Source organism: Clostridioides sp. ZZV15-6388, assembly GCF_020657755.1.
Lineage (GTDB): Bacteria > Bacillota > Clostridia > Peptostreptococcales > Peptostreptococcaceae > Clostridioides.
The window spans coordinates 115,344-173,014 of record NZ_JAGWCU010000005.1 but is presented as its reverse complement, the minus strand read 5'-3'; the positions used below and the strand labels follow the sequence as shown (position 1 = coordinate 173,014).

The 57,671-nt window shown below is 30.4% G+C and carries 47 protein-coding genes, 1 tRNA gene and 1 other annotated feature (1 of these 49 only partly in view); of the genes, 5 read left to right on the top strand and 43 right to left on the bottom strand.

What is annotated here, in order from left to right; translation table 11 throughout:
• Together KGF48_RS05275 and KGF48_RS05270 are read right to left on the bottom strand one after the other, a co-directional pair.
• Positions 1 to 708, bottom strand: partial view of a flagellar motor protein gene (locus KGF48_RS05275; protein ID WP_227829489.1) — the 5' portion only. Its footprint begins 81 nt before the window's first position; only the first 708 of its 789 coding nucleotides appear in the window; it begins with the start codon at positions 706 to 708; its stop codon lies beyond the left edge, outside the window.
• Positions 709 to 802: 94 nt separating this feature from the next.
• Positions 803 to 893 (bottom strand) — tRNA-Ser (locus KGF48_RS05270).
• Positions 894 to 1,152: 259 nt separating this feature from the next.
• Here KGF48_RS05270 and KGF48_RS05265 point away from each other — a divergent pair.
• Positions 1,153 to 1,917 carry a DeoR/GlpR family DNA-binding transcription regulator gene (locus KGF48_RS05265; RefSeq protein ID WP_227829488.1) on the top strand — a complete coding sequence of 255 codons (765 nt, stop codon included), beginning with the start codon at positions 1,153 to 1,155 and terminating at the stop codon, positions 1,915 to 1,917.
• 108 nt (positions 1,918 to 2,025) lie between these two features.
• Here the strand turns inward: KGF48_RS05265 and KGF48_RS05260 are convergent, their stop codons facing one another.
• Positions 2,026 to 3,144: an ethanolamine utilization protein EutH gene (locus KGF48_RS05260; RefSeq protein ID WP_227867808.1), complete on the bottom strand. Its 1,119-nt coding sequence runs from the start codon at positions 3,142 to 3,144 to the stop codon at positions 2,026 to 2,028.
• A 39-nt stretch (positions 3,145 to 3,183) separates the two neighbouring features.
• On the bottom strand, positions 3,184 to 4,710 hold the full coding sequence (gene glpK, locus KGF48_RS05255; protein WP_227839046.1) for a glycerol kinase GlpK: 1,527 nt from the start codon (positions 4,708 to 4,710) through the stop codon (positions 3,184 to 3,186).
• A 290-nt stretch (positions 4,711 to 5,000) separates the two neighbouring features.
• Between glpK and KGF48_RS05250 the strand changes: the two genes are divergently transcribed.
• Positions 5,001 to 6,098 carry an aminotransferase class V-fold PLP-dependent enzyme gene (locus KGF48_RS05250; RefSeq protein ID WP_227867807.1) on the top strand — a complete coding sequence of 366 codons (1,098 nt, stop codon included), beginning with the start codon at positions 5,001 to 5,003 and terminating at the stop codon, positions 6,096 to 6,098.
• Between the two features lie 372 nt (positions 6,099 to 6,470).
• Here the strand turns inward: KGF48_RS05250 and KGF48_RS05245 are convergent, their stop codons facing one another.
• Positions 6,471 to 6,983 carry a hypothetical protein gene (locus KGF48_RS05245; RefSeq protein ID WP_227867806.1) on the bottom strand — a complete coding sequence of 171 codons (513 nt, stop codon included), beginning with the start codon at positions 6,981 to 6,983 and terminating at the stop codon, positions 6,471 to 6,473.
• Between the two features lie 544 nt (positions 6,984 to 7,527).
• Between KGF48_RS05245 and KGF48_RS05240 the strand changes: the two genes are divergently transcribed.
• Entirely contained in the window at positions 7,528 to 8,406 is an 879-nt protein-coding gene (locus KGF48_RS05240) for a DUF4300 family protein (protein ID WP_227867805.1), read from the top strand.
• A 234-nt stretch (positions 8,407 to 8,640) separates the two neighbouring features.
• On the opposite strand, the gene hisJ is transcribed toward KGF48_RS05240, so the two are convergent.
• The 25 genes from hisJ to KGF48_RS05115 all read right to left on the bottom strand — a co-directional run bounded on the left by hisJ (position 8,641) and on the right by KGF48_RS05115 (position 36,661).
• Positions 8,641 to 9,420, bottom strand: coding sequence for a histidinol-phosphatase HisJ (hisJ, locus tag KGF48_RS05235; RefSeq protein ID WP_227839050.1), 780 nt, complete (start codon positions 9,418 to 9,420; stop codon positions 8,641 to 8,643).
• A 211-nt stretch (positions 9,421 to 9,631) separates the two neighbouring features.
• Positions 9,632 to 9,985 (bottom strand): zinc transporter, encoded by a 354-nt coding sequence (locus KGF48_RS05230; protein ID WP_227839051.1) that lies wholly within the window; start codon positions 9,983 to 9,985, stop codon positions 9,632 to 9,634.
• Positions 9,986 to 10,000: 15 nt separating this feature from the next.
• On the bottom strand, positions 10,001 to 10,417 hold the full coding sequence (locus tag KGF48_RS05225; RefSeq protein WP_227433437.1) for a DUF3842 family protein: 417 nt from the start codon (positions 10,415 to 10,417) through the stop codon (positions 10,001 to 10,003).
• An 18-nt stretch (positions 10,418 to 10,435) separates the two neighbouring features.
• Positions 10,436 to 10,627: a CooT family nickel-binding protein gene (locus KGF48_RS05220; RefSeq protein WP_227433438.1), complete on the bottom strand. Its 192-nt coding sequence runs from the start codon at positions 10,625 to 10,627 to the stop codon at positions 10,436 to 10,438.
• 150 nt (positions 10,628 to 10,777) lie between these two features.
• Entirely contained in the window at positions 10,778 to 11,593 is an 816-nt protein-coding gene (locus KGF48_RS05215) for a lipoate--protein ligase family protein (protein WP_227839052.1), read from the bottom strand.
• Positions 11,594 to 11,639: 46 nt separating this feature from the next.
• Positions 11,640 to 12,578, bottom strand: coding sequence for a radical SAM protein (locus tag KGF48_RS05210; protein ID WP_227839053.1), 939 nt, complete (start codon positions 12,576 to 12,578; stop codon positions 11,640 to 11,642).
• A complete protein-coding gene (locus KGF48_RS05205) occupies positions 12,575 to 13,447 on the bottom strand; it encodes a radical SAM protein (protein ID WP_227839054.1) in 873 nt (290 codons plus the stop codon). The genes KGF48_RS05210 and KGF48_RS05205 overlap by 4 nt, the downstream gene beginning before the upstream one ends.
• 67 nt (positions 13,448 to 13,514) lie before the next feature.
• Positions 13,515 to 15,443: a corrinoid activation/regeneration protein AcsV gene (acsV, locus tag KGF48_RS05200; RefSeq protein ID WP_227839055.1), complete on the bottom strand. Its 1,929-nt coding sequence runs from the start codon at positions 15,441 to 15,443 to the stop codon at positions 13,515 to 13,517.
• Between the two features lie 112 nt (positions 15,444 to 15,555).
• Positions 15,556 to 15,933: a glycine cleavage system protein GcvH gene (gcvH, locus tag KGF48_RS05195; RefSeq protein ID WP_003418363.1), complete on the bottom strand. Its 378-nt coding sequence runs from the start codon at positions 15,931 to 15,933 to the stop codon at positions 15,556 to 15,558.
• An 86-nt stretch (positions 15,934 to 16,019) separates the two neighbouring features.
• On the bottom strand, positions 16,020 to 18,146 hold the full coding sequence (gene acsB / locus KGF48_RS05190; protein WP_227839056.1) for an acetyl-CoA decarbonylase/synthase complex subunit alpha/beta: 2,127 nt from the start codon (positions 18,144 to 18,146) through the stop codon (positions 16,020 to 16,022).
• A gap of 56 nt (positions 18,147 to 18,202) precedes the next feature.
• Positions 18,203 to 19,009 (bottom strand): carbon monoxide dehydrogenase/acetyl-CoA synthase methytransferase subunit, encoded by an 807-nt coding sequence (gene acsE / locus KGF48_RS05185; RefSeq protein ID WP_227433444.1) that lies wholly within the window; start codon positions 19,007 to 19,009, stop codon positions 18,203 to 18,205.
• A 49-nt stretch (positions 19,010 to 19,058) separates the two neighbouring features.
• Positions 19,059 to 20,426 (bottom strand): acetyl-CoA decarbonylase/synthase complex subunit gamma, encoded by a 1,368-nt coding sequence (gene acsC / locus KGF48_RS05180; RefSeq protein ID WP_227829475.1) that lies wholly within the window; start codon positions 20,424 to 20,426, stop codon positions 19,059 to 19,061.
• Between the two features lie 30 nt (positions 20,427 to 20,456).
• Positions 20,457 to 21,401: an acetyl-CoA decarbonylase/synthase complex subunit delta gene (gene acsD / locus KGF48_RS05175; RefSeq protein WP_227829474.1), complete on the bottom strand. Its 945-nt coding sequence runs from the start codon at positions 21,399 to 21,401 to the stop codon at positions 20,457 to 20,459.
• Between the two features lie 19 nt (positions 21,402 to 21,420).
• Positions 21,421 to 22,191, bottom strand: coding sequence for a carbon monoxide dehydrogenase accessory protein CooC (locus KGF48_RS05170; protein ID WP_227829473.1), 771 nt, complete (start codon positions 22,189 to 22,191; stop codon positions 21,421 to 21,423).
• Between the two features lie 55 nt (positions 22,192 to 22,246).
• Positions 22,247 to 23,632, bottom strand: a complete 1,386-nt coding sequence (gene lpdA / locus KGF48_RS05165) for a dihydrolipoyl dehydrogenase (protein WP_227829472.1) — start codon at positions 23,630 to 23,632, stop codon at positions 22,247 to 22,249.
• A gap of 41 nt (positions 23,633 to 23,673) precedes the next feature.
• Positions 23,674 to 24,555, bottom strand: coding sequence for a methylenetetrahydrofolate reductase (locus tag KGF48_RS05160; RefSeq protein WP_227829471.1), 882 nt, complete (start codon positions 24,553 to 24,555; stop codon positions 23,674 to 23,676).
• Positions 24,556 to 24,590: 35 nt separating this feature from the next.
• Positions 24,591 to 25,265, bottom strand: coding sequence for a methylenetetrahydrofolate reductase C-terminal domain-containing protein (locus KGF48_RS05155; RefSeq protein ID WP_227829470.1), 675 nt, complete (start codon positions 25,263 to 25,265; stop codon positions 24,591 to 24,593).
• A gap of 35 nt (positions 25,266 to 25,300) precedes the next feature.
• Entirely contained in the window at positions 25,301 to 26,173 is an 873-nt protein-coding gene (locus KGF48_RS05150) for a tetrahydrofolate dehydrogenase/cyclohydrolase catalytic domain-containing protein (RefSeq protein ID WP_227829469.1), read from the bottom strand.
• 91 nt (positions 26,174 to 26,264) lie between these two features.
• On the bottom strand, positions 26,265 to 26,897 hold the full coding sequence (locus KGF48_RS05145) for a cyclodeaminase/cyclohydrolase family protein (RefSeq protein WP_227829468.1): 633 nt from the start codon (positions 26,895 to 26,897) through the stop codon (positions 26,265 to 26,267).
• Positions 26,898 to 26,981: 84 nt separating this feature from the next.
• On the bottom strand, positions 26,982 to 28,658 hold the full coding sequence (locus KGF48_RS05140; RefSeq protein WP_227829467.1) for a formate--tetrahydrofolate ligase: 1,677 nt from the start codon (positions 28,656 to 28,658) through the stop codon (positions 26,982 to 26,984).
• A 240-nt stretch (positions 28,659 to 28,898) separates the two neighbouring features.
• Positions 28,899 to 29,678, bottom strand: coding sequence for an AAA family ATPase (locus KGF48_RS05135; protein ID WP_227433452.1), 780 nt, complete (start codon positions 29,676 to 29,678; stop codon positions 28,899 to 28,901).
• A 304-nt stretch (positions 29,679 to 29,982) separates the two neighbouring features.
• Positions 29,983 to 31,902 (bottom strand): anaerobic carbon-monoxide dehydrogenase catalytic subunit, encoded by a 1,920-nt coding sequence (gene cooS / locus KGF48_RS05130; RefSeq protein ID WP_227839058.1) that lies wholly within the window; start codon positions 31,900 to 31,902, stop codon positions 29,983 to 29,985.
• 610 nt (positions 31,903 to 32,512) lie between these two features.
• Positions 32,513 to 33,424 (bottom strand): bifunctional enoyl-CoA hydratase/phosphate acetyltransferase, encoded by a 912-nt coding sequence (locus tag KGF48_RS05125; protein WP_227829465.1) that lies wholly within the window; start codon positions 33,422 to 33,424, stop codon positions 32,513 to 32,515.
• A 322-nt stretch (positions 33,425 to 33,746) separates the two neighbouring features.
• Positions 33,747 to 34,889 (bottom strand): tetratricopeptide repeat protein, encoded by a 1,143-nt coding sequence (locus KGF48_RS05120; protein WP_227839059.1) that lies wholly within the window; start codon positions 34,887 to 34,889, stop codon positions 33,747 to 33,749.
• A gap of 17 nt (positions 34,890 to 34,906) precedes the next feature.
• The gene (locus KGF48_RS05115) at positions 34,907 to 36,661 is read right to left on the bottom strand and encodes a B12-binding domain-containing radical SAM protein (protein ID WP_227839060.1); all 1,755 of its coding nucleotides are present in this window, start codon (positions 36,659 to 36,661) and stop codon (positions 34,907 to 34,909) included.
• A 134-nt stretch (positions 36,662 to 36,795) separates the two neighbouring features.
• On the opposite strand from KGF48_RS05115, the gene KGF48_RS05110 reads away from it, so the two are divergent.
• Entirely contained in the window at positions 36,796 to 37,002 is a 207-nt protein-coding gene (locus tag KGF48_RS05110; protein WP_227433457.1) for a hypothetical protein, read from the top strand.
• Positions 37,003 to 37,006: 4 nt separating this feature from the next.
• On the opposite strand, the gene KGF48_RS05105 is transcribed toward KGF48_RS05110, so the two are convergent.
• The 4 genes from KGF48_RS05105 to KGF48_RS05090 all read right to left on the bottom strand — a co-directional run bounded on the left by KGF48_RS05105 (position 37,007) and on the right by KGF48_RS05090 (position 42,877).
• Positions 37,007 to 37,930 (bottom strand): hypothetical protein, encoded by a 924-nt coding sequence (locus KGF48_RS05105; RefSeq protein WP_227839061.1) that lies wholly within the window; start codon positions 37,928 to 37,930, stop codon positions 37,007 to 37,009.
• 252 nt (positions 37,931 to 38,182) lie between these two features.
• Complete coding sequence (gene argS / locus KGF48_RS05100; RefSeq protein WP_227829461.1) at positions 38,183 to 39,883, bottom strand: arginine--tRNA ligase; 1,701 nt, start codon at positions 39,881 to 39,883, stop codon at positions 38,183 to 38,185.
• A 177-nt stretch (positions 39,884 to 40,060) separates the two neighbouring features.
• The gene (locus KGF48_RS05095; protein WP_227839062.1) at positions 40,061 to 40,477 is read right to left on the bottom strand and encodes a DUF523 domain-containing protein; all 417 of its coding nucleotides are present in this window, start codon (positions 40,475 to 40,477) and stop codon (positions 40,061 to 40,063) included.
• 21 nt (positions 40,478 to 40,498) lie between these two features.
• Positions 40,499 to 42,877, bottom strand: a complete 2,379-nt coding sequence (locus KGF48_RS05090; RefSeq protein ID WP_227839063.1) for an endonuclease MutS2 — start codon at positions 42,875 to 42,877, stop codon at positions 40,499 to 40,501.
• Positions 42,878 to 43,200: 323 nt separating this feature from the next.
• On the opposite strand from KGF48_RS05090, the gene KGF48_RS05085 reads away from it, so the two are divergent.
• Positions 43,201 to 44,652 carry an aminoacyl-histidine dipeptidase gene (locus tag KGF48_RS05085; RefSeq protein WP_227839064.1) on the top strand — a complete coding sequence of 484 codons (1,452 nt, stop codon included), beginning with the start codon at positions 43,201 to 43,203 and terminating at the stop codon, positions 44,650 to 44,652.
• A 313-nt stretch (positions 44,653 to 44,965) separates the two neighbouring features.
• Here the strand turns inward: KGF48_RS05085 and KGF48_RS05080 are convergent, their stop codons facing one another.
• From KGF48_RS05080 to pheS, 9 genes are all read right to left on the bottom strand, one after another.
• Positions 44,966 to 47,443, bottom strand: a complete 2,478-nt coding sequence (locus KGF48_RS05080) for a diguanylate cyclase domain-containing protein (RefSeq protein WP_227839065.1) — start codon at positions 47,441 to 47,443, stop codon at positions 44,966 to 44,968.
• A 258-nt stretch (positions 47,444 to 47,701) separates the two neighbouring features.
• A complete protein-coding gene (locus KGF48_RS05075; protein ID WP_227839066.1) occupies positions 47,702 to 48,523 on the bottom strand; it encodes a nitroreductase family protein in 822 nt (273 codons plus the stop codon).
• A gap of 104 nt (positions 48,524 to 48,627) precedes the next feature.
• Positions 48,628 to 49,104: an 8-oxo-dGTP diphosphatase gene (locus KGF48_RS05070; RefSeq protein ID WP_227829455.1), complete on the bottom strand. Its 477-nt coding sequence runs from the start codon at positions 49,102 to 49,104 to the stop codon at positions 48,628 to 48,630.
• Positions 49,105 to 49,139: 35 nt separating this feature from the next.
• Entirely contained in the window at positions 49,140 to 49,718 is a 579-nt protein-coding gene (locus tag KGF48_RS05065; protein WP_227867804.1) for an HD domain-containing protein, read from the bottom strand.
• Between the two features lie 103 nt (positions 49,719 to 49,821).
• A complete protein-coding gene (locus tag KGF48_RS05060; protein WP_227867803.1) occupies positions 49,822 to 52,263 on the bottom strand; it encodes a U32 family peptidase in 2,442 nt (813 codons plus the stop codon).
• Between the two features lie 137 nt (positions 52,264 to 52,400).
• On the bottom strand, positions 52,401 to 53,081 hold the full coding sequence (locus tag KGF48_RS05055) for a YoaK family protein (protein WP_227829452.1): 681 nt from the start codon (positions 53,079 to 53,081) through the stop codon (positions 52,401 to 52,403).
• Positions 53,082 to 53,282: 201 nt separating this feature from the next.
• The gene (gene zapA, locus KGF48_RS05050; protein WP_227829451.1) at positions 53,283 to 53,873 is read right to left on the bottom strand and encodes a cell division protein ZapA; all 591 of its coding nucleotides are present in this window, start codon (positions 53,871 to 53,873) and stop codon (positions 53,283 to 53,285) included.
• A gap of 24 nt (positions 53,874 to 53,897) precedes the next feature.
• Positions 53,898 to 56,291 carry a phenylalanine--tRNA ligase subunit beta gene (gene pheT, locus KGF48_RS05045; RefSeq protein ID WP_227839069.1) on the bottom strand — a complete coding sequence of 798 codons (2,394 nt, stop codon included), beginning with the start codon at positions 56,289 to 56,291 and terminating at the stop codon, positions 53,898 to 53,900.
• A gap of 16 nt (positions 56,292 to 56,307) precedes the next feature.
• Entirely contained in the window at positions 56,308 to 57,327 is a 1,020-nt protein-coding gene (pheS, locus tag KGF48_RS05040; RefSeq protein WP_227829449.1) for a phenylalanine--tRNA ligase subunit alpha, read from the bottom strand.
• A gap of 49 nt (positions 57,328 to 57,376) precedes the next feature.
• Positions 57,377 to 57,611, bottom strand: a binding site (T-box leader).
• Positions 57,612 to 57,671 lie beyond the last annotated feature (60 nt).

The window sequence follows — 57,671 nt, the reverse complement described above, 5'->3', positions numbered from 1 at the left end:
ATTAGAATTATCGCCCTCAAGTATAGATAGTATCGCTTCTATCACTAAAAGTCTTTCATTAGTTTCTTGTTGATTTATAGCTTTAAGCTTTGATGCTATTGGTAACCAAATTAAATTGGCGGAACCAACACCATATAAAGTAGCTAAAAACGCTACAGATATCTGAGGTCCAAGTGCATCTGGATTACTCGAAAGGTTTCCTAAAATATGTACTAATCCCATAACTGTACCTATGATTCCCAGTGTAGGTGCATACCCTCCTGCTGAATCGAATATTGCTATTCCTTCTTTATGTCTTTTTGATGTTATCTGTATCTGAGATTCTAATATGTTTCTTATTGTAGCTGCATCAACGCCGTCTACCATAAGCTCAAGACCTTTTCTAATAAATGGGTCCAATTCATCATTTTCGCTTATTTCTTTATCAATACTAAGAAGACCTTCTTTTCTAGCTTTGATTGCAATTTCTTTAAAATAAACTATGTTTTCTATATTATTAGGCTTTTTATTTTTAAAGGCTAACAACATTATCTTTATGGATTTTTTGAACACAGGAAATGGTGTTGAAGCACCAACAGCCCCTATAGTTCCACCAAAAACAACAAGTGCCGATGAGAATACAAATAATGCTCCAATGTGTCCCCCATCAATAACGAAAGCAACCACTAAAGATGCTATTCCCACTATAAAGAAAATTAAAGTTGTCATATATTCCCTCCTTTCTTTAATCATGTCTGCTAGGTTGTTTTTATTAATAGACATTACAAAAAGACTATCTTCAACAAGAATAGCCTTTGATAATTGGCGGAGAAGGAGGGATTCGAACCCTCGCACCGGTTACCCAGCCTAATCCCTTAGCAGGGGATCCTCTTGAGCCACTTGAGTACTTCTCCGTATTTCTATGCAATTAAATTATATAATAAAATTATATTTTAGTCAATTAATTTATGAAATTTAAGGTATTTTAAGTCATTAAATATCTATTTTCACTTTTTTACTTAAATGTAAGTTTGAAATATGGTAAAATTATCTTGCATAACGCTTATAATATTATTTAATAAATCTACACACATTAACATATAGACATAAATCCTTAATTCATCATAAGTTATGCTTAAAACTAAAATAATATTAATCCAAGGAGGATTTTCCATGTTACCACAGGAAAGATATGAGAAAATTTTAAGTATTCTCGAATCAGATAATATAATTAAAATAAATGACATAGTCCAAATGTTTGATATATCAATAGAAACAGCTCGAAGAGACTTAGCACATATGGAAAGTATTGGACTTTTAAAAAGAGTTTATGGTGGTGCTATACCAGTTATAGCAAGTAGCGTAGAACTTAACTATGTTAAAAGAAAAAAGATAAATTCAAATGATAAAAAACAAATTGCTCTTAAATGTAGTGAACTTATAAACACAAATGACACTATTTTCATGGATACTGGAACTACTGTCCTTGAAGTTGCAAAAAATTTAAAAGACAAAAAAAACTTAACTGTAATAACTAACTCAATTTTGGTTGCAAATGAACTTATGAATACTAATATAAAAGTATATGTACTTGGTGGATATCTTAGAGAAACTGAAGGTTCTTTTTCTGGACCACTTACATTAGCAGCAATTGAACAATTTAATGTTGATAAGGCAATTTTAGGTGCTGGAGGTATTACACTTGAAAATGGTATTTCTGACTATCATTTAGAAGAATCACTTGTTCGAAAAAAAATGATTGAAAGGTCTAGAAAGTCAATAGTAGTTGTTGAGCCACCTAAGTTTGGAATAAATTCATTTGCTTCAGTTGCTCCTATAGAACATATAGATACTATTATTACATCTGCTAGTATAGACCACGATATAATTATAGAATTTTCTCAAAAAGGAATACCTTTAGTCATCGCTGATAATTAGTTTGTATTATTGATTTTTAATTCCTTATAAAATATCATTGATTAAAGTTAAGGAGCCAAATAATTATTTATTTAGCTCCATTTATACCTAAACTATACTGTGCCTTTGCTATGTCACTATGTCTTTTTTCATTTTACTACTTTGCTCTTCTTCTGCTGTTAAATCTTTTGTCATTACCATAGCAAGTGCAATCGCCAATACTCCACCAACTAACTTTCCAATTACAACAGGTGTAATCATCTCTGGAACTACTCCTGCTGTAAATCCTAGATGATCACCTAGTGCTGCTGTTGCACAGACTAACCATGCAGTATTTACTACTTTTCCTTTTGGGCTCATGTCTTTCATCATTTTATACACTGGAATACTATTAGCTAAAGTGAAAACTAATCCTGCTGCACTTGTTGCATCCATACCTAATTTTCCACCTACTGCTGTAAGTGGCTTATTTAAAACTTTAACTACTAAATGTAGTATAGGAAAAGTACCCAACAATACTATTGCAATACTTCCAATTACTTGAATACCTTCTCTTATAGGTGTCATTCCTTTTATAAGTACTATACCTGTTATTTCTTGAAATGCTGCTGCACCTAATCCTATCGTTATCAATATAGATATAATTTTTCCAAAAACTAAAGACCCCTTTATCATAAGTGTTGAATTTACTTTCAAACCTATTGCTAATAGTACTGCTAATATTATTACTGGCACCATATTTATAATCACCATTGATAAATTAAATCCTGCTATCACTCCTCCTACAATCCCTCCAAAAGGTATTGTTATTAATCCTATTAATAACCCTTTTGCAAAAAATGGTCTGTCTTCATATTCTATAAGACCTAGTCCTACTGGGATTGAAAATACAAGTGTACATCCAAGCATTGACGATACAACTAATCCTGCAAGCATCCCTGCTTCTTTATTGTGTGCAAGTTCCATCGCTAATGGATACCCTCCCATATCATTTGCTAATATAGTTGCAAACATAGATGGGTCTGCTCCACATAAATTGAATATCGGTATTATTACAGGGCCTAATACATTTGAGATAACTGGAGCTAGACATACTATACCAACCATCCCTAAGGCTAGTGGGCCCATTGAATTAAAGCCTTCTTCAAATTGTTCACCAAGCCCAATTTTATTTCCAATTATCCTATCTAATGCTCCTAAAAGCACCCCTACAGCCATTATATATAATATAACTTTATCAAAGGGCATATTTAATTCCTCCTATACATGTAAATACTATGTTGTACTTTAATTAGCACACATCTTTCTGGTATCGTTTTCCCAATTCATAGCTCTTTTTACTGCTTGATTCCATCCAAGCAAAATTTCTTCTCTTTTTTGTTTGGTCATATTTGGAGTGTATTTTTTGCTTATTGTAAACTCATTTCTAATTTCATCAATACTATTCCAAACACCACAGGAAAGACCTGCCATATATCCTACTCCAAGCACTGTTGTCTCAGGATTTTCTGCAATTTCAATTGGTATATCTAATATATCGGATTGAAACTGCATTGTAAAATTATTTTTTGTAATTCCGCCATCCACTCTTAGCATTTTTATATCTTTTCCCGAAGCTAAATTCATAGAGTCAACGACATCTTTAACCTGAAGTGCAACAGATTCAAGAGTAGCTCTTACTATATGTTCTTTTTTAGTACTTCCTGTTATACCAACCATTGTACCTCTTGCATATTGGTCCCAATAAGGCGCTGCAATCCCTGCAAATGCTGGAACAAAATATACACCACCAGTACTTGGTATTGAGTTAGCCATATCATCAGTTTCTGAGTAATTTTTTATAACTCCAATTCCATCTCTAAGCCACTGTATTGCAGCACCTGCTATATAGACTCCACCATCATAAGCATATGTAATTTTGTCTCCTATTTTCCAGGCAACAGTTGTTAATATACCATTCCCCGCTATATTCAGCTCTTCACCTATATTCATATATAAGAAACATCCTGTTCCATAAGTATTTTTAACCATACCTGGCTCAAAGCATCCATTTCCAAATAGAGCTGCTGGCTGGTCAACCATTGAAGCAGTAATTTTTATTGATACACCACAAAATGCCTCTTTATCTGTAGTCCCAAAATCACCGCTTGTAGGCATTATATCTGCTAAAATACTTCTAGGAACTCCTATAATATCAAGTAATTCTCTATCCCAATCCATATCTCTTATATTAAAAAGCATGGTTCTTGCTGCTGTAGAAACATCAGTTAAAAAAGACTTTCCTCCTGTCATTTTCCAAATTAACCAGCTATCTAATGTTCCTGCGAGAACTTCTCCATTTTTGATTTTTTCTTTTACACCTTTTACATTATGTATTATCCACTTAATTTTTGTCCCTGAAAAATAAGGGTCTATGATTAGTCCTGTTTTATCTATTATCTTATTTTCCAATCCTGGTATGTTCTTTAAATTTTCAACATAATCATAGGTTCTTCTGCACTGCCATACTATTGCATTGTATAGTGGCATACCTGTATTTTTATCCCATAGCATTACTGTTTCACCTTGATTATCTATACCTATTCCCTTTATATCACTTTCGTCTATTCCACTTTTAAAAGCTTGTTGTAGTACATTATTACTTACAGTTTTTGTGTTATTCCAAATTTCTATAGGGTCATGTTCGACGTATCCAGATTGTGGATAGATTTGAGTATGTTCCATATAATCACTAAAAACAAACTCTGATTTTTCATTTATTAATACTGCTCTTGTTCCTGTTGTTCCTTGATCAATTGCTAATACATATTTCACTTTAAACGTCCCCCTTTATTTTCAGAATTAATAGACTTTTTATTATTTTTTGAATATAAAATCTATTTAACTTATTTATATTCTATATCATTTTGGGGATTTATACAATATTTATTACAATATTTTTTGTATTTTTTACTTTTTTTGATTGTTAAAGTATTTTAATTAAAATATTATTGCAATATTATTAATTATATTCTATAATCTAGTTAAATTAACACATAAACTTTTAATATCCGCACATAAACAGTCATTCTAAAATTTAAATTAAACTTTAAGGGGGATTTGCAATGAAAAAAACATATCTATTTAGTCCTGGGCCAGTAATGGTTACAGATAGGGTTAGAAATTCACTTCTTCACTATGATATATGTCATAGAGGAAATGAATTCATGAATTTATTTAAAGATACACAGCAAAAAATCAGTAAATTATATAATGCAACTTATGATTATTATTCTCTAGTTGTATCTGGCTCTGGAACATCTGTAAATGAATGTGTATTATCTTCTATATTTGACAAAGAAGATGCTGCTTTATTAGTTAGTAATGGTGTATTTGGAGAAAGGCTAGAAGAAATATTATCTGCTTATAGTGTTAAAACCTACAAGCCAGACTTTAAATGGGCTGAATATCCAGACTTAGATATTTTAGAAAAGTACTTACTTGAAAATCCTGACATAAAAGTAATTGCTATGGTATTTCATGAGACTAGTTCAGGAATGATAAATCCTGTGCCTGAATTAGGAAAACTTGCAAAAAAATATAACAAAATATTTTTTGTTGATGCAATAAGTGCATCTGCTGGTGAATACATTGATGTTGATGAGTTTAATATAGATATAATAACAGGTGTTGGTGGTAAAGCCCTTGGAGCATTTCCAGGCTCTGCATACCTTTGTGCTAAAGAAAGCGTTTTACAAAATATTAAAGAAAGTCAATGTAAAAATGTGTATCTTAGCCTTTACAAACATTATAAGCTTGCAAAATCATCTTCTCAAACACCAAATACACCTAATGTCACTTTAATATTTGCCCTTAATGAAGCTTTAACTGAATTTTTAGAAGATGACAGTAAGATAGAAAGATATAAAGAATGTTCTGCTATTTTAAGAAATGGTATGGAAGAACTAGGTCTAACATTTTTACTTCCAGATAAGTATATGTCTAATACTGTTACGTCTGTATTTCTTCCTAAAGAAATCGATATGAATAGATTTATATTAGAACTAGAAGAAGAAAATGGTTATGTGGTATATCCAGGAAAAGGTAAATTTCTAGATGATAATATGTTCCAAGTTGCAAATATGGGAGAAATTTATCCAGACGATTGTTATAAATTCCTTGATATTTTAAAATCAAAACTAGAAATTAAAAAGGCTATATAAATATCTAAAGACCATAAACAAAAAAACTATATAAATATCTAAAGTTAAACTAGATTATAGCCTGTAAATAACAGCTATCTATAAATAGTCACTCTATATAAACATATTCAAAAATATACTTGAACATTAAATATAGGCAAATGTTGTTTTATATTTTTTTATAAGGGTGAACTCTAATATGTAAAGTTCACCCCTATATTAAAAATTTATTTTTATACAATTCTTTTTATATTTAACTCTTTTTATACTTGATTCTTTTATATTTTTGATACAATTCGGCTATTTAAATGCACAGATTATTATAAGTTTAAAATCTATACATAACACTATATACTTTTAAATTTAGTTCTTTTTTATTAAATACTTTAAATATTACTTTTCAAGCTCATCAAAGTAATTATATACAATGACTTCACCTGTTTCTTTATCTGTTGTCTTTATAATCCCTTTAGCTCCATTTACCTCTTCTTTTGTGAATTCATCATTTAGTACAACTTTAAATTTATCTTCCTTTCCATATCCCTGTTGAAACTCAGCCCTTAAAACTACATTTTTTTCAGCTTTTGGTTTTAATTCGAATTCAATTCCTGATTTCATTTCATCAAAATAATTTAAAACTACAACTTCATTATTCATTTTATTAGTTGTCTTTATAATCCCTTTAGCTCCATTTACTTCTTCTTTTGTAAATTCATCATCTAATACGACTTTGAATTCATCTTCCTTTCCATACTCTTCTTGAAATTCTTTTTTCATTTCACTGTACTTAATCTCAAATTCTTCACTCCTGTTTAATTCCATAGCTGATACATTTATCAATGACGTCCCAATAGCTATTATTGTCAATGCCATGACCATACCAGTTTTTAATTTTTTTAACTTCATATTTTACCTCCTAAATTAAATGTTCTTAGTGAAATTATATAAATAAAAATCTAATTTTTACAGTTTCATTCTTGTAACTAAAATTACTATTATGTAACCAAACTTTTTAATTTAACTCTTCCTTAAAACCTGCCTTTTTAGGGAATAGTTGAATTAAAAAAATAAAATTTTTAATTACTCTAATATTGTATTTATTGAACTTAATAAACTTTGTTTTTAATAAAATAAAATTTATCATATGTCTCAAACCTACTTATTTACTAAAAATACTACATTCAAAAAACTAATCTCACTATGTATTTCATTGATAGTTTACTTATTTTTGACTTATAAAATCATATAATCAATATCCAAATAAATTAGTTGAAAATTCAAAAAATACATACCCCTATTTAGTATATATTTTTATATATTAAAAAAAAGTTTTAAATAAAGTTATATTTTTTACAACAGTTTTGTAATTAAAAACATGTTGAAGCTAAAATTAAATGTACTATATACTATAAATATGTCGACAAAATAAATTTATAAAGGAGAAAAACAGGTGAGAAAAAATTTACTAATAGCAATATTGTCAGTTGTTTTAGTGTTATCAAGCATGCTTACAATCTTTGCATATTCAACTATTAAAGATAATAACAGATTAGTATACTCAAACATGATAGATAAAAAGACACAAAATCAAGTAAAAAATGTATTAGAAGAAAATAGAGTAGATAAGAAAGATATTGATATTTTTATTAAATCAGTTAGGAGCTACAACAAACTTCAAATTAAAATACTTCAAGACAATGTAAATATATCTAAGTCTGGATATAGTTCAATTAACACAAAGCAGGTTCCATATAATTTAGATAAATTACAAGATAACTGGATGGAAAAGTTTCCTAACTATATGGATGTAAATTGCAGAATAACAGCTTTTAGACTTTTTAAAGATTTCATAAACTCAAAAGAGAAGTTTACTGGAGATTCTATCGATTTAAGTATTGATTTAGATACTATAATGAATAATAGAGATGCAAAATTTAGCTCAAAGGATGTAGAAAAATTTATTAACTTTTTTTCTGCAATACCAACTCAAGACACAGATGATATAAATAAAAATGCAGAACAAATAAAAAAAGAATGGAAAAAAAGAAAAATATCTTTTAAAGATAATAAAAATATGTCTATTATAAGTGGATTTCTTCGTTATCCAGAAACTAAAAATGTATTTATAGGTCATACAGGTATATGTATCAAGACTGATAAAGATATTTTATTTATGGAAAAATATGGTTATACATCCCCTTACCAAGTTACTAAGTTCAAAAGTAAAAAAGATGTGAAAAATTATATGTTCAATAGATTAAAGATGTCAGAAGGAGATGTAGAATTACTAGACCCAATAATAATGGAAAATGATAAACTTATGCAGTAATATTTCTAAACATTAAAATTATCTTTATGATTGTTAAGATAAGTAAAAGTAGGCTAATATCAACGAAAAAATATTAATTGTGAAACTCTAATACTGAACAAATCTATAGATATTTTCTAATTTAACAAAAAGACTGTAAGTAGATTTATTTTACATAAATCTACTTACAGTCTTTTAAATAAATACTTTGAAAATATAAATTATCATAACTTTAAGATTATAATATATACATCTTTAGCCTATATCATAATTATTTATTTCTTCTGCACAGTGAGAATCTGAGCCCAAAACCAATGGAATATCATATTTTTTTGCTAATTCTAATAAGTATCCATCTACATAAGGCTCTTTACAGTATTTTTTTCTGTTTCCAGAAACATTGTAGTCAAGTTCATATCCTTTTTCTTTAACTAACTTTATTAATTCTTCAAGAACTTTATTTCCTTCATAATCATATGGAAATACTTGATTAAACTTTCTAACTAAATTTAAATGACCTATTCTCTTTGGTTTATATGTACCTAAGTCTGCATTTACAGCTTTTATTAATGCTTCATAATATTTATTATAAACAGCTTCAATGCTTCCAAGCTTATCAATCAGATTTTGAAACGCTTCTACACTATAGTCTACACAACAATAATCACCATCAATTTTAATTATATGTACTGATAATAGAGAATCCTCTAATTCATCACCATATTTATCTAAATTGTTTTTTATGCCTTCTTCATAACCTTCAAGAAAATCTACTTCCGCTCCTACATTTATCTTAATTTTCCCCTCATATTTTTGCTTAAAATTTTTAACATCATTAAGGTAATTTGATAAATTTTCAAGATTCATGCAACTATCATTTTCGGGTGCAGGGTCTTTAAATCCCTCTGGATATGGAAAATGCTCTGTAAATGTCATTTCTGTTAGACCAACATCAATTGCCCTTTGTATATATTTTTCAAAATCATCCTTACTTCCATGAGGACAATAAGGTGAATGTATATGACCATCTTTCATAACTAATGCTCTCCTTTTATTAAATTGAACTACTCCTCCTTAACTGCCTTCAGTAACTTTTAAAGGCGAAGATATATTAAATAACTTAGTCTATAATAAATTTCCTCATTAAAGTATAGTACATACTCATTAGAAATTTCAATAATTAAATATCAATAAAACATAAAAAATCGCCTATATCAAAATATATAAGCGATTTTAACAATCATATTTACATATGTTTTTTAGCCTCTAATAACATTTTATTTGCTTCTTCCATACACTCTATAGCTTTTTCAATACTCTTTGCAGTCTCTTCTTTTCCAATAGCTCTTGCCTTTTCTACCCACTCTCTAAATCCTTCTTCATGAGTCTCATTGTGATTTATCCAATGTACTAAAAGTATTTTTAAAGTTTTCTCATCTTTAGACTCTGATGATTCTTCATGATTATGTTCATGGTCGTGGTCATGAGCATGGTCGTGTGGATGTTCGTGACATATATCTCCATGAGTATGTTCATGGCAATGGTCGTCATGGTCATGGTGCCCATGGTGGTATCTTACAATCTCTTTATCAAACATCATTAGTTATTCCCCCTGTTATTTTATATTAAATTCTTTTTTTATAACATTAACAGAATCTTTTACAAGTAGTGCTAATGGTTTACCTTCTAATCCAACTAACTCTATATTTTCTGGCATAATAGGTAAAAGTATCTTAAGTGCCTCACTATCTGCAATAGCTTCACTTATATTACAAGTGACTTCCCCCATCATAGAATTAGGTATTATTACAGAAATAGGTGCAACTATTATATTGGCTTTTCTAGCTGATACTACTATAGCATTTTCCCCTGTAGCTCCTTTATTAGCGTGAGCCTTCATCATAGAACTAGTTGCTATAGAATTAGTTCCTAGTGCATAAATTTCTACATATGTAGGTAATTCTTCTCTCAAAGAAGAAACTATCTGGGCTCCTATACCTCCACCCATTCCATCTATCACTGCTATTATCATATGAAATTCCCCTATTAATTAATTTTCTTGTATTATTATCTTATGGTCCATCAATCTTATTTCTTTGATTATTCCATCTATTATTTTTTGTTCTCCTAATAAATCAGTTAAATAAATCTTTCCATCACAAGGGTCTATATTAACCACATTTTCCATAACCTTTTCTAATTCATTGTTATTTTTACAAATGAAAGCTGATGATTCACACATATAAATCTCCTCCTAATATGATTTTTATTAAAAATCAAAAAAAGACTTCCTCAGGTATTTCAATACACCAAAGAAACCTTCATGATTTCAATTTTCGTATATTATTATACCTTAAGTATATCACTTTAATTTGCCTAAAGTCAATTAAAGTTAACGCTTTTTATTATACTCTTCATCCTTGTATTTTTTATATAATTCTTCAGCTAATTGCTTTTCATAATCAGTCAATTCTTCTTCTACAAACTCAACATTAAATTGACTAGCCAGTCCTTTTATTAGATTAGCTTGTAGAGTATCTATGTCTATTTTTTTACCAATTTCATTCTCTATTCCACTGGCCTTTTTAGCTGTAAATTTCATTGCTCTTTCCTTTAGTTCTGGTGTTTTAGTCTTTATTAATTTAAACAATTTTTCTACATCAAAATCCATTATTATTGAACCATGCTGTAACAAAACACCATCTTTTCTACTTTGAGCACTTCCAATAACCTTTTTATTATTAATAGTAACTTCATATGATGCATGTGCATTAAAGCATGCAGCTGATAAATTTTCTCTACCTATTCTCTCTCCACTATTTAAGTTATCTGTTTCTATACCACTTAAATTCAATCCTCTAACTAAACCTTCACTTATATATCTATAAGATAGATTTATACTTTTATCAATTAAAGGATTATCTTCTCCTATAATTATACTATAAGTTAGCTCATTATCATGTAATACAGCTCTTCCTCCTGTGATTCTTCTGACATAGTCTATATTCATGCACTTACACTTATCCAAAGCTACCTCATCTTCAAGTTTTTGAAAATATCCTACACTCAAGCAAGCTGGCTTCCAAGTGTAAAATCTAAGTGTTGGCTTCACACAGCCTTTTTTATATGCAGTGAATATAGCTTCATCAATTGCCATATTCATTGCACCATCATATGATTTATTATGTATAACTCTCCACTGATTCATGATTATTACGCCCCAATCTTTAGTATAAATATATTCAAGAAATCATTTACAGATTTAGTTCTCTTATAGACAAATCTATCTCATCTTGATTTAAAGGTCTTGAATAATTATATATAGTACTTCCTGGTCTTTCATTATAATACGGTCTATTACAATCCTTACAGCCTCTTATTTCAAAAGGGTAACCCCTGTTTATATCTGATACAATATCATCATCGAGTTTTATATTCTCTAAGTATCCATTTTTAAATTCAAAGCATTCTTGTGAATAACCTTTATTTACCATATAGGACATTAGCTGTACCCTTCTGTAACTTTCTATATTTGGTTGACTTATTTTTTCCATTTTAGTTCCTCTAACTGGAGTAAATGCAAATAAACTAATAGTTATATTGTTCTTCTTTAAATAAGTATATAGGTTGTATATGTCTTCATGACTTTCTCCCATACCAACAATTATATGTGTGCTGATTTTATTAGGATATAACTTTGACATTTTTGTTATAAAATTCAATTTTTCATCATAATTATATCCTTTTATTTTTTCATATAATTCCTTATTTGCTACATCTATCGCTATTCCTATTTTATCTACTCCAGCAGAAAAAAACTTATTTATTTCTTCATTACTTTCTAACTTTGCAGACAATGAAATAGGCATATCTATTTTACCATTTATATAATTTATAAAATCTAAGACGGATTTATGTGCCTCTTCACTTGCCATTGATTGTATACATATTCTCTTTATATTCTTTCCCTTATATGCTCTCAAAGCATCCAGTATTTCCTCTTTAGAATACTCTGGCCAAACTACTCTTGATAATTTATCTTTTCTAGTACTGCTTTCTATTGATTGAGAACAAAAACTACATTTGTTTATACATTTTTCCCCAATCATTATATATGCTGTAGTAGGAGGTATATCGCTTTTTTTATTTAATATTCCAAGTTCTATTGCTGTCCCTGATGATAATCTAATCATAAAACGCAACACTCCTTACATTCAGTTATTGTCATATTCATATCTATAGCCTTGTTCTTAGCAGATTTTGATGGCAGAACTATTTTATTAACTCCACACATTATAGCTAATTGGTCTAACTCTTTTCTATATACGCCTCTAGGTCTCATACAACCTAAGTTAATCTCTGTATTTGGTAAACTAATTCTCGCTTCACATAAAACATCTGCTACTTCTTCCAACTTAGGAGGTTCTACATTTTCATATTCAGTACCTTTCGTGGGAATAAGAACTATAAATGTCAGTTTATTAGGAGGATTTTTTTGTAAGTATTCTATAATCTCATACTCACCTTTTACTTTTCCTCCTTTTAAACCAATACATATATGTGGTGCTACTTCTGTATTTTCTCTTATTGTATTGTAAGTTTTAATATAATCTTCTTTGCTTTTATCCATTTTATAAACTTCTTTTATAGTTTCTTTATCAAATACCAAGTCGAAAGAAACTATATCTAAATACTTACATAATTCTATAATACTCTCTTTATCCATAAGCCCTAAATGAGCATTTAATCTGTAGCCTTGTTCCTTTAATTCTTTAATGGTCTGTATATGGGTATTTATTGGGACATCACCTTCATAACTACAACCACCACTTAATAAAAAACTAGTTATATTTCTTGATTTAACTTTTTCTTCATAATCCTCAATTGGTATCATATTTTCTAAATAGTGACCATTACAATGAGCACATTTAAGACTACACTTATTACTTGTCGTACTAAGAGCTAGTGTCTGATTAGGATAAGCAAACTCTATCTCATTTTCGAAATTACTTAATTTAATGTCAAACGCAGTTCTCATTTTTTCAGACAAATCCTTATACATAATTTAATCCTCTACAGTTATGTTTTTATGTTTTACTTCTCTATCTATGCATTTATATTTTGATATTTTACTCTTCTAGTAGTTGTTTTGCAGTTGGGAACTGCTCTATATTTGTATGTGGTAAGAAGCATGCAGAAATAAATTCGTCCATGTAACTTGGATAAACACTAAGTTCAACATAAGTTATTTGTCTACCTATTTCTTCAAGTTTATTTTTGGCATCTTTACTTATAAGAGCCAAGTAAGAACCAACAAGTGAACTATTTCCTATATAAGTAAATTTCTCTCTATCGATATCAGGAAGTAATCCTATAATTATTGAATTTTCTATATCTAAGTTATTTCCTATACCACCTGCTATATAAACTCTATCTAATATACTAAAATCCATACCCAAGCTATCTACAAGAGTATATGCTCCTGAATATATAGCTCCTTTAGCTCTAATGAAATTATCTATGTCCACTTCATTTACTACTATATCATTTTCCAAATCGAATTCTTCTTTAAATGCTAATACATACTCTCCTATTTCATGTTCATTAAATCTAACTCTCTTATTGTTTAAATCTCTGTATATCTTACCTCTTCTATCTATTACACCCTTAGTAATCATTTGGCAAATTAAATCAATTATACCAGAACCACATATACCAACTGGCGCACATTCATCTATTATTTTTAATGTAGGCTCTAAAGTTTCTTTATCAATAGCCACCTTTTCTATTGCTCCTGCTGATGCTCTCATCCCACAGCTTATGCCTCCACCTTCAAATGCAGGACCTGCTGAACATGCACAGCTCATCATATAGTCTTGATTTCCAAATACTATCTCTCCATTGGTACCTAAATCTATAAATAAAACATTTTCTTCACTTGACCATATCCCTGCTGATAATACCCCTGCTGTTATGTCTCCTCCTACATAACTTGCTACAGATGGAGCTAAGTACACATATGCACTGTCATTTACAAAAAGGCCTACATTTTCACCCATAAGTTTTGGAGATTTTAAAAATGGAGGTATATAAGGTTCTTGTCTTAAAAAGTCTGTATACACCCCTAAGAATAAACTTGTCATAGTTGTGTTTCCAGCAGCTACTAAAGTGACTACATCCTCCTTATTTATGCCATTTCTTTCATATAATGTTTTTAATAGAGGATTTATAGTTTCATCAACTATAGCTTTGTGTAAAGTTTCTAATCCGTTTTTCTTAGTCGAATATATAATTCTATTTATAACATCTGCTCCATATTTTATCTGAGCATTTCCAGATGATGCTTTATCTACTACTTCTTTTGAATATAAGTCTACTAAACATACAACTACTGAAGTTGTACCAATATCTATTGCAACTCCATACAGAGAATTTTCCTTATTTCCTTCTTCTATATTTATGATTGTAAGTTTCTTTTGTTTTTGAACATATGTTATTGTAACTTTAAAATCGCTCTTTCTAAATATCGTTGGCATCTTTCTAAGTATATCTAATCTAAAATCTATTTCATTGTACCCCAGATGATTTCTAACATGTCTTTCTAATCTATCTACATCACTTATATTATCATCTAAGTTTGGTTCTTCCATTTCTATGTATTTCTTCTTTATATTTGTCTTAAACTGTAAGTTATGCTTTTCTATTATTTTTTTAGCTCTCTCAAAAATTTCTCTATCTTTTTGTTTGTTACTACCTTCTATCTTCATACCATGCATAGAAGATGATACTTTAGAAGGAACTTCAATTTCTATATCTGAGATTACTTTTGTACAACAAGCTAATATATAACCTTGCTCCCATTCGTTATCTGTTATATGTCTTGTTTTTTCTGTATCAACCTTACCTTTTAACAACTTCACCTTACATTTACCACAAGATACATTTCCATTACAAGGAGCATCTATGAATATATCTGCATTTCTTGCTACTTCTAGTAATATATCTCCCTCGTTACAATAAACTTCTTTATTGTTTGGCATAAAATTTACCTTTATCATGATATCCCTCCCAATTTGTTCTATATATTATAAAAGGAAAGTATAGCTAAATTTGCGTGCACTCAAATTTTACTATACTTTCCCCAATTATAATAATATCCCTAGTCTTTAATTATTCTAATCCAGCCTCGTATTCTTTATCACTTAATAACGTATCAAGCTCAGCAACATCAGCTAGTTTTACTTTTAATATCCAGTTTTCGTATGGGTCTTCATTTATACATTCTGGCTCATCTTCTAATTTTTCATTAACTTCTAATACTTCACCATTAACAGGAGATATTAAATCAGAAGCTACTTTAGAAGATTCAACTACTCCAAAATCTACTCCCTTAGTTACAGTATCTTCTACTTCTGGTGTTTCAACAAATAATATTTCTCCTAATTGATCTTGAGCATAATCTGTTATACCTATATATACAACATCTCCATCAATTACTTTTACCCATTCATGATCTTTAGAGTATTTTAATTCTGGTAATAATTTCATTTCGATAGACCCCCAATATTATATTATTGATTAATTTATTTAAATCATATTAATATTATATCACATTATTTTAAATTTTCCATCAATTACATTACACTTTCCATAGCTAATGCTGGATGACCTTTTTCTTCTAAGAAAGCTAATACACCTTCAGAATCGTCAGCTATAGTTTCGTCACAAATCATATCACAGAAGTTTTCTATTCCAGTCATTTCTTTAACTGTAGCATTTAATTTATCAGCTACATAATCTTTTAATTCTTTTGGCATCCAAACTATTCTTTCTGGTCCACCTTCTGCATAAGCGAATTTTTTAGAAGATATGAAGTGTCTTCCGTGTCCCATGAATCCTGGAGTTTGAACTCCTCCACCTGTCATAGAAGCAAGTTCTCCGAAAGTCATACCAACTGGAGTAACGCTTGGGAATTCTCTGTTAACTACAACAAATCCATTTGCTTCTGGCATTATACCACAGATACACTCGAAACATCCACAAGAAGTCATAGGGTCTTCTAATATAGAGTATAATGTAACAGCTTCAACTGCACCTTGAGATATTTGGTTTACAGTTTCATTTACAGAGTTCCATACACCTGTTCTATCGTCTAAACATTCACCTTTTTCTATTGGTTGACAAGGACCTGTAGGGTCTAATTCTTTAGTAGCTTTAGCATCTAACCAGCTAACTGCTCCACAAAGACCAAGTCTTTCAGGAGTAACAACACAAACGTGAGCTGGTGCAAATGATTGACATAAGTTACAAGAATAGAAAGTCTCTACACTTTCATCAACCAATGAAGCTAATCTCTCATCTCTAGCATTGTATTTAGCTATTGCCTCACCTTTTAATTCAGAAACTTTTTCAGCATCTGTAATTATAGTTATTTCACACTTATCAACAACTGATTCAAATTCATCTAACATCTTAGCATATAAAACTTCTCCTATATGCTCAAGTCTAAAGCCTTTATCAAATGCATCTTTAGAGATTCTTACCCAAGCCATATCTCTTTGTCCAACGTGCATTACACCTTCTATATAGTTTAAGAAGTAGTGGAAACGTCTTTCAAGAACTGGTTCGAAATCTTCTTGCATGTTTTTACCAGCTATCTTAACTATTACAGCAAGTGGTAATCTTAATACACCATCTGCTTCAACTTCATCTATGTTTGGTCCTATTATTTCTATCTTATGGTCTTCAACTTCAGTTGCTTCTTTCTTAACAACAAGCTCCCAAGCTTCAGTTTTATTTCCACCAAATTCAGCAAACATGTCGCTCTTTCTAATTCTTTCACCTTCAAATGCTGCTGCAAATGAAACTGGTATAGGTATTTCAGTAACTTTTATTTTTATTCCTCTAGCTTCTAATGAAGTAGCCACTATCTTATCATAATCTTTTTGAGTTAATAAGTTCATTGGAACTTCAAGAACAGTTTGGTCAGTTATAACTGGGAATCCTAAAGCTATTGCTCCAGCACCTGCAGATACAACTAATTCACTTAATGGTCCAAATGCATTTACAAATGCAGGAACTCTATTAGCTGTGTATTCTAATAATCCGTTTAAATCACCAGGAGTTAATCCACCGAATATTAATGCTGCTCTTACTGCAACAGATACAACGTGGATAACAGAAGTTACATCATATCCTAGAGGTATAACTCTTAGCTCAAGACCCATTTTTACTCCAGCTTCTATAGCTTGGTCTATAACCTTACCAACTAAGAAAGTTAATAAACCTTTAGATTGGTAATCTTTTATAACTTTTGCTGCTGATTCAGCATCAGGACATTCACCAAGAACAACTGCAACACCAGGTATATCTCCTGTAACTAGTGGTACACCAAGTGATCTGATTATAGGGTCAGTTATATGACCTGCACATGGCTCACTATATGGAGCATCTATAGTTGAGTATTTTAATGCTTCAATTACTTCTGCCGCTAAAGCAGTAGCTAAACCAGCATTAAAAGCATGTTCTAATAAATGCGTTCTATTGATTAAAGATTTTACTACTTCTAAAGCACCTTCTAAGTCCCCTAAAGTGTTCATTTTTTGTCCTGTTGCAGCATATATACAAGGTAATGAATATGCTGTATCAGGGAAAGCTACTTTATGTTCTTTTCCGTTTTTTTCTATAGCTTCAGCTAGCATAGCTTGAGCTGCACCCAAAGCTTGTTCTGACCCTGTAAAGATTATATTATATAGATTCATTCTATTTCCCCCTTTAATATTTACACCTATTTTTTATTAACTATACCCTAAAAACCCTAGAAAGCAAATCCACCTTCATTTAACTCTAAGAAAGAGTCTGCATATAAAGATGCCCCGTTGATTATGTCACAAGATTTTACAGTTTTCATTAATTCTGGGTCACATGGATTCATTATAGCTGAACTAAATCCATTAGCCATTGCCATTGCTAAGAATGCACTATCTAAAACAGGTCTAACATGTTTAGGACATCCATTAGATACATTAGATAATCCTCCTGTAGTTAAAAGTCCCATTTCAGTCATCATTTTTATAGCTTCTAAAACTTCTACTTGTTTTTCTTGCATACCCTTTATAACTAAGCATAATGGGTCAAATAATATATCAGTTGGCTCCATTCCTAGCATTAAGCCTTTTTCTAGTATTTCTTGGCAGTAAGCCATACGTTCATCGTTATCTCTTGGGATACCTTCTTTTGCACATAAACCTATAACCATTGATTCATATTCAGCTGCTATATCTATTAAATCAAATCTTGAACCAGCATCAGCAGAGTTTATTATTGGTTTTGCATTAGTTCTATCATAAACTTTAAGTCCAGCTTCGATAGCCTTTTTATTAGCTGTATCTAATGCTATAGGAACATTGTTAAATTCAGATTGAAGTAGCTTAACTCCCCATGTCATTATCTCTTCGCCATCTCTTTCAGCAGGTCCTATATTGAAATCTATATAGTGTGCTCCTGCTTCTAATTGTTCTTTTGCTCTTTTTAATATTGGAGCTGGATCTCTTTCTGCTAATGCCTTTCTTATTGAAGGTGAGATACAGTGTATTCTTTCACCTATAATCATAAATTTTTCCATTTATAATGTCCCCCTTTAAATTTAATATTAATAGTTAGTTAATATTTTATTAGTTTGTTTGGCATGCTTTTTCTTGGTATCCTTTTAAGAACTTAGGTAATTCCATAGATTCTTCTGGTCCTATAACTACATTCCATCCTGGTAAGTTATCTTCTATATCACCTTTAAGTACTGCAACTTTTCCTGGAATGATAATGTCTTTACAATTAGTTACTTCTTCTACTTTACTTTCTTTAATGAAAGCAGATATTGAATTTCCACCAAATTTACCAGCAGCCCAAGATGTAAGAACTGAATATCCACCTGCATCTGGTATTACTAACCATACTGGAACTTTTGATCTTTCTATATCTCCAGCAACTATGAAATAAGTTAATGCAAAGTCAACAGTAACTAGTACTGGAGAATTTTCATCTGGGTTATTAATTGGGTAAATCTTTGGTTCAACTCTCATTGGTCTTTGTGGGTCAGTGTATATATTTTGTCTTAATGCAAATAATGGTAATGCTTTAGCATAACTAATATCATCTATTACTATTATAGAACCATATTTTATAGTAAATATTGATGATAAAGCAATTTCCATCATAGGATTTGAGTTAGATAATCTATTTGCAAACACTATTGAAGGATATCCAAATGTTCTATCTTGTTCTTTTAAAGCTATTCTTCTAACTTGCACAGCATTAGTGTAAGTATCTTTTATATTTTCTCCAGTTACATCTAATACTAATTCTTTATATCCAGCAGATTGAACTAATTCAACTGTTTCATATAATTCTTCTAAGCTAGCGGCTTTTACTCCTAATGGTAAGTTTGCTCCTTTAACTACTTCTATCATATCTTTGTAGTTATCTTTAGTTGCTCCATATACCATTGGTCTAGCATCTTTTAATACTTCAACAGCTTCTTTTACTGCTTGTGCATCATCACAAGCTAAAATATAAGCTACTTCTAATCCACTACCTTTTATTTTGTCTATTAGTTTTAAATATGCATCTTTGTCTCCACAGTATTCTAAAACAACCATTTCAACTTTCATTTGTTCACCAATTCTTATATAGTCAACTTTTTTCATGTTAGCTATTTTAGCGTCTACTGCTTCATCACTCATACAAGTACAGAATGAAACTGCATATCTATTTCTACTTACTAATGTTTTTTCATGTCTAAATAATACTGTTTCCCCACCTAGTTCATATTCAGATGCTCCAGCACCAACTTTTAATGCTTTCATTAAAGGTGCAGTAGCTTCTGATAGTTTCGCTATAGCGTCATCAGACATATGTGGGCATTTACCTACTTCTACAGCTCCTGAAGCAACCTTCATAGAGAAAGCCATACAAGTTGGGAATCCACAATCCTTACAGTTTTTCTTTGGTGTTAATTTAAATATATCTAAAGCTTTTAATGCCATTATTTTCTCCCCCTAACCTTAACAATTTAATTAAGCTAATGCGTTAACCAATTCTTTTATAGTTTCTATTGATTTTGGATGACGAAGTATAACTGCGTTTGAACCACCTACTAAAACACTTGCTGCAGTTGAAACTTCCATTGCTATAGTTCTTTCTTCTGGACAACCCCAATCTGGCTCATCTTCCACTGGAGCTATAGCTTCTTTAACATGACCTACTTCGAAAGCTACTGGTGTTATGATAGGCATTTGTAATGTCTTATCATTTTGACCAAATGCTGCAAGTCTAATTCTATCCATAGTAGATGCAACATATTCATATCCATAACCAACTGCTGAACATCCAACATTCATAACTATATTTTCACCTTTAACGCCTAATTGAGTTAACAGTACGTTTAATTGTTTTGCTAGGTTTATATCAACAGAAGATTCTGCTCCAACTTTGTGTGAATAAGCCATTCCAGCTGATGCTCCTACTCCTTTGTAGTTATCTTCTACTGCTGACATAAATAGACAGTTATGACCATCCAATGTTTGAGCTAATTTTTCAAACAGTTTACCATCTTTTTCATGATTTCCTGAACCAGCTACTACTAAAGGCAATGTTATTGCTTCAACTACTGCTTTAGCCACTTCAGCACAGTCATCAACTGATTTATCTAATCCATTTGGGTCAGAACCATCAAATTTTAAACAAATAAAATCTGCTTGTGTATTAGCTTCAACATATTTAGCCCATTCTACTGGACAATTAGCTACATCTTTGTATAACTCTTTATATGAATCAGTCCAGCTTTCAGGATAAACGTCTGATATTTGTATACCTATTTTTGGAGTATTCCCTACTTCTCCATCAAAACTATAAAAAGGTAATACATTTTCCCCACCTAATTTAATTGCTTTTTCCCCTATTCCTACTTCAACTTCTGATATTTTTCCAGAATATTTTTGAGTAGACATTTTAAATGCCATATTTTTTTCCCCCTTAAGCCTATTTTAATTCTAATTTAGCAAAAATTTCTTTCATAGCCACTTTAGATTTTGAATCTTCAGGTAAATCAACTAAAGGAATACCTGTAGAATCATATTCATATATCAATTCATCCATAGGTACAACACCGATTAGCTCTAGGTTATGTTTTTCTATTTCCTCTTTGACACCATCATTCATAACCCCATTTGGAACCTTATTTACAATTAGAAGTATTCTTCCAACATTTAATTTTAGTTCCTCAGCTAAATCTCTTATTCTAGCAACAGCTTGTATACTACGTCTTGAGCAATCACTAACCAATAAAAGCGTATCAACATGTCTAGTAACTTTTCTGCTTAGATGTTCCATACCAGCTTCGTTGTCCATGACTAAGTATTTGTAGTGACCAGATATTTTGTTTACTTGTTCTCTAAGTATCCCATTTACAAAACAGTAACATCCTTCCCCTTCTGATCTCCCCATTACTAATAAGTCATATCCTTCGCCTTCTTCAATTATAGAATTTAATCTAAATTGTAGATATTGTGCTTTTGTCATACCGCCTGGGAATGCATTGCCTAACTTTTCTCTTTGATTTACTTCTTCTCTTATTTCTCCTATTGTTGCTTCAACTTCAATACCTAATACTTCATTTATGTTAGCATTAGCATCAGCATCTACAACCAATACTGGTCCCTTATTGTCCTTAACCAAATAATCAATCAAAAGCCCTGTGAGACTTGTTTTACCAGTTCCACCTTTTCCTGCAACAGCTATATTGTATCCCATTTTAAGACTTCCCCCTTAAATCTAGCCACAGAGCCTTATGTACTCTGTTTACTTATTATAATTTAGGTACAGAATGAACACATTCTCCATGTACATCATGAAGTGCTTCCATTAGTCCTTCAGATAAACTTGGATGTGGATGTATTGCATCCCCTACTTGTTCTACAGTTAATCCTAGATGAACAGCAAGTGATAACTCTGTTAATAAATCTGTAGCATGAGGACCTACTACTGCTGCACCTATTATTTTATCTGTTTCTTTATCAGCTATTATTTTTACAAATCCTTGGAAATGTCCTATAGCCTGTGCTTTTCCAAGTCCTCTAAAATCAAATTGACCTACATTGTATTCTACACCTTCAGCTTCAAGTTGTTTTTCAGTTTTACCAACACCAGCAACTTCAGGTTCAGTATAAACACATCTTGGAATTGCTCTATAATCTACTACTTTAGTTTTTCCTAAAGCATTTTCAACTGCAACAATACCTTCTTTAGAAGCAACATGTGCTAAGAAAGGAGTATCTATTATATCACCTATTGCATATATACCTTCTACATTAGTTTCAAGATGCTCATTAACTACTACTTTTCCTCTTTCCATTTCAATTCCTATATCTTCTACTCCAGAATTATCAAGGTTAGGTCTTCTACCAACACATACTAATGCATATTGTGCTTCTATAACCTTTCCATTAGAAAGAGTTGCAACAGCTTTACCATCAACTACTTCACAAGTTTGTACTCCAATACCTGTAATAACTTTAATCTTATCTTTCTTAAATTGTCTAAGTAGTTGTTTAGCTACATCTTTATCTTCATTTAATAGTATCTGGTCAACCATTTCAACTATAGTTACTTCTGTTCCTAAGGCTCTAAAGAATTGCCCTATTTCACATCCTATAACTCCACCACCTACTATTAACATAGACTCAGGTATATCTTCAAGTCCAAGAACTTCATCACTAGTTATTACAATTTTTCCATCATATGGGAACATTCTTGGTACAACTGGAACAGAACCATTAGCTAGTATTATCTTATCCGCTTTTATAGATTCTACTGTTCCATCATCTTTTGTTACTTCTATAGTATTTTTATCAATCAATTTTCCAAAACCATTAACTAGTTTTACGCCTCTTTTTTCAAATAGGAATTCTATACCACTTATTAATTGATTTACAACTTTATTTTTTCTTTCCATTATAGCAGTGAAATTTGGTGTAACTGTACCATCTATCTCTATACCAAAATCCTTTGCTTCCCTCACAGTATTTAATACCCCTGAAGAAGCAAGAAGTGCTTTAGTTGGTATACATCCTGCATTTAAGCAAGTTCCTCCAACTCTTCTTTTTTCAATAACTGTTACCTCTGCACCAAGCATAGAAGCTTTTATAGCTGCTACATATCCTCCTGGTCCACCACCTACTACTACTATTTTCATCCTTAATTCCCCCAAACCTTATAATCTACAATCTTGTAATACTATAAACCTGCGGCATCTAGTATAGCAGGTATATTTTCTTCTGCCCCAATTGCCATTATATGAACACCATCACATAAATCTTCTTCTTTTAATTGTTTGATAAGTTCTCCTGCCATTTTTATTCCCTCACTTACCCAGTTTTCTTTTCCAGCTGCTCTTAATCTTTCGATTTGTTCATCTGGCACAAATATTCCTGGTACATTTGCAGTCATAAATTTAGCCATTCCTGGAGATTTTAAAGGTACTATTCCTGCTAATACCTTACAATCCATATCCCTTGTTAGTTCTCTAAACTTTCTCATTGTATTTATGTCATAAAGTGCTTGAGTTTGGAAAAATTTAGCTCCAGCTTTTATTTTCTTTTGCATTTTTAATAATTGAACTTCTATTGGAGAATATTCTGGAGTTACTGATGCTCCTAGATAAAAATCTGGAGAACCTTTTAATTTATTACCAGCCATATCCGTACCTGCCATTAGAGTTTCAGCAGTTTGAAGTATCCCTACAGAGTCTAAATCAAATACTCCTTTAGCCTGTGGATGGTCTCCTACGCTAGTATGGTCTCCTGTTAATGCCAACAAACTGTTTATTCCAAATACACCTGCTGACAACATTTCTCCTTGTATAGCTATCCTATTTCTATCTCTCCCCGTTATTTGAATCACTGGCTCTAATCCAGCATCTTTTAGTAATTTACATGTAGCAAGAGAAGTTGCTCTCATAACTGCTGATTGAAAGTCTGTTACATTTGCTGCGTGAACTCTTCCAACTAACGGCTTCGCACACTCAATTAAATGTGAAAGGTCAGTCCCTTTTGGAGGAGCCATCTCAGTAGTAACTGCAAATTTTCCACTCTCTAGTGTTTCTCTTAATAAGCTCATCTCTAATCCCCCTTTTAACCTTCTAAAAAAAACTTTTATGAATTCGCTGTTGCTTCTTTCTTTTTCTTTGCACTTAAGCTTCTTGGATTATTTTGCTTAGAATAGTCTTTTGGTGGTCTTATTTCTGCTAAATTCTCTAATTGCCCTATAGATTCCAATCTTTCATATATTTTTATCCAAGCACAATCATTTTCTGGATTTACTTCACATTTACCATTTTTAGCTCCACCACAAGCCCCATTCATAAGACCTTTAGCACACATAGTTACTGGACATATTCCACCTGTCCAACCAAGTTCACAGTCTCCACAAGCTTTACAAGCTTCTTCATATTCTCCAACCCTTTGTACTTCCCCTATAAACAAAGTGTTGTTAGCTGGATAAACTGGTTTATTTTTTAGGTTTTTAACTATTGTTTGTGTTCCATCTCCACATGCTAAAGATAAAACTGCATCAGCTTCTTTAGTTTCTTCTTTTAGAGCCTTTAAGTCCTTTTTAGACTTTAAAAGGTTACAAGCAGGATCAAGCATTACATATCCTAAGATTTTTTTGCCTTCACCTTCAAGAGTTTCCTTCATTTTTAGAACTTCTTCTTCTCCACCACTCTTACAAGTCGCTGCACATTGATTACAACCAACTAAAACTAGCTTGTCAAAATTCTTTAAGTACCCTAGCACTTCTTCCAATGGTTTATTTTCAGAAATTATCATATCTACTTCCCCCCTAAACCTTCCACAATATCTATCTATTTATTGTTTTGCAACTTACAAGCTTTAACTACGTGTTTTGCAAGTATAGATGTTGTAACTGAACCAACCCCCGCTGGAACTGGAGTTATCATCGATACTTTATTTAAAACTGCATTTGTATCAACATCTCCACATAAATTTCCTTCTTCATCAACATTTATACCAACGTCTATAACTACTGCTCCATCTTTCACAAAACTTTCATCTACCATCTTAGCTCTACCAATAGCTGCTATCAATACGTCTGCTTCCGCAGCTACATCTGATAAGTTTTTAGTCTTTGAATGGCATATTGTAACAGTTGCATGTTCACTTAATAAAAGCATTGATACTGGCTTCCCAACTACCATTGATCTTCCAAGAACTGTTACCTTACTTCCTTTTAAATCAACATTATAATGTTTTAATATTTCTACTACTGCTGTAGGAGTACATGGTGGGAATCCACTCTTATCACCTTCCATGACTTTAGCAGAGTTTATTGGACTAAAACAATCTACATCTTTTTCTGGCGCAATGACATATTTTATAACTTCTTCATTTAAGTGTTTTGGAAGTGGTCTAAAACATAATATACCATTAACATCCTTATCATCATTAGCTTTCTTTAAAACATCAATATATTCTTCTTGAGTTATATCTTCAGCTAATTCCAACACTTCAGTTGTTATACCAATGTTTTGACATCTTTTTAGTGCTCCTCTTTCATATGATAAATCATCGCTTCTTGCTCCAACTCTAACTATTGTTAGCTTAGGATTTATACCTTCTTTAACTAGTAACTCGACTTCTTTTATTAAGTCTTCACTAATCTTATCAGCTACAGGTTTTCCTTTTATAATCTGTCCTTTAGTTGACATTACTTCCATATATTCACAACTCCCCTACAAGCAAACTTAAATTAATTTATTCTATATACCACATATTAATAACATAGTATTTACTTTCGTCATTTAAAAATTATTTTCCAAGAGCTTTTTCAACTTTAGCATAAACTTCATCACAAGTTTTAACGCCATCTTCAACTAATTTATCTACTTCTGTTTTTACTTTACTAACATATTCTTGATCTTGTATAGAATTTATATTTATAACTACATTTAATTGTCCACCAAGTATAGCAGCTCTTAAACATTGAACCCCTACACCAACATCGCTTATAGCAAGTCTTGAACCTTTATCAACTAAATCTTCATGTAACTTAATAGCTTCATAACAAACTCTTACTATATTTAATGGCACTTCACAAGCAACTTTTAGTGCTTTTTCCATTGTTTCTGCTTTTATTCTTTTTTCTTCTTCTGTTTCTTTAGGAAGCCCATAAGCTTTTGATAATGGTAAGAAACATTCTGCATCATCATCTATCATTTTTAATAAATCTTTTTCTAATTTTCCTGCTTTACTTAATATATCTTTTACACTTTCTTCATACTCAGCATACTTTTTCTTTCCTATTGTAAGATTACATACCATACTCCCTAAAGCCATACCAATTGCACCAACTAGTGCGGCAGCTCCCCCGCCACCTGGTACTGCTTCTTTAGAAGATAGTACTTCTACAAAATCAACACAAGTTTTATCTGCTATTTTCATGATAATCCTCCTTAAAAGGATGTAGGAAAATATCTCAAATTATCTTAGAGATATTTCCTACTCTTTATTTATAAATTAATACACTTAGAATAATCCAGCTATTACTCCGTTTTCATCAACATCTATTTTTTCTGCTGCTGGAACTTTTGGTAATCCTGGCATTTTCATTATTTCTCCAGTAAGTGCAACTATAAATCCAGCCCCTGCTGAAATTGATGCTTGTCTTACAGTTATTCTAAATCCTGTTGGTCTACCTAATTTAGTTTGGTCATCAGTTAAAGAATATTGAGTTTTAGCCATACATACTGGAACTTTAGTAAATCCAAGTTTTTCTAAGTTAGCTATTTCTTTATCAGCTTCTGGAGTATAATCTACACCATCTGCTCCATAAATCTTAGTAGCTATAGCATTTATCTTATCTTTTATAGATAAATCATCTTCATAGCAGAATCTAAAATTATTTTCTTCTTCATCTAATAATCTTAAAACTTCTTTAGCTACTGCAATTCCACCTTCTCCACCTTTTGCCCATACTTCAGAAAGAGCAACATTAACGCCTAATTCTTTACACTTGTCTTCAACAAGTTTAAGTTCAGCTTCAGTATCAAGTGGGAATCTGTTTATTGCAACAACTGCTGGTAATCCATATACTTGAGTTATGTTTTCAACATGTTTTAATAAATTTGGAAGTCCTTTTTCAAGAGCTTCTAGATTTTCTTCATTTAAATCTGTTTTAGCAACTCCGCCATTGTATTTTAATGCTCTTACAGTAGCAACTATTATAACAGCATCTGGTTTTAAGTTTGCCATTCTACATTTTATATCTAAGAATTTTTCTGCTCCAAGGTCAGCACCGAAACCAGCCTCAGTTATTACATAATCTGCAAAGTGCATAGCCATTCTTGTAGCTATAACAGAGTTACATCCATGAGCTATATTTGCAAATGGTCCACCATGTACAAATGATGGTGTTCCTTCAAGAGTTTGAACTAGGTTTGGTTTTAAAGCATCTTTTAATAATGCAGCCATAGCACCGTTAGCTTTTAATTGTCTCGCTGTTACAGGTGCACCTTCGTAGCTATATCCAACGATTATGTTTCCTAATCTTTCTTTTAAGTCAGCTATATCACTTGCCAAACAGAAAGCTGCCATTATTTCAGAAGCAACAGTTATATCAAATCCATCTTGTCTAACTGCTCCATCACCTTTTTTACCCATACCATCAACGATATTTCTAAGTTGTCTATCGTTCATGTCTACACATCTTCTCCAAGTTATTTTCTTAGGGTCTATTCTAAGTTCATTTCCTTGGTGAATATGATTGTCAAGCATAGCAGCTAAAAGGTTATTAGCAGCTCCTATAGCATGAAAATCTCCAGTGAAGTGTAAGTTTATATCTTCCATAGGAACAACTTGTGCATATCCTCCACCAGCTGCCCCTCCTTTAACACCAAATACTGGTCCTAGAGATGGTTCTCTTAAAGCAACTAATACATTTTTATCTAATTTTGCAAATGCATCAGCAACACCGATAGTAGTAGTAGTTTTTCCTTCACCTGCTGGAGTTGGGTTTATAGCTGTAGTTAATATTAACTTAGCTTTTTTCCCAGTTTCTCTTTTTAGAAGATTGTAGTCAACTTTAGCTTTGTATTTACCATATAGTTCTACATCTTCTTCACCTAGTCCTAATTTTTTTGCAACCTCTCTAATATCTTGAGGCTTAGCTTCTTGAGCTATTTCAATGTCAGATTTAAATCCCATAACTGAATCTCCTCCCACAACCTAAATAGATTTAAAATATAATTTTTGTATAAATTGTATTAATATGTAAAAATTATATTTTATAAGATAATTATACATGTAAAATTGCTTAAAAACTAGCTACTAAGCTATTAAAATATCTTTACTTAATAGCTAGTCATTTATCTAATTAATCATTCATTACCTATCTAATACCTATTTATTACCTTTAACCAACAAACCAATTATAAATCAAAATTTCTATTTATCTTTAAGTGACATTAATTTCTCTTTTATTTCTTTAATTTGTGCTTTTGTTGTTTCACTAGAATCATATGGAGATTGATTAGCTCTATCAGAATCTATAACATCTTGATTGTAATAGATAAATCCTAAAGATTCGCCATCTTCTAAGTTTTGTATTATAAATTCTTCATCTTCTTTATTTCTGATTTTGTTACCTACAACAAATACCTTATTTACGCCTATATCATGACCAAGTTTTTTAACTTTTCTATAGGTTTGTAGACTTCTTTCACCTGGCTCTACAACTACTATAAAAGCATCTACACCTTGAGCTGTTCCTCTTCCTAAGTGTTCAATTCCAGCTTCCATATCCATAACAACTACATCTTTATTTTGTAGTATTAAATGAGAACAGAGTCTTTTTAAAAGAACATGCTCTGGACATACACATCCAGTACCACCAGAATCTACTGTCCCTAATGTAAGTAATCTCACTCCATTGTATTCTTTACAGAAATTTTCAGGTATATCGTCTACTTTAGGATTCATCTTAAACATTTTTCCAAATGAACCTACAGAAGCTGCTGTTCTATCTGAAACTAATTTTTTCATTTCTGATATAGGTACTATTGATTCATATACTTCTTTTGGAAAACCTAGTGCTAAAGCTAAATTAGCATCAGGGTCGGCATCAACAGCAACAACTCTGTATCCGTCTTCAGCAAACATTCTAGAGAGCATTGAAGAAAAAGTCGTTTTACCTACTCCACCTTTACCTGTTATTGCTATCTTCATAATCCCTACCACCTTTATTACTATTTGCTTTTTATTTTATTTATTTATTTTTTAGTGTAGTTATCTATTTTTTAAACACTAAAAATAAACTACAGCTAGTCCTTACAGGAACCAATTACATTTACCCTACTAGCTTTTCAAAGCAGCATGTATAGTTTTAGTATTCTTCATTATATTGTTTATATTTTATTTATTCAGTATATTCATTGTATTTCGATATTATTTTCTTTAATATTTGACTTTATTCAACCATAAAATCTTCATTTAGATATAAAATCGTTTTTTCTAAGCCTCTAGCCATTTTCTAAGCTTCTGCTTCAACGCCCATTTTTTCTTCAACTAATGCTTCGAAGTGAACACGTTTCTTTTCTATATCTTCTATTATTGTAGCTGCTAACTCTTTTGGATTTGTATTTACAGTAAATGTTGCACCAACTTTATCTTTTAATTCGCTAGTTAATATATCTACTGCTCTTGAAGAACCAGCTATTGGAGGCATTATTCCTAGATAAGTGTCTATACCAGAAGCTACAACATAACATCCTATAGCAACTGCTTTTTCTGACATCCACTCTGGAGCTATACCTACAACTGGAAGGTCACACATATCCATATCTAAGTATTTAGCTGCTGCTCCAACTAAATCTAATATACGGCTTATATCAACGCAAGAACCCATATGTAGTACTGGTGGGATTCCTACTAATTTACAGACAGTTGCAAGACCTTTACCTGCATATTTTTCTGCTGCATCAGTTTCCATTAAACCAAATTTTGCTGCTGCTGAAGCACCACATCCTGTAGTAACTACTATTATGTCGTTTTTAATTAACTCTTTCATTATTGTTACATGAGCTTCATTTGAAACTCCTTTAGCGTTGTTACATCCAACTACACCAGCTGCTCCTCTTAATACTCCAGATTTTAAACAGTCTGTTAATGGCTTAACTGTTCCTGCTGGGTCTATATGAGAGTTTACAACTCTGTCTAATTGATTTACTACTGCTTCTACACTATACCCAACTGTTGCCCCTGATTTTAATTCAGGTATAAGTACTTTTGATTTATCTCTATTTTTAAAGTTTAAGATTGCTTCTTTAACTATTGATTTAGCATCATCAAGAGCTTGTTCTTCTCTGAATTCAATATAAGTTGAACCTGTTATTTTAGCTTTTGGAGAAGTTGTTACAAATTTAGTATGGTAACAATCTGCTACTCTAGCTAGTGCAGGGAATATACATTGAACGTCAACTATTACAGCTTCAACTGCTCCAGTTACTATTGCAAGTTCTTGTTGGTGGAAGTCTCCTGCTATTCTTACACCATGTCTCATTGTGATTTCATTACCTGTACAACACATACCAGCTAAGTTTATTCCATCTGCTCCAACTTCTTTAGCTAAAGCTACTAAATCTGGTTCTTCTGAAGCTAAAACTATCATTTCTGATAATGCTGGCTCATGTCCATGTAATATTATATTAACTTTATTTTCTTCTAATACTGCTAAGTTAGCTTCTGTTCTTCTTGGTACTGGAGTTCCAAATAAGATATCGCTTAGACGAGTACCTATCATAGAACCACCCCAACCATCAGCCATAGAAGTTCTTAGACTCATGTGTATTAAACTATCTATATCACCAGTACATCCTATATGAGTAGAGTGCATTATTGTTGCAATTTCTCTATCTATAGCTCTTGGTTCTATAGCATATTCTTTCCATATTTTTTGTCTTGGTTCTGGTGCATTTTTTATAAATCTTAATGTCCCAAAAGGTTTACCAAATTCCATTAATGCAATTTCTGCCACTTCATGTGCTACATCATAGATATCTCTACCTTCTGTTTCTACATCCCATTCTTTAGCTAAAGTAATTAACTTAGCTTCGTCTCTTATTTTATAGTTTCCATTTGGATCAGCTAATGCTAATGTATGTGCTATATCTCTAGCATGGTCTGAATGGGCAGCTGTCCCACCAGCAACCATTCTTGCAAAGTTTCTACCTACTATAGTATGCTCATCTGCTCCACATAACCCTCTTGGAGTTTTAGGACTTATTCTACATGGTCCCATTCCACATATTCTACAGCAAACCCCTTGAAGACCAAAACCACATTGTGCTTTAAAGCCTGCTTTTCTATCATACATTGTTTCTACGCCTTCTTCTCTAGCTTTTGCTATCATCTTCTGGCTGTTTAAATCAATTGTTAACATTTTTTCATCCATATTCCTATCCCCTTTTTTTGATTTTTAAAATCCCCCAGGTGACTGACTTCATGTCATAAAATAATAAAATAAATGCTTTCTAAGTTGATTATATACTAATTTTCAGCACTTTGCTTTAGATTTAAATATTTTTTTAACAAAATTAGATAATACATAAAAATTTTATTTTTAATGCCTAATTTAAGTTAATTTAACTGCTTATTTTTGGCTATTTTTTAATACTTAAGCCTACTTTTTTGATACTTTAGTTTAATTAAATTATGTTTTGATTTTTTAAAATCAATTTTGAATTATTTCTAGTCAATTTTTTGATATTACATCTTATTTGTGTGTTTGTTATTTCTCACTACTTTTTTGGACTTGTTACAGATTTTTACTCCCTATACCATAATTAGTAAAAACTTCTTAGAATAGCATTTTTTAGACTAATTTTTTGAATTTTTTTATTTTTCCTACTTTAATATTAATTATAGCTTCAAATTGAACATTTGTATATATTCATTTGAAGCTATAATTATTTTTTATATAAAATTTTTTTAATATTGCATTAATTCAGATATTATGACTACTTTTTATCTTTTAACGCATCTATTTTACACACTTAATGTTTTTATTTCATACTTTTCGCTACAATAGCTCCATATGCAATAGAGTATAATTTAGATTCATGTGAATCAGCTCTTGATACTAAAACTATAGGAGCTTTTGCACCCATAATTATACCTGCTGATTTAGAATCTGCCATATATGTAAAGGCTTTTCCTATTCCATTACCAACTTCTATTGTTGGAACCAGTATAATATCTACATCTCCAGATACTTCACTCTTAAATCCTTTTATCTCACTAGCTTCTTTTGAAACTGCTAAGTCAAAAGCTAAAGGACCTTCTACAATTACATTATCTCCAAATTCTCCTGCTTGACAAGCTTTTGCTAACATATCTGCATCTACAGTAGCTTGCATTTTAGGATTTACTTTTTCCTTAGCTGCTAAGCATGCAACTTTTACAGTTTCCATACCTAAAGATTTTGCTGCTTTTATAGAATTTTTTAATATTTTTGCCTTTTGTTCATAGTCAGGAGCTATATTCATTCCTCCATCTGTAGTTATCAACAGCTTATGGTATTTTTCTAACTCATATACCATAACATGGCTTAATAAACTATCAGTTCTAAGACCATAATCTTTATTTAACACTTCTTTTAATATAACAGATGTATCTAATAAGCCTTTCATTACAAAATCAGCTTCTTTACTTGATACTAATTTAACTGCTATTTCAGCACAGTCTTTAATATCATCCTTGTCAATAATTTTAATTCCACCCAAATCAAATTCTATTTCTTTTGATATTTCTCTTATCTTTCCTTCATTTCCAACTAATATAGGAGTAATTATATTTCTTTCTACAGCATCCTTTATCGCCATTAAAACTTCTTTGTCGTGAGCTGCTGCTACAGAAAGTACTATTTTTTCTCCTCCTTTAAGCTGCTCTAAAATATCATCTAATTTCTTTATCAAAAGTAACCCCTCCCTTATATATATTTAACTAAATAATACCATATTTGATATATCTTTTCTCAATTTATTTTTTATGTTCTAAAAAATTTGTATAACTAAAATCTGCTTTAATATTTAATTATTACAAGTTCAAGATATTTATGAAATATAATATTACAAAGAATAAATAAAAGTAAAAAGCTCCCAAACGAAGTAAATAAAAAAGTGGTACAACATAATAAATGTTCTACCACTCTTAATTAATAAAAATTTAATAACATCAAATAAAACTCACTAACATCAAATCCAACCTAATAAAATCTAATACAGTTTAACAACATTCTTACTTGTTTATACCAAGCTCTCTTAAACAAGCAATCGTAATCTCATCCTGTGGATTTAATTCATAAGCTCTTTCTATATAGTAAGTTGCATCATCAATATCACCATTGTTTAAGTAAGCCATACCTAAATTACAAAGAATTTCTGGGTCTTCTTTTATCTTGGCAGCTTGCTCAAAATACTCTATGGCTTTATCTAAATTATTTTTAGAAGCTTCACAAAGCCCTAATTCAACTATAGCATCTACTTGCTTAGGTTTTATTACTAATATCTTCTCAAAGTACATTTTAGCCTGCTCTATTTCGCCCATACCCTTATATCCTAGTCCTATCATAAACAGTAAATTCCACCAATCCATATGTTCTTCTTCTAGTGGCAGTAGTTTTTCTAATCCTTCTTTGAACTTACCATGGAATATAAGTGTATATCCTTCTTCATACTGTACTTTAAAATCCATCTTTCCTAAATTTTCTTGTATTTCAGCCACTAAGTCAGCATCTAGACCTAATCTTAATGCATCTTCCCATGTCAGTTTAGTCTTCAAATATTGACCTTGATTATAATAATGATAACCTAAATGATAATAACCTAATGCAAAATCACTATCAATATCTATTATCTTTTCAAGTTTGGCCATCGCTTCAAGTAAAAATGCATTCATAGCTTTATCATCTAGGTCTTTTTGATATTGTTTTGCTATCTCTTGGCACACAATTGCATAATTATACATTGCATCTAAATCATCTGGATACATAGTTATAAATGCTTTTATATATATTAAAGAATCTGTATGTTCACCAATCTCAAAGTACTTTCTAGACATGTATCCCATATATGCTTTTAAATCTAAGTTAATATCCTTAGCCAAAGCATCTAAAAACTTTTCATATTCTCCATTGTTTTTAAATTTACTATCTATACCAATTATATATATCATTGCATCTGCTATAGACATTGAGTTTAACTTATCTTGAGCAGTTTTTTCTTTTATTCCTTTTACTAGTACCTCATTTTTTATAGGTACATCTAGTCCACCTTTTGGCACATCATAACTCTTTAATTTAAATTCTCCACCATGCTTTATAGTTATAAAAGCTAGTTCTTCTGCCTTCTTTAGCAAATATTTTTCTATTTTAAAATCCATTTTTTCCTCCTAAATACTTAAATTTCTACTTTATGAGTTTTAGATTTCTCAAATATTTTTTTATCATCGTATTCAAATAAGACTATGTTTTCTTCTTCTCTTATTTCTGTATTTATATTATTTTTTAAATCCACAATATTAAATTTAAACGATTCAAAATGAACATATTTTATTATATGTTTTGCTGGTTTATCAACAAAATTAGGTAGATATGTTGATAAGTTATCATTATCTTGTAAAAATACATGACATCTATTCTTAAAGTCATCCACATCTAACTTATTAAAAAACTGTGGTATATTTGATGTCTTACCTAGCGAAATATAGTCATATTTTAATATATCATTAAATACATCATTGTCTATATTTATTTTTTCATTATAGAAGTCCAGTAATATTTTGTATAATTGATTTTTCCCCTGTGCCAAGTCAAAATACCCATTTTCATCAAAGTACTTAGCAAAAGTTTCAAAAAATTTAAAAGGACTTTGTTTGTAAAATCTGCCTATAACATATCTCATAGACAACACAAAGTTTTTAGAATTGTAGTATCTCTCAAGTATATCTTCTATATCCTTTAATTTCAATGTTTCTTCATAGCTTATATAATTATTGTATAAAAACTCATATGGAGCATAATCCTTATATTTAAATCCATGCTCATCTGCTACCTTTCTCATACCTGTACCCTTAATCATCTTTAAGAAGCCTAATTGTAAGTGTTCTATCCCTAGATTAAATACATCATTAAATGAGTTCTCAAAGCTTTCATAATCCTCATAAGGAAGTCCTGCAATTAAGTCTAAGTGCTGATGTATATTTCTATAAGATGCTACTGTCTGCACAACATGAGATAACTTTTTAAAATCATCTCTTCTTCCTACTGCATCAAGTGTTTTTTCATTTGTTGACTGCACTCCTATTTCAAACTGGAAAAGCCCTTCTTTACAATCAGCCAAAAACTCAAGCATCTTGTCATCTATCAAATATGCTGTAACTTCAAAATGATAGGTTGTATATCCATTATCATTTTTCATAAGAAAATCCATAATTTCCATAGCCACTTTTTTATTTGCATTAAAAGTTCTATCAATAAATTTAATTTGTGAGACTCTTGCATCTATTAAAGCTTTTAAATCTCTTTTTATTCTATCTAAGCTGAAATATCTCAGACCAGGAATGGTAGAAGATAAGCAGTATTGACAATTAAACGGGCAACCTCTTGACGACTCATAATATACTATTCTATTTTCATATTCCTTTGGATTTAAATTTTCATAAGGACTAGGAATCTCGTCCAAATTTTGAAGAAGTTCCATAGGTTTATTTGCTATTATCTCACTTCCTTGTCTATATACCAATCCGTCTACATTTTTTATTTCTTTCTTTCCTTTAAGATGAAGCACTAAATCTCTAAAGATTAATTCTCCTTCTCCATAAAGTATATAATCTACAAAATCGTATTTTTTCATTGCCTCATAGCTATCATAACTCACTTCTGGACCGCCCAAAGCTATTTTAGTATTTGGTCTAATTTTTTTTAGATTATCACAAAGTTTAACTATATCTCCTATATTCCAGATATATGTTGAGAACAAAATTATATCATATTCATTTTTGTATATATCTTTTAAAATATAATCTAAGTCATTGTTTATCGTATATTCTTTCATGTCAACTTCTATTAAATCCCTTACAAATTCTTTTAGGTATCTTATAGCTAAATTTGTATGAATAAACTTAGAATTCAACGTTGTTAATAAAATTTTCAAATATTTCTCACCTCTTTTTAATATTATACTGCTTTTTGTACCCCTTATAGGTTAAAATAGTATATGTAAAGTCTATATAACATTTATATAATTAGATTATTAATTTCAAGTAATATGAGGAAAGGAAGTTTTTTATGGAATTAATTGAAAAAGTATCTATCAACTCTTTATCAAAAAGAGATTTACTGCTTATTATAAAGTCTCTTGAATACACTAATGAAAATACCCAAATTAGTGATTTTATCGACCTTAGAAATAATATAGTAAAAGAATTATGTTTCTTAACTGACACTAAAGAAAAAGATTTTTTGGATTACTTAGAAAAAAACAGTAATCTCTAGTAACCTAAACCTTTTTAAACTTTAATATATAAATACCTGATTTAGAATTTATCTTTATGCTTAATATATTATCACTAAAGGTTTTCGACATAACTGTTATTTGATTAAATATGGGGTCTATTGTAGTATCGCCTTCTTCAAGGCTTATAAGACCTCTTGGGTCTATTTTTTTATTATACATTTTAACCCCAATTTTATATTTTCTCAACTTAACAACATATTCTGACATAGAAAAAATAAAATCTATATTATCTTCGTTTAATTCAGTCTCTTCACCTAAAATAGATAATATAGATTTTTTTATGCTTTTAATTCCTTCATTTTCTACATTTCTGTCTTCTATATAAATATCATATAAAATATTTAAAACACTTGGTAGAATACTTTCTTCATCATAATCTTCATATTTTAAATCAATATATTTATCAATTAATTGTATTGTGCTTATCCTTGCCATCTGAAACTTTACAATATCAGACTTGTCTAATTCTATAGAAAAACCTATTATCTTGTCTTTAATATTTTGTAGTAATTCGACATATTCAATTTTACTGTTATTTATAAGATTGTGCATGATAGAATTATACGCTACAGAACTTAATAAATAATCAAATAAGGATTCTTCTTTTTTAAAGTAACTCACATATTTTTTTATTAGTTTAACAACCTCATCTTCACTTTTTTGAATATTAGTATTTGATAAAATTAATGGTAATAAAATATTTAAAAAATTGACATTACCTATTTTTTCTCCATAAAATCTAAAGTAAATAAGTTCATCTTTCAATCTCTTTTCGTCTATATATACACATCTTTGAGTTTTATCATCTATTAAGGATTTTGTATTTATTATAATTAAATCTTTAAGAGCCTTACTTCCATTATTAAAAGAAGATGTGTAGACTTTTTTTATTAATACGTCATTCATAAATATATCCTTTCTCAAAAACTTAATTTAAATATCCTGCTATTAAAAAAAAAGAGACAGCCCGTTAAGAAGCTGTCATATATAGGGGGATAGTAGTGTACAAAAATCATTGTAATCTACTATCTATATATTATTATACGATACTACTTTTTTATATGTAAAGCATCAGTTTTCGACATCCCTATATTCTACAGTTATACAAATTGCGTACTAAGTTCAATTTTATTCTTTTTATTTCAACATTTTATTGTGTTACATTCTTTCTGGAGCGTGCATTCCCAACAGTTTCAGAGAATTTTCTAAAGTTTGCTTTGTAGCTAGCACCAAGGCAAGTCTCGATTTTCTAATCTCTAAATTTTCCACTAAAATTGGATTGTCATGATAAAATTTATTGAACGCTTGAGCTAAATCTAGCATAAATCTTGTAACTATGTGTGGCTCATTCTTCTTTAGAGCAAGTAAAATATTTTTATTAAATGATTCTATAACTCTAAGAACTTCTGCACTATCTTCGTCAGCCAATAGACTATAATCTATATCAGAAGTGATTTTTTCTTCTGCTTTTCTTAAAACTGCACAGCATCTAGCATGTGTATATTGAACATATGGTCCAGTCTCTCCATCAAAGCTCAATGTTCTTTCCCATGAGAAAGTATAGTCTTTTATTCTACTATTAGATAGTTCTTGGAATACTACAGCCCCAACACCTACTTGTTTAGATATTTCATCTACATTTTTAGCATCTGGATTTTTAGCTAGTATAATATCCTTAGTTTTATCTATAGCTTGATTTAATGCATCTTCTAAAAATACAACTCTTCCTTTTCTAGTTGACATAGTCCCTTCTTCAAGAGCTACCATACCAAATCCAACATGCACCAAGTCTTTTGCCCATTCATATCCCATAAGCTCAATTACTTTAAACCATTGTTGGAAGTGTAGGTTTTGTTGAGAACCAACTACATATATACACTTATCAAAATCATAAGTTTCTTTTCTATATATTGCAGCAGCTAAATCTCTTGTCATATATAATGTTGAACCATCATTCTTAGTAATAAGTGCTGGTGGCATCTTATATTCTTCTAAATCAACGATTCTTGCACCTTTAGACTCTTGTAAAAGATTTTTTTCTTCTAATAATTCTATCACTCTATCCATCTTATCAGAATAGAAACTTTCACCTGCTAAAGAATCAAATTCTATATCTAAAAGTTTATATACTCTACTAAATTCTTTTAGACTTTCATCTCTAAACCACTGCCATAATTCTTTTGCTTCTTCATCACCATTTTCTAATTTAGTAAACCATGCTCTTGCTTCATCTTCCATTTCTGGATGTTGTTCAGCTTCCTCGTGGAATCTTACATATAATTTCAATAATTCTGGGATTGGATTAGATTCTACTACTTCCTTTTCTCCCCACTTTTTAAAGGCCACTATTAACTTACCAAATTGAGTTCCATAGTCACCTAAATGATTTATTCTTATAGTTTTGTATCCTTGTGATTCATATATCTTATATAGAGCATTACCTATTACTGTAGTTCTTATATGCCCTATATGGAAAGGTTTTGCTATATTTGGAGAAGAGTATTCAACTATTACAGTTTTATCTTTTCCAAAATCGCTACAACCATAATTTTCTTTTTCATCTAATACTTTTTTGATTACAGTTTCTGCTAATTGAGATTTGTTTACAAAAAAATTCACATATCCGCCTAGTTGTATTACTTTTGTTATCTCTCCACTAGCTTCTATACTTTCTGCTAATTCACTTGCTATCATGTTTGGAGCTTTTCTAAATACTTTAGCTAGTTTAAAGCATGGAAAAGCATAGTCACCCATGTCCTTATTTGGTGGAACTTCTATAAGTGCCTCTATCTCTTCTATCGACAATTCTTCTATTTTCTCTTTAAGGCAATTTGATATTGCTACCTTGAAATCTTGCATCTTGTTGCTCCTCTCTACATTGTTCCTGGTTTATATTGTGCTTATCTCTTTATGTTAAATCAAATTCCGTGTTTTTTCAAGTATTTCATTACAGGGCAAAACACTTTAATAATTATGTTTTCTGTATATATTAAAAATACTATAATTACAGTTTTTATCCATACCATTATTGACTTTCTATAAGTCTTTTTCACTCTTAACTTTTATTCCTTCTTCTTCTAGTAACTTTGCTGTAATACCTTTCCCTGGTATTTTTTTACCTGAAAAACTACCATCATACACTAGATTACATCCACAAGAGGGGCTACCCTCTTTTAGTATTGCTTCGCTACATACATATAATTTTGCTATTTTTAGAGTTTCTTCAGCCCCTCTTACAAAGTTTTCTGTTACATCTTTATAATCTTCTTTTGTGATTACTTTCCCACCAACTATCTCAGCAGGTGGTCTTGGTGTAGATAGACCACCTAACTGTTCTGGACATACAAGGATAAAGTCTTTACCTTTTAGGTATTCTTTTACTTCTTTATTTTCATTATTATCGCCACTATATTTACAATTTATTCCTATTAAACATGCAGATACTAATATCATAAAAATGTGCTCCTATACAAATTATTTTAGTTTAACAATTGTTACTCCTGCTCCACCTTCTCCATACTGGCCACCTCTTTGTGATTTTACATGTCTATTTTTTCTTAAAATATCTTGTAGTCCTGCTTTTAGCACTCCTGTACCAATTCCATGTATTACTGTTACAGATTCTAGCCCTGCTACATATGCATCATCTAGATATTTTTCAACTTCCATTATAGCTTCTTCTAAATTTAAACCTCTAAGGTCAACTTCACTTTTTATATTTCCAGATTTTGCCCTTATGATATTTCTTGTTGATTTAGTAACATTTTTTGAAACATCCTTGTGAGATTTTTGTAACGATTTAAAAGGTAGAGTCATCTTCATTATACCAATTTGCACTACTGCTTCTTTTCTCTTTTTGTCTACAGAAACCACACTACCATTTTGATTTAAAGTTATTACTTTAACTTCTTCTCCTGGTTTTAGGTCTTTTATTTCTTTACTTGAAACCTTTGGAACTATCATACTTTTTACTGTTGGTTGAAGACTTCCCATAGAACTAGTCAATTCTTTTCTAAGTTCTTCTATTTTACGATTTTTTTCTTTAGAAGCTCTTTCTTGTTCTAAACTTCTAAGTTCCTTTATTATAAGGTCTACTTCTTCCTTAGCTTGTCTTGTTATTGAAAATGCTTCTGATTTAGCCTTTTCAATCATCTTATCTCTTTGAGTAACTAATTTTTCAAGTTTTTCGTCGTATTCTACTTTTAGTCTTTCTATCTCTTCCTTCAGTCTTTCAGCTTCTTCTCTATCTTCAATAGCTTTGATTCTATTCTTTTCAACATTTTGTAATACATCTTCTAAAGCTATGTTATCTGTATTTATATATTCTTTGGCACGTGAAATTACATAGTCACTAAGTCCAAGCTTTCTGGAAATCTCAAACGCATTTGATTTTCCAGGAACACCTATGAGTAACTTATATGTTGGACTTAAAGTTTCTATATCAAATTCAACTGCTGCGTTTTCTACACCAGATTTAGTAAGAGCATAATTTTTAAGCTCACTATAGTGAGTAGTTGCTATACATTTCGCTCCTACAGAGTTTATATCTTCTAATACTGCTATTGCAAGTGCAGCTCCCTCAACAGGGTCTGTTCCTGCTCCTAATTCGTCAAATATAACTAAAGAGTCTGCTGTTACGTTTTTTAGTATTGATACTATGTTTGTCATGTGAGATGAAAATGTAGATAAACTTTGCTCAATACTTTGTTCATCTCCTATATCTGCAAATACATTATCATATACACACATACTACTTCCATAATCAGCAGGTATGTGAAGTCCACTTTGTGTCATAAGCGCAAATAAGCCTACAGTTTTTATTGTAACTGTTTTACCACCTGTATTTGGACCTGTTATTACCAATGTGTGGAAGTCTCTTCCTAAATAAATAGTATTTGCCACTACTTTTTTCTTATCTAATAGTGGATGTCTTCCATTTTTTATATTTAAATATTTATCCTCATTTAATGTAGGTTCTATACCTCTCATTTGTATAGAAAGTTTTCCTTTTGAAAATGCAAAGTCTAATCTTCCAAGTATCTCTTGATTGGAAATCAAATCTTCACTTACTTCTCCAACCATTGCAGAAAGTTCTGATAAAATTCTCTCTATCTCTTCTTGCTCTCCTAATTTTAGCTGTCTTAACTCATTATTCATCTCTACTATAGTCATTGGCTCTATAAAAAGTGTCGCACCAGAAGATGACTGGTCATGTACTATACCAGCTACTTGCGACCTATATTCAGATTTTACAGGTACTACAAATCTATCACCTCTTAGAGAAATTATGGCATCTTGTAAGTATTTTTGATAAGTAGTTGAACTTATTATTGAATTTAATTTAGACCTAATGGATTGATTTTTTTGAGCTATTCTTCTTCTGATATCTCTAAGTGTACTTGAGGCATTGTCAGATATTTCTACTTCACTTATTATTGCATTGTATATCTGTTCTTCTATATCTTTATATACATATAGAGAATTTGATAGAGATTGTATTATTGGATAATTAAAATCTTCTTCATCACTGCTAGACAGACTATTTTTTAATCTTCTAGCTACTCTTAAAGTATCCGCTATCATAATTAAACTTCCAGGGTCAAGAGATGCACCTATATAGGCTCTTTTAACCTTATCTTCTATATCATGAATACCATCCAAACCTACTGAACCTCTCTTTATAATAATTGATTGAGCTTCACTAGTTTCTTCTAGCATGGACTTTACTTCTACAAAATCAGTATTTGGAACTAAACTTTCTATATATTTTAGACCTAAAGAAGATGAGGCTTTCTTCTTTAATAAATCTATTATTTTATTGTATTCTAGAACTCTTAACGATTTCTCATTCATTTTTCTATATTCACCATCCTCAATATTTTAACTTTTTTCTTTAATATCTAAAATGTATGCTTTCCAAGCATTTTCAATAAAAACTGCAAGTTTTATTTCTTTTTTATTTCTAAATTTATTATATTTTTTCTCTTTTAGATATATTTTAAACATATTTTGTATTATACTATGTATGTAGCTATCTATATATTATACATAAACATGCTTTATTTGTAATATAATCTGTTAAAAAAATCTTCTTTAATATTTTTTAAAGGAGTTTATTTTAGCTTATTTTATAAAAATAGCTACTTATATAGATAAATTAAGGAGGAACACAAGTCATGGGAAACGTATTAGAAGGATTAAAGCCAGAAAATGTTTTTAAAAACTTTGAGAAAATATCTCAAATTCCTAGAGGTTCTGGAAACGAGAAAGGCATAAGTGATTATTTACTTAGCTTTGGTAAAAATTTAGGGCTTGAAACTATCCAAGATGAAAGTTTAAACATAATAATAAGAAAGCCTGCTACAAAAGGATATGAAAATTGTCCAGGAGTAGTTCTTCAAGGACATATGGATATGGTTTGTGAAAAAGAAAAGAATGTTGAACATGATTTTCTTAAGGACCCTATAAAATTAAGAATTAATGGTGATATGATATACGCTACTGGAACTACTCTTGGAGCTGACAATGGTATCGCTGTTGCTATGGGTATGGCTATATTAGAAGATAATACTTTAGAGCATCCAGCATTGGAAGTTTTAGTTACTGTTAATGAAGAAGATGGTATGAACGGTGCTGATGCATTAGACCCAAGCTTAATCAAAGGTCAATATATCTTAAACATGGACTCCGAGGAAGAAGGATACCTGTTAGTTAGTTGTGCTGGTGGTAAAACTTGTGTTGTTAGTCTACCTGTTGAGTACAAAGAAGTTGGAGCTGACAAACAAGCTTTATTAGTTGAAGTTACTGGATTATTAGGTGGACATTCTGGTATGGAAATTGTTTTACAAAGAGCAAATGCTAACAAAGCAATAGCTAGAGTATTAAGCGTACTAGATGTTGATTACGAATTGGTTTCAGTTGATGGTGGTACTAAGCATAATGCTATACCTCGTGAAGCTAAGTGTGTAATAGCCGTTGATAAAGCTGATGTTGAATCTGCTAAAAAACAAATAAATGATATTTTAACTGCATTTAAACATGAGTTTACTACTTCTGACCCTGATATGGCTTATTCAGTAGTTGAAACTTCTGCAACTAAAGCTCTTACTAAAGAATGCAAAGAAAAAGTTATTCAAATGTCAAGCTTAACTCCTCACGGTGTTCAATCTGTAAGTCTTGATATAGAAGGTCTAGTTGAAAGTTCTACTAACTTCGCTATAATTGAAACTAAAGAATCTACTATTGAATTCTTAACTTCTGTTAGAAGTTCTGTTATGTCTATTAGAGATGAGATAGCTGATAGAATAAGACTTTTAGCTCAAGCTTTAGGTGCTAACTATGGTCTTACATCTCAATATCCAGCTTGGGAATTTAAAAAAGGTTCTAAATTAGAAAAAATATGTAGTGAAACTTATGAGAAATTAACTGGTAAAGTTCCTACTGTTATGGCTCTACATGCTGGTCTTGAGTGTGGATTATTACTTGATAAACTTCCTCACGCTGAAGCTATCTCTATAGGACCAGATATGTTTGATGTTCATACTCCAAAAGAACACGTTAGTATACCTTCTATTGCTAATGTTTGGGATTATGTTATTGAAATATTAAAATCTATGAACCAATATTAAGACTAAGTTTTAAGAGATTTTAATTCTAAGTAAATCTATATAAAATTAACCCTGTAAATTAAGACTAATGTTAGCATCAAGTTTAATTTTAGTATTAATTTATAGAAATAAAGCCTAATGATGATAATAACATACATCATTAGGCTTTATTATTTTCACTTTAAAAAGATTTATTATATACTTTCTATTTAGAAATTTATTATATTTTTATACTTCATCTTATATAAATTAACACTTCTATTTTATTTACAATTATACAAAACTCGTTTAATTATATCTTATTTCTAATTTCTATAGTAAATCTTTCTAAAAATTATACTTCTACTATTTTAAATTTATTTCTTCCTTGCTTCTTAGAATCATAAAGAGCATCGTCTGCCATTTTGTATAATTCATCATATTTCTGTCCATATTTTGTTATCGCTACACCCATACTTATAGATACACTTTTTCCATTTGGTAACTTTATAAGGTGAATCTGTTCATATACATAATTACATTTAGCGACAAGTTCTTCCTTATTTATTATATCTCTAATGTAGATACTAAATTCGTCTCCACCCAAGCGACCTACAATATCATCTTTTTCAAAACTTCTCTCAAGCATTTTTGCAACATCAATTAATATTTCATCTCCAACTAAATGTCCATAATTGTCATTAATAGACTTAAAATAATCGATATCTAAAATTAGCAAAGCTCCGTTTTTGTTAGGAGATAAAGTCGATAAACTTTCTGCTGTTAACTTTCTAATATATGCTGCATTAAAAATATTTGTTAAACCATCTTTTTGAGCCTTATCCAGTAACCTATCCTTTTCCTCTTTTTCAGAATCAATATTAGATATTTTTCCAATTACATACACTGGTACATTTTTTTCATTATAAATTATTTTTGAAGTAATCCTAATCCAGTGACAATTACCATCAGAGCAGAGAGAATACATTTCAGTAGTCCCATTTTCCTGTGATTTGATTACATCAGAAAACTTTTTACTATATTCTATTTCAACTTCACTCATAGTGCTATTATCACTTTTACTTATACCATAATAAGTACTAATTCCTTTCCCTTTCATAGAAACTATCAATTTATCTTGTCTATAATCATATTCAAAAAAGTATTCACTTGCCATTTCATACACTTCAGAGTGCTTTTTAAGTTCCAAAGAGATTTTCTGATTCATACTTTTACGTGTATGCAAGCTCCATGCCATACCTCCAATAATACAAAGTAATAAACTAGCAACTATTAAAACAGTTTCAATTGGATTTTGTTGCATAATATAAAGCAGTGAAAAATCTTGTCTATATGTAGTATTTTGATAAATAATTGATTGCATCTTTTCTGATGGAATACTTATAATAGCTTTATTAAATATACCCAATAATTCCTGCTTATTTGGTTTAACCATACCAAAGCAAATACTCTGTGGCTCATAAGTCTGTGGAACTAAACGTACATTTTTGTACTTAGGTTGATTCATATAGTACTGTATAGAATAGCCTTCTCCATAAGTATAATCTACATCTCCCTTGTTGACGGCTTCTATACACTCTTCCAAAGTATCATACCATACAACATCTCCCTTAAAATAATTATCATAAATGATACCTTTAGGTAGAGCTAGACGTTTTCCATCCAAACTATTCTCATTTAATTTATTGTTAATCATCATAATGTATTGAGTAGAAACGAATGACCGAGACATAGTTACATTGTGTTTACGAGAATTTTCATAATCATAAATCATTCCTGCTACAATATCAATTTCATGATTTTCAGTCATTTTGTTCAAATCTTTTTGGGACTTTACAGGTACTAGTTCAAATTTCAGTCCAGTTTTGTCAGATATATGATTCAATAAATCTATTGATATCCCCTTTAATTCGCCTGTTTTTTCATCTATGTTTTGAAATGGTGGCTTATTTAAAAGTACTCCAACTTTTAATGTATCTATATCTTTAATATATGTAGTTTCATCATCAGACAAAAGCATCTTATTATTTTCTGGTGTAAAATATTTTTCATATAGAGTAGTTGAAAAATATGGGTCTGTCTGTTCAATATTGTTAATTGCTGAGTTGAGTCTTTGAGTTAGGTCTGTATTACCTTTAGGTGTAATAAAATAGAATGGTTTTGGTGAGAATTTAGCTATAGTACGCACACCTTCTATTGGACTCATGCTCACATTAAGCAGTGCATCTGCCTTACCATTCTTTAGTGCTTGTAACTGTTCTTCTTGTGACTTACAATATACTAATTTAGGTGATATTAAATTCATCTTGCAATATTCATTTAATTCTTTAAGCCTAGTATTAGAATTCTCTATTACAGCAATACGAATTTCTTTCATAGATTCTAAACTTATACTATCAATAGCTGTATTTTCATATAATACTTGCAATACTGTATTTACTACTCCATAACTATTACCTGCATAATTATACAATTTTTCCATCTGCTCATTGTATAACATGCCTCCCATTATATCAATCTCACCTTTTTCTAGCATTTTCATTAGTTTTGTAAGAACTTCATTTTCATCTCCAGATACTTGAACAAATTCATAATTCCATCCAGTATATTGCGCAATTTCCAACAAATATTCATATGTATATCCAGAGTATTTACCTTGCTTATCTAGTTCAGTTAGACCTTTTTGAATAGGATAAGCAACCCGAATAGTACGACTATCACTACCTAAAGCATTAACATTAAAAGGAAATATGCCAGAAGTGAATATAGACGCAATTACAATAATCAATAAAAGTAATTTTTTTGAATTCACTATACACTCCTCCATATAATTAAGATTTACAGTGCAAATAATTAAGATTTACAGTGCAAATTACTATATAAATTTTTAGATATGAAAAAATAGATTAGCATATAAAAGGATATAAAAATTTACTTAAAAATTTAAATATCCTTTTATATACAATATATCTAAATTATAACTGATTTATTTGATTATTACAATAAATTTGCTATATTAAATGTATATATTCTCTCGTATTAATCACTAGTATATAATACATTTTAAGTTCTATCTTATTTCAAATTTAGCACTATTTCTATTTACAGTTCTCTTATATTTTACACTTGGGTATCCCAATATAAATGAAGTTATAACTGCTTCATTATCATTCATTCCCAATAATTCCTTTAACTTTGGCTCTACATTTGATGCCATAACGAAAAATCCATTGTAGCACATTCCTAATCCTTGAGAATAAGCCATAAGCTCCATATTAGACGCAGCTAATCCACCATCTACATATACACTTCCTCCTAAAGAAGTATCACCAACAACTACCATAAGTAATGGTGCATCATAAAATAGAGAATCATATCCTTCTTCTTTATATCTTTTGTACATTCTCTTAAATGTATTTTTATACATAGAACGCACAGGGTCTGCATCATCAGTGTTTAATGCCAAGTTATAAAGCCCTTCTATTGCTAATTCTTTTACTTCTTTTAGTTTTTCTTTTACTAATATGTATCTTATAGGTTGTCTATTTCCACCTGTTGGTGTGTATCTTCCTGCTTCTACTATATTTTTTATTTTTTCTTCTTCTACCGCTATGTCTTTATAGCTTCTTATACTTCTTCTAAATTTGATGAAGTTTAGTAATTTTTCAGGCTCTAAATCAAATTTTTCATGATTGAATTCTAATACTTCATTTTTATCAAATCCCTGCATTTCTATTGCATCTGTTGGACATATTGCCATACAGTGACCACAATTAATACAGAGAATATTTTTCACCTTTGCTTTATCTTCTTTAACTCTTATTGCATTTACAAGGCAGTCTGACTCACACATGCCACATCCTACACATTTGTCTAAATTTATGTCTATCATTCCAGCTTATTCCTCCATTTTAAAATTTTCACTCTAGTATAAATCAAATAGTTGTCTAAGTCAATTTTTATTTTTTTAACAATATACAAGCTTTAATTTTTTAATTAATCTAAGAAATTTACACTGTAATCTTTCAATTTGCCATTATCATATGTTATCTTTGCACTAAAAATTTTGCCTGTTTTAGCCCAATCTAAAAATAACCTGTCACCTTCCCACATATTTAAGTCAAATATTTTATCATTATCAACCCAAAGTAATTTACCTTCTTTACAATCATCTAAATCTTTGCTAGATAAAGTTCCTTCAAATTCATCTGAAAAATACAAAAACATATACCAATCTTCTTCATCTTTAAATTTTGGAAAAGTTATCAGTCCTTTATATGTTAATGACTTAATAGTAAGACCTGTTTCTTCTTTAACTTCTCTGATTATACATTCTTCAGGTGTTTCTCCCTGCTCAAACTTTCCACCAACACCTACATATTTACCTTCATGTACATCATCTTTCTTCTTATTTCTATACAACATTAAAGTCTTACCATCTTTTTCTATATAACAAATAGTCGTAAGTTTCATATAATTCGCCTTACTTTCTCTTTTCTATTTTTTATTTACTCATTTTCATTGTTTTCAAGTACATCACTAATATTCTTCATTGCATTAAGAGAAAGCTCAGCAAATTCATCAAATGGAATACCTATATCTTCTATACTTCTCATTGCATCTCTATTTACATTTGAAGCAAATCTTGTTTCTTTCATTCTTTTAATTACAGATTTTGTCTTTACACTTGTAAGTTTTTTATCTGGATAAACTAAAGCTATTGCAGTTATAAATCCAGTTATGGGGTCTGCTGCATATATAGCTTTTTCCATTAGGCTAGTTCTTGTAACTCCCATACCATCATGATGACCAAGTATTGCTCTATACATTTCTTCATCACCAAAATTTTCTTTTTTAAGAAGTTCTACAGTCGTTGTTGCATGACCTTCACAGATTTCTCCTGGCTTTCTTCCAACTATATCTGAATCCAAATCATGTAAAAGACCTGCAACTGCCCATTTTTCTTCTTTTTCTGTCTCTAGTCTTTTGGCTAAATCTTTCATAACTGCTTCAACTGCATAGCTATGTTTTCTCATTCTATCAGTTTCTAAATACTTAAATAAAATCTCTAAAGCTTCTTCTCTCATTTTCAGAAATCCCCCTGTTTTTTCATAGATATGATATTTTTTTATATTAATATACATAAATTCAAGTTTTTTTATATATTTATGTATATTTTTCATGTTATATCTATTCTACACCTTTATAGTAGTGTCCTGCAACTGTTCCAATTTCGTCCAATTGCTTATATAAATTAGTAGCTTTTTCTCCAAGTTTATAATTATTGTTTAAAACCTCAATATGGGCTTCAATAACTTTTTTTACCATTTCACTATTTTCCACTGTAAAATCTATTCTAAATACATCTACTCCAATTTCATCTAATTCATAAAGATTGTCCAACATACAAGTGACCTTTGAATTGTAAATAGTGCTTCTACAGAATATATCTTGTGTTATCCTATAACTTGCATCTGTAAAATCTCTTAGAGCATAACTGCTCTCCTTACATTTAGCTACTCTCTTATCTTTTTTACAATCTCTAACAACAACCCCCATAGGACAGTATTCTGTGACCATCATAGGCGTATATCCATATATCACTGCTTCAATTTCTGCATCTGTATATTTTAACGTTTGTTCAATCTCACTTAAATTTAACTCTTGTGATAAACAAACCGTACTTGCTCCTACATCCCTAAAGTGATTTATACTTTCACTATTAAAAGAGTTCAAATAGCAATCTATATTTAGATTTTTATCTTTAAAATAATCCATAGAACCCCAACTGCCAACTTGAATTTTATTAAACCCTTTTATGTTATCTAATACTTCAAACTGTTTATATTCTCTATTTCTAATAATTCTTGGTGCTGAATAGATTAATCTATCTTCAAGACTAGGTATTTCTTCACTTGAAGCCATTTCCAAAGCTTCAGATAACGTGTTTATATCTTCATAATAAATTAAATCTACATTATATTTTAGTACTGCTTCTAATTGCTCTAAATTCTTAACTTTAACTCTAAGTTTAGGAGTTGTATTAAATTCTTTATGTCGATTTATTTTAATTAGTCTGTATTTTAATTTGCTTTCCTTAAATTTTCTATCTTTTATCTTTATTCTTTCTTCATCCAAAAGCTCAATACAATCTCTTCTCATTTGATTTAATATACTTATAGGCATACTTACACCTTCATCTAAATCAATTTCTATATCTTTTAATTTATAAGGCGTATTTCCAAGTTTTTGAATCTGTGTTTCGATTTTTTCTTCACTTAAAGCAACCTTTATAGCTTTTTCAGCTACCTTTTCACCCTCTACAACTGCTTTATTACCACAAAAATCACTTATAGAAAGTACTGGTTTTTCACCCAATTTAATACTTACTTTTGCACTTATGTTAGTTTTTATAAGTTCTTTATCTTGCTGGAATGTAGACTGTACTTTGTCCATTAATTCACTGTCTGAAGTCTTGAATATAAGTTGATTTCTCTTTGCTTCCCCAATAAAATCTAATTCGATTAAATCTCCTTTGTGTGCTATTGTAGTTATCTCTCCATCTTTTATAACTCTTCCAATAGTCCCTCCACCTAAGTTGATTCCATCGCCTTTTTTAAGGGTATTCTCTAGTATCACTCTAAGTCTCTTTGTTTTTCTATTATGGTCTAAAACTTTTCCAACATATAGACCTTGATTGTTAGGTCTATCAGAATTCATTATATCCTTACCAACTTCACCTAATATATATCCTTTAGTAAACTTTCTATTGAAGATAGTATACAAATTATTTATTATTTCCTCAGAAACATTTATTTTATTCTTACTTATAAACTCATTAATCGCTTCTCTATACCCTGAAACTACAGTAGCTACATATTCTGGCTTTTTCATTCTTCCTTCAATTTTTAGAGATAATACTCCTGCTTCGATTATTTTATCTAAATCTTCTATAGTACTTAAATCTCTAGGACTTAATAAATACTCTCCATTACTATTTACTACTTCACCTGTATTTATATCTATTAACTCATATTTTTGTCTACATGGTTGTGCACATCTACCTCTGTTTCCAGACCTGTTTCCTATCATACTACTCATAAGACATTGACCTGAATAACATACACATAAAGCCCCATGCACAAATACTTCTATATCTACAGTTGTATTTTCACAAATCCATTTTATCTCATCAACATTTAATTCTCTTGCCAAGACCACTCTATCAAATCCTACACTTTGAAGGTATTTTACATCCTCTAATGAATGAGCTACCATCTGAGTACTTGCATGTAATTCAAAATCAGGTAGTAATTTTTTTATAAGCCTTGCCATACCTATATCTTGAACTATTAATGCATCAATATCTATATCATATAAAAATTTTACATACTCGACAAAATCATCTATCTCATACTGTTTTATCAATGTATTTACAGTGACAAATACTTGTACTCCTCTTATATGACAATATTTAACAGCTTCAATCAGTTCATTTCTATCAAAGTTATTTGCAGATGCTCTAGCACTAAAGTCTTTTCCACCTAAGTACACAGCATTTGCTCCATTTTGTACTGCTGCTTTCAGTGAATCAAAAGAGCCAACTGGTGCAAGTAATTCTATTTTTTTCATATTTTTCTCCTCTATTTATACTTATTAGGTTAATATAATTATATCTATAACATAAATATTTACATTAAATTTATACACTATTTACTATATAAAGTATATCAAATAATGACTCCATTTTTTTATCAATTTACATTAAGTTAATTTTCATTAAATGAATCATCTTTATTGATAAACATAATTCCAAAGACTACTGCCAAAATAAAGAAACATATTAGGATTGATTTTTCTACAAAAATTCTTGTAAAAAAAGTACCTAAAATAGCTCCAAATATAAAGAATATAATAATAGAATAATACTGCAAACTCTTTTTTATCATAAAAATATTCTTAGTCTGTATATAATGAAATAATGTTTCTGTCGCACTTCTTAAATTTCCAGTACACATTGTAGTTGCAAAACTATTTCCATTTACCTTTCTAAAACTCTCTACTTGCATTGAAGAAATAAAAGAAATAGCAATATTTACAAACATATTAAATTGCCCTCTAGGTACAAAAGAAACCACAAGTATTGTAATCATTTCAATTATAACGATAACTTGACGCCAATGAATTTTAGAATTCTTTTTAAAGTACTTTCTTATTTTCTCTGCTATAAATACACCTAACATAAATGCCAAAATAGGAATCAAGTAATAAAAAGATTTTTTTATATTACCTTCTGCTATATTAAGTCCTAGTAAGACTATGTTTCCAGTCTGTGCATTAGCAAATACTTTTCCTCTTACTACATAAGTATAAATATCTAAAAATCCTCCTATTATCGCCAATAAGGCACATAAGAAGAATGATTCAGACATCTGGCTCTGTTTTGTCATATATAAACATCTCACTTTCTACTGATAGATACCAAATCAAAATTCTTTTAGATATCATTTTTTATTTTAATATTAAAATAAAATTTTATATTTGCATACAATGTATACACTAGTTATATATACATTATATGTTATTTATATTTATTATTTATAAATTAAAAGAAGCTGTCTCAAAAAACAAGAGACAGCAAATCTTTTAATTTATTCCACGTTTTTTACATCATTATTTAACCCTGTACATTTTAGCTGTAAATCATAAGCCTTGTTTTGAAACTCAGAAGCTAAATTTTCAGCTATAGTAGCTCTTTCATTTGATTCTTCAAGCTGAGCAGTTAACTCTTCTATCTTGTTTTTATAAGCATCTAACTCGGCTTTAGAGCCTTCTGTTGTATTACTAAGTTCAAATATTTCTTGCTTTTTATTCTCTATAATCTCAATTAACTCTTTCATTTTAGCTTCAGTTTCACGATTTTCTGCTTCTTTCTCTGCTATTGTAAGTTTTAAAGATTTGATTTCTAATTGAAGCTCTTCGTTAGATGAACCAACCTTCTTGCTCAATTCTTCATTAGCTTTAATCAACCTCTCATTTTCATCTGAACATTCAAATAAAAGGTCTGATATATTTAATGCAGTTAATATTGCAGCAACTGATAAGCTTAGTTTCGGGTTTTGACGTGTTATCTTATCCATTTCTTTATCAACAAAATCAGCAATACTAATCATAAACTTCTCTGACTTGTCTCCAACCATTGGATACTCAACGCCATGGATTTTCACCATTACTTTGTTCATCCTAACCTCCCACGACATTAGTTGTTAATTTGATCTTAAGTTAGCATTCAATTTTTCGCTTAATTCACTTAATATCTTATCATGCACCTTAGCTACTTCTTCATCTGTTAGAGTCTTATCTTTACTTCTATAAGTTATTGAATATGCAATTGACTTATATCCAGCTTCTATTTGAGAACCTTTGTAAACATCAAATAATTTGTAGCTTTCTACTAATCCTTGACCATTTTCCTTTATTATATCTTCTATTTGCTTTACAAATACATCATCCTTAACAATAAGAGCTATATCTCTTGATGTAGATGGATATTTTGGTAATGGCACATAATTCTTTGTTCTATCAGAATTATCAAATACAAAATCAATATCTATTTCAGCAACATAAACTCTTTGACCTAGATTGTAGTTTTCTATAACATCTGGATGCAATTCACCTAATGTACCTACATATTTATTATTATACACTATTTTAGCACATCTACCAGGGTGGAAGGTAGTATTATTATCTTGAGGTTCAATTTCATAATCTTTGAATCCTACATTAACAAGTACAGTTTCTATAGTTCCTTTTAATGCAAAGAAATCTACGTCTTTACCATACATACCTACACACATTCTATTTGCTTCCATAGGAAGTTCTGAATCTTGTGGTATGAATATATGTCCACACTCAAATGCTGATACTTCTTCTATTTTATGAGATACATTAGTTGATAAAACATCTAACATATTTGGTATTAAAGTAGTTCTCATTACAGAAGTTTCTTCTCCTAATGGGTTCATCAACTTAACAAAATTTCTCTTTATATTACCTTCTGGTACTCTTATCTTGTCAACTCCCTTAGGGCTTACAAATGAATATGTTAATATTTCGTTTAATCCTACAGCAGTTGAATTATTTTTTAGTGCTTCCATGAATTTTTGTTTTGAAGTTTTAACCCCTGCTGTTGTATTTCCTTCTAACTGTACAGAAGGTATATTTTCAAAACCATAAATTCTAGCTATTTCTTCCCATACATCAGCTTCTTGTTCCATATCTGTTCTGAAACTCGGTACATCTACTTCTAGCTTATCATCAGCAATTAAATTACATTTAAATTCTAATGATTCTAAAATTCCTACAAACTGTTCCATTGGTACATCTACACCTAAAAGATGGTTGATTCTTTGAGGATTTACCACCAATTTTTTAGGTTCTGGTTTATTTGGATATACATCAACAGTTCCTTTTAATACTTTTCCTGCTCCTAACATCTCAACAAGTTGTACGGCTCTATTTGCTGCTATTTCTGCAAGATTAGGGTCTAAGGCTTTTTCATTTCTTGAAGAAGCTTCTGACCTAATTCCCACTTTTTTAGCTGTCATTCTTATATTTTCTGGTTTGAAATTGGCACTTTCGAAAAGTACAGTCTTTGTCTTATCAGTTATTTCTGAGTTTGCACCACCCATTACACCAGCTAGACCAAGTGATTTTTCTCCATTTGTTATAACTAACATATCTTTGTCTAATGTTCTTTCAACATCATCTAGTGTTACAAGCTTTTCTCCATCTTTAGCAGTTCTTACTACTATTCTTCCTGTTTCTACTTGATTTATATCAAAAGCATGAAGTGGTTGACCAAGCTCTAACATTACAAAGTTTGTTATATCAACTATATTGCTTATAGGTCTTACACCTGCTTCTGTAAGTCTTCTTTGCATCCAATATGGAGAAGGTTCTATTTTTACATCAGTTACCATTCTAGCAACATATCTTCTACATAAATCTGGGTTATCTATCTCAACTTTGAAGTCTATTTCTTCATCACTTTCTTTTACTTCTATTTCCGGATATTTTACTTTTGTTCCTATAGTTGCAGCTGCTTCTCTAGCTATACCCATCATACATTTGCAGTCAGGTCTGTTTGAAGTTAATTCAAAATCTATTAAAGCATCATTTAATCCTAAAACATCTTTTACATCTTTTCCTAATTCATAAGAGTCTTCGTGGTCTAAAATATATATACCACCTCTTTTGTATTCTTCAATATAATGTTCATCTATACCTAATTCAGCTGCTGAACACATCATACCATCTGATAATTCCCCTCTGAAGTCAGTTTGTGTAATTTCAACTCCTCCAGGTAATTTAGAACCATTTACAGCTACTGGAATATAATCTCCTTCTGATATATTTGTAGCTCCTGTAACTATTTGAACAACTTTATCTCCAACATCTACTTTAGTTACAACTAACTTATCAGCATTTGGATGTTGTTTTATTTCTAAAATCTTTCCAACTAATATATTTTCTACTTCTTCACCATAATAATCTATTGTTTCAACTTTAGTTCCTGTCATTGTCATTTTATCAGCGAACTCTTTTACATCCATGTCTATATCAACATAGTCTCTAAGCCATTTTAAAGATACTAACATCTACACACCCTCCTAATTAAAATTGATTTAAGAATCTCATATCATTTTCGAATAATAATCTAATATCATCTATTTCATATTTAAGCATTGCAAGTCTTTCAACCCCAACTCCAAATGCAAATCCACTGTAAACTTCTGGGTCTATTCCACAATTTCTAAGTACATTTGGATGAACCATACCTGAACCTAATATTTCTATCCAACCTTCGTACTTACACATTGGACAACCTTTACCACCACATTTGAAACAAGTAACATCAACCTCTGCACTTGGCTCTGTAAATGGGAAGTTATGAGGTCTAAACTTAGTTTTGATATCAGAACCAAACAATTTTTCAACGAAGATATCCATAGTTCCTTTAAATTCTGCCATAGTAACATCTTTTCCAACAACAAGCCCTTCTATTTGATGGAACATTGGTGAATGTGTCGCATCTGGTGAATCAAATCTAAAGCATCTACCTGGTGCTATTACTTTAATTGGTAACTCTTGACTTCTCATAGATCTTACTTGAACCGGAGACGTTTGAGTTCTAAGTAATACACCATCATTGATATAGAATGTATCGCTCATATCTCTTGATGGATGGTCTTTAGGAGCATTTAATGCATCAAAGTTATTTTCTACTGTTTCAACTTCTGGACCTTCTGCTATAGAGAATCCCATTCCGATAAATATATCTGTTACTTCATCTATAATTTGAGTTATTGGATGTTTCTTTCCAACTTTCAATACTTTTCCAGGTTGAGTAACATCTATTACTTCTTCTCTTAATTTTCTTTCTTTTTCAATAGCATTTATCTCTTCTTTTTTAGAATTTATGCTAAGTTCAATATTCTCTCTTACATCATTGGCAACTTTTCCAACTACTGGTCTTTCTTCAGCAGATAATTTCCCCATCTCTTTAAGTATGGCAGTTATCTCACCTTTTTTTCCTAAATACTTAACTCTTAAACTTTCTACACTTTCTATGCTTTGTGCCTCTTTTATTTCAGCTAAAGCTGCTTCACGTAAAGCAAGTAATTTTTCTTGCACACATATCACCCTTTCGTTTTTTTGTATAAAAAAAGCCCCTCAATCCCTGTCTAGGGACGAAAGGCTATAGTTTCGCGGTACCACCCTAGTAGTTTAACAATCTAAAAATCATCAAACCACCTCTAACAAACTTAACGCGTTTTTCACGTCAAAGCCTACTGTCAAATTTCAGCTTTGTTACTCCAGAGGGAACTTCTCCTGACCTCTTAGAAAACACTTCCAGCCTAGGTGTTTATCTCTTTACTAAGTTTAATCAAAATACTTTCCTCTTTCATTGCATTTACAATATTATATTGTTTATTTTAGTATTATATCATTTATATTTACATTTTGTGATTATCTAT

What these genes read in the sequence shown, in the direction of transcription:
- KGF48_RS05085 (WP_227839064.1), top strand. Translation starts at nt 43,201, where the DNA reads ATGGGAAACGTATTAGAAGGATTAAAGCCAGAAAATGTTTTTAAAAAC.
- acsB (WP_227839056.1), bottom strand. Translation starts at nt 18,146, where the DNA reads ATGAATCTATATAATATAATCTTTACAGGGTCAGAACAAGCTTTGGGT.
- KGF48_RS05250 (WP_227867807.1), top strand. Translation starts at nt 5,001, where the DNA reads ATGAAAAAAACATATCTATTTAGTCCTGGGCCAGTAATGGTTACAGAT.
- KGF48_RS05160 (WP_227829471.1), bottom strand. Translation starts at nt 24,555, where the DNA reads ATGAGCTTATTAAGAGAAACACTAGAGAGTGGAAAATTTGCAGTTACT.
- cooS (WP_227839058.1), bottom strand. Translation starts at nt 31,902, where the DNA reads ATGGATGAAAAAATGTTAACAATTGATTTAAACAGCCAGAAGATGATA.
- KGF48_RS05060 (WP_227867803.1), bottom strand. Translation starts at nt 52,263, where the DNA reads ATGAAAAAAATAGAATTACTTGCACCAGTTGGCTCTTTTGATTCACTG.
- KGF48_RS05110 (WP_227433457.1), top strand. Translation starts at nt 36,796, where the DNA reads ATGGAATTAATTGAAAAAGTATCTATCAACTCTTTATCAAAAAGAGAT.
- KGF48_RS05150 (WP_227829469.1), bottom strand. Translation starts at nt 26,173, where the DNA reads ATGGAAGTAATGTCAACTAAAGGACAGATTATAAAAGGAAAACCTGTA.
- KGF48_RS05105 (WP_227839061.1), bottom strand. Translation starts at nt 37,930, where the DNA reads ATGAATGACGTATTAATAAAAAAAGTCTACACATCTTCTTTTAATAAT.
- KGF48_RS05260 (WP_227867808.1), bottom strand. Translation starts at nt 3,144, where the DNA reads ATGCCCTTTGATAAAGTTATATTATATATAATGGCTGTAGGGGTGCTT.
- acsC (WP_227829475.1), bottom strand. Translation starts at nt 20,426, where the DNA reads ATGGCATTAAAAGCTTTAGATATATTTAAATTAACACCAAAGAAAAAC.
- KGF48_RS05155 (WP_227829470.1), bottom strand. Translation starts at nt 25,265, where the DNA reads ATGATAATTTCTGAAAATAAACCATTGGAAGAAGTGCTAGGGTACTTA.
- KGF48_RS05205 (WP_227839054.1), bottom strand. Translation starts at nt 13,447, where the DNA reads ATGTATAAGGATTTGTCTGAAAAAATGAGAACTGCGTTTGACATTAAA.
- KGF48_RS05265 (WP_227829488.1), top strand. Translation starts at nt 1,153, where the DNA reads ATGTTACCACAGGAAAGATATGAGAAAATTTTAAGTATTCTCGAATCA.
- KGF48_RS05070 (WP_227829455.1), bottom strand. Translation starts at nt 49,104, where the DNA reads ATGAAACTTACGACTATTTGTTATATAGAAAAAGATGGTAAGACTTTA.
- KGF48_RS05055 (WP_227829452.1), bottom strand. Translation starts at nt 53,081, where the DNA reads ATGACAAAACAGAGCCAGATGTCTGAATCATTCTTCTTATGTGCCTTA.
- KGF48_RS05245 (WP_227867806.1), bottom strand. Translation starts at nt 6,983, where the DNA reads ATGAAGTTAAAAAAATTAAAAACTGGTATGGTCATGGCATTGACAATA.
- KGF48_RS05090 (WP_227839063.1), bottom strand. Translation starts at nt 42,877, where the DNA reads ATGAATGAGAAATCGTTAAGAGTTCTAGAATACAATAAAATAATAGAT.
- KGF48_RS05095 (WP_227839062.1), bottom strand. Translation starts at nt 40,477, where the DNA reads ATGATATTAGTATCTGCATGTTTAATAGGAATAAATTGTAAATATAGT.
- KGF48_RS05145 (WP_227829468.1), bottom strand. Translation starts at nt 26,897, where the DNA reads ATGAAAATAGCAGATAAAACTTGTGTTGATTTTGTAGAAGTACTATCT.
- zapA (WP_227829451.1), bottom strand. Translation starts at nt 53,873, where the DNA reads ATGAACAAAGTAATGGTGAAAATCCATGGCGTTGAGTATCCAATGGTT.
- hisJ (WP_227839050.1), bottom strand. Translation starts at nt 9,420, where the DNA reads ATGAAAGATGGTCATATACATTCACCTTATTGTCCTCATGGAAGTAAG.
- KGF48_RS05170 (WP_227829473.1), bottom strand. Translation starts at nt 22,191, where the DNA reads ATGGGATACAATATAGCTGTTGCAGGAAAAGGTGGAACTGGTAAAACA.
- KGF48_RS05215 (WP_227839052.1), bottom strand. Translation starts at nt 11,593, where the DNA reads ATGAATCAGTGGAGAGTTATACATAATAAATCATATGATGGTGCAATG.
- KGF48_RS05225 (WP_227433437.1), bottom strand. Translation starts at nt 10,417, where the DNA reads ATGATAATAGCAGTGATAGATGGAATGGGTGGAGGTATAGGAGCCCAG.
- KGF48_RS05140 (WP_227829467.1), bottom strand. Translation starts at nt 28,658, where the DNA reads ATGGGATTTAAATCTGACATTGAAATAGCTCAAGAAGCTAAGCCTCAA.
- acsE (WP_227433444.1), bottom strand. Translation starts at nt 19,009, where the DNA reads ATGGAAAAATTTATGATTATAGGTGAAAGAATACACTGTATCTCACCT.
- KGF48_RS05065 (WP_227867804.1), bottom strand. Translation starts at nt 49,718, where the DNA reads ATGAGAGAAGAAGCTTTAGAGATTTTATTTAAGTATTTAGAAACTGAT.
- acsD (WP_227829474.1), bottom strand. Translation starts at nt 21,401, where the DNA reads ATGGCATTTAAAATGTCTACTCAAAAATATTCTGGAAAAATATCAGAA.
- KGF48_RS05075 (WP_227839066.1), bottom strand. Translation starts at nt 48,523, where the DNA reads ATGATAGACATAAATTTAGACAAATGTGTAGGATGTGGCATGTGTGAG.
- lpdA (WP_227829472.1), bottom strand. Translation starts at nt 23,632, where the DNA reads ATGAAAATAGTAGTAGTAGGTGGTGGACCAGGAGGATATGTAGCAGCT.
- pheT (WP_227839069.1), bottom strand. Translation starts at nt 56,291, where the DNA reads ATGTTAGTATCTTTAAAATGGCTTAGAGACTATGTTGATATAGACATG.
- gcvH (WP_003418363.1), bottom strand. Translation starts at nt 15,933, where the DNA reads ATGAAATTATTACCAGAATTAAAATACTCTAAAGATCATGAATGGGTA.
- KGF48_RS05230 (WP_227839051.1), bottom strand. Translation starts at nt 9,985, where the DNA reads ATGATGTTTGATAAAGAGATTGTAAGATACCACCATGGGCACCATGAC.
- acsV (WP_227839055.1), bottom strand. Translation starts at nt 15,443, where the DNA reads ATGATAAAGGTAAATTTTATGCCAAACAATAAAGAAGTTTATTGTAAC.
- argS (WP_227829461.1), bottom strand. Translation starts at nt 39,883, where the DNA reads ATGCAAGATTTCAAGGTAGCAATATCAAATTGCCTTAAAGAGAAAATA.
- KGF48_RS05120 (WP_227839059.1), bottom strand. Translation starts at nt 34,889, where the DNA reads ATGGATTTTAAAATAGAAAAATATTTGCTAAAGAAGGCAGAAGAACTA.
- KGF48_RS05135 (WP_227433452.1), bottom strand. Translation starts at nt 29,678, where the DNA reads ATGAAGATAGCAATAACAGGTAAAGGTGGAGTAGGTAAAACGACTTTT.
- KGF48_RS05220 (WP_227433438.1), bottom strand. Translation starts at nt 10,627, where the DNA reads ATGTGTGAATCATCAGCTTTCATTTGTAAAAATAACAATGAATTAGAA.
- KGF48_RS05210 (WP_227839053.1), bottom strand. Translation starts at nt 12,578, where the DNA reads ATGATTAGATTATCATCAGGGACAGCAATAGAACTTGGAATATTAAAT.